Source organism: Novosphingobium sp. DS6-6, assembly GCF_057784975.1.
This window is the reverse complement of record NZ_JBYNTS010000004.1, coordinates 115,344-172,692: the sequence shown is the minus strand read 5'-3', so window position 1 is coordinate 172,692 and position 57,349 is coordinate 115,344. Positions and strand designations below refer to the sequence as shown.

The 57,349-nt window shown below is 64.8% G+C and carries 51 protein-coding genes (2 of these 51 only partly in view); 24 read left to right on the top strand and 27 right to left on the bottom strand.

The window, feature by feature from the left end:
* The 7 genes from dapE to rpmH form a co-directional block, all read right to left on the bottom strand.
* Window positions 1-257, bottom strand: the 5' end (the start) of a protein-coding gene (gene dapE, locus AC3EDY_RS06710; protein ID WP_488571704.1) for a succinyl-diaminopimelate desuccinylase. 886 nt of this gene lie to the left of the window's left edge; 257 of the gene's 1,143 nt are visible here — the first part of the coding sequence; it begins with the start codon at window positions 255-257; its stop codon lies beyond the left edge, outside the window.
* Window positions 254-922 carry a glutathione S-transferase family protein gene (locus AC3EDY_RS06705; RefSeq protein ID WP_488571703.1) on the bottom strand — a complete coding sequence of 223 codons (669 nt, stop codon included), beginning with the start codon at window positions 920-922 and terminating at the stop codon, window positions 254-256. The genes dapE and AC3EDY_RS06705 overlap by 4 nt, the downstream gene beginning before the upstream one ends.
* Window positions 923-1,072: 150 nt before the next feature.
* Window positions 1,073-1,699 carry a ribosome biogenesis GTP-binding protein YihA/YsxC gene (gene yihA, locus AC3EDY_RS06700; protein WP_488571829.1) on the bottom strand — a complete coding sequence of 209 codons (627 nt, stop codon included), beginning with the start codon at window positions 1,697-1,699 and terminating at the stop codon, window positions 1,073-1,075.
* A gap of 35 nt (window positions 1,700-1,734) precedes the next feature.
* Entirely contained in the window at window positions 1,735-3,540 is a 1,806-nt protein-coding gene (gene yidC, locus AC3EDY_RS06695) for a membrane protein insertase YidC (protein WP_488571702.1), read from the bottom strand.
* A 45-nt stretch (window positions 3,541-3,585) separates the two neighbouring features.
* A complete protein-coding gene (yidD, locus tag AC3EDY_RS06690) occupies window positions 3,586-3,795 on the bottom strand; it encodes a membrane protein insertion efficiency factor YidD (RefSeq protein WP_488571701.1) in 210 nt (69 codons plus the stop codon).
* Window positions 3,796-3,797: 2 nt separating this feature from the next.
* A complete protein-coding gene (gene rnpA, locus AC3EDY_RS06685) occupies window positions 3,798-4,178 on the bottom strand; it encodes a ribonuclease P protein component (protein ID WP_488571828.1) in 381 nt (126 codons plus the stop codon).
* 125 nt (window positions 4,179-4,303) lie between these two features.
* Window positions 4,304-4,438, bottom strand: coding sequence for a 50S ribosomal protein L34 (gene rpmH / locus AC3EDY_RS06680; protein WP_109797087.1), 135 nt, complete (start codon window positions 4,436-4,438; stop codon window positions 4,304-4,306).
* Between the two features lie 234 nt (window positions 4,439-4,672).
* Here rpmH and AC3EDY_RS06675 point away from each other — a divergent pair, with 234 nt between their 5' ends.
* Complete coding sequence (locus AC3EDY_RS06675) at window positions 4,673-6,016, top strand: sensor histidine kinase (protein WP_488571700.1); 1,344 nt, start codon at window positions 4,673-4,675, stop codon at window positions 6,014-6,016.
* A 7-nt stretch (window positions 6,017-6,023) separates the two neighbouring features.
* Here the strand turns inward: AC3EDY_RS06675 and AC3EDY_RS06670 are convergent, their stop codons facing one another.
* Window positions 6,024-6,488, bottom strand: coding sequence for a hypothetical protein (locus AC3EDY_RS06670; protein ID WP_488571699.1), 465 nt, complete (start codon window positions 6,486-6,488; stop codon window positions 6,024-6,026).
* Between the two features lie 138 nt (window positions 6,489-6,626).
* Here AC3EDY_RS06670 and AC3EDY_RS06665 point away from each other — a divergent pair, with 138 nt between their 5' ends.
* Window positions 6,627-7,787: a pyridoxal phosphate-dependent aminotransferase gene (locus AC3EDY_RS06665; RefSeq protein WP_488571698.1), complete on the top strand. Its 1,161-nt coding sequence runs from the start codon at window positions 6,627-6,629 to the stop codon at window positions 7,785-7,787.
* Between the two features lie 8 nt (window positions 7,788-7,795).
* Window positions 7,796-8,296 (top strand): GNAT family N-acetyltransferase, encoded by a 501-nt coding sequence (locus AC3EDY_RS06660; protein WP_488571697.1) that lies wholly within the window; start codon window positions 7,796-7,798, stop codon window positions 8,294-8,296.
* Between the two features lie 20 nt (window positions 8,297-8,316).
* On the opposite strand, the gene AC3EDY_RS06655 is transcribed toward AC3EDY_RS06660, so the two are convergent.
* Both AC3EDY_RS06655 and glmM read right to left on the bottom strand, forming a co-directional pair.
* Window positions 8,317-8,541: a DUF1272 domain-containing protein gene (locus tag AC3EDY_RS06655; RefSeq protein ID WP_488571696.1), complete on the bottom strand. Its 225-nt coding sequence runs from the start codon at window positions 8,539-8,541 to the stop codon at window positions 8,317-8,319.
* A gap of 15 nt (window positions 8,542-8,556) precedes the next feature.
* Window positions 8,557-9,897, bottom strand: a complete 1,341-nt coding sequence (glmM, locus tag AC3EDY_RS06650; protein WP_488571695.1) for a phosphoglucosamine mutase — start codon at window positions 9,895-9,897, stop codon at window positions 8,557-8,559.
* 79 nt (window positions 9,898-9,976) lie between these two features.
* Here glmM and AC3EDY_RS06645 point away from each other — a divergent pair, with 79 nt between their 5' ends.
* The 5 genes from AC3EDY_RS06645 to lptG all read left to right on the top strand — a co-directional run bounded on the left by AC3EDY_RS06645 (window position 9,977) and on the right by lptG (window position 15,191).
* Window positions 9,977-11,260 (top strand): dicarboxylate/amino acid:cation symporter, encoded by a 1,284-nt coding sequence (locus tag AC3EDY_RS06645; RefSeq protein ID WP_488571694.1) that lies wholly within the window; start codon window positions 9,977-9,979, stop codon window positions 11,258-11,260.
* Between the two features lie 151 nt (window positions 11,261-11,411).
* Window positions 11,412-12,026 (top strand): superoxide dismutase, encoded by a 615-nt coding sequence (locus tag AC3EDY_RS06640; RefSeq protein WP_488571693.1) that lies wholly within the window; start codon window positions 11,412-11,414, stop codon window positions 12,024-12,026.
* 210 nt (window positions 12,027-12,236) lie between these two features.
* Window positions 12,237-12,659, top strand: a complete 423-nt coding sequence (gene clpS, locus AC3EDY_RS06635; protein ID WP_488571692.1) for an ATP-dependent Clp protease adapter ClpS — start codon at window positions 12,237-12,239, stop codon at window positions 12,657-12,659.
* A 200-nt stretch (window positions 12,660-12,859) separates the two neighbouring features.
* Window positions 12,860-14,101, top strand: coding sequence for an LPS export ABC transporter permease LptF (lptF, locus tag AC3EDY_RS06630; RefSeq protein ID WP_488571691.1), 1,242 nt, complete (start codon window positions 12,860-12,862; stop codon window positions 14,099-14,101).
* Window positions 14,091-15,191, top strand: coding sequence for an LPS export ABC transporter permease LptG (gene lptG, locus AC3EDY_RS06625; protein WP_488571690.1), 1,101 nt, complete (start codon window positions 14,091-14,093; stop codon window positions 15,189-15,191). Before lptF ends, lptG begins: the two co-directional genes overlap by 11 nt.
* A 21-nt stretch (window positions 15,192-15,212) precedes the next feature.
* On the opposite strand, the gene AC3EDY_RS06620 is transcribed toward lptG, so the two are convergent.
* Entirely contained in the window at window positions 15,213-16,361 is a 1,149-nt protein-coding gene (locus AC3EDY_RS06620; RefSeq protein WP_488571689.1) for a fatty acid desaturase family protein, read from the bottom strand.
* 154 nt (window positions 16,362-16,515) lie between these two features.
* Between AC3EDY_RS06620 and AC3EDY_RS06615 the strand changes: the two genes are divergently transcribed.
* Complete coding sequence (locus AC3EDY_RS06615; protein ID WP_488571827.1) at window positions 16,516-17,673, top strand: N-acetyltransferase; 1,158 nt, start codon at window positions 16,516-16,518, stop codon at window positions 17,671-17,673.
* Window positions 17,674-17,809: 136 nt separating this feature from the next.
* Window positions 17,810-18,256 (top strand): response regulator, encoded by a 447-nt coding sequence (locus tag AC3EDY_RS06610; RefSeq protein WP_488571688.1) that lies wholly within the window; start codon window positions 17,810-17,812, stop codon window positions 18,254-18,256.
* Between the two features lie 256 nt (window positions 18,257-18,512).
* Here the strand turns inward: AC3EDY_RS06610 and AC3EDY_RS06605 are convergent, their stop codons facing one another.
* Window positions 18,513-19,325, bottom strand: a complete 813-nt coding sequence (locus AC3EDY_RS06605; RefSeq protein ID WP_488571687.1) for a Crp/Fnr family transcriptional regulator — start codon at window positions 19,323-19,325, stop codon at window positions 18,513-18,515.
* 168 nt (window positions 19,326-19,493) lie between these two features.
* Here AC3EDY_RS06605 and AC3EDY_RS06600 point away from each other — a divergent pair, with 168 nt between their 5' ends.
* Window positions 19,494-19,880: a response regulator gene (locus AC3EDY_RS06600; RefSeq protein ID WP_488571686.1), complete on the top strand. Its 387-nt coding sequence runs from the start codon at window positions 19,494-19,496 to the stop codon at window positions 19,878-19,880.
* A gap of 80 nt (window positions 19,881-19,960) precedes the next feature.
* Window positions 19,961-20,761 (top strand): response regulator, encoded by an 801-nt coding sequence (locus AC3EDY_RS06595; RefSeq protein WP_488571685.1) that lies wholly within the window; start codon window positions 19,961-19,963, stop codon window positions 20,759-20,761.
* Between the two features lie 80 nt (window positions 20,762-20,841).
* Here the strand turns inward: AC3EDY_RS06595 and AC3EDY_RS06590 are convergent, their stop codons facing one another.
* Window positions 20,842-22,545, bottom strand: a complete 1,704-nt coding sequence (locus AC3EDY_RS06590; protein ID WP_488571684.1) for a CHASE domain-containing protein — start codon at window positions 22,543-22,545, stop codon at window positions 20,842-20,844.
* Between the two features lie 444 nt (window positions 22,546-22,989).
* Between AC3EDY_RS06590 and AC3EDY_RS06585 the strand changes: the two genes are divergently transcribed.
* The 3 genes from AC3EDY_RS06585 (at window position 22,990) to AC3EDY_RS06575 (ending at window position 25,142) form a co-directional block, all read left to right on the top strand.
* Complete coding sequence (locus AC3EDY_RS06585; RefSeq protein WP_488571683.1) at window positions 22,990-23,148, top strand: NepR family anti-sigma factor; 159 nt, start codon at window positions 22,990-22,992, stop codon at window positions 23,146-23,148.
* On the top strand, window positions 23,141-23,779 hold the full coding sequence (locus tag AC3EDY_RS06580) for a sigma-70 family RNA polymerase sigma factor (RefSeq protein ID WP_488571682.1): 639 nt from the start codon (window positions 23,141-23,143) through the stop codon (window positions 23,777-23,779). The genes AC3EDY_RS06585 and AC3EDY_RS06580 overlap by 8 nt, the downstream gene beginning before the upstream one ends.
* A gap of 103 nt (window positions 23,780-23,882) precedes the next feature.
* Window positions 23,883-25,142 (top strand): AI-2E family transporter, encoded by a 1,260-nt coding sequence (locus AC3EDY_RS06575; protein WP_488571681.1) that lies wholly within the window; start codon window positions 23,883-23,885, stop codon window positions 25,140-25,142.
* A 119-nt stretch (window positions 25,143-25,261) separates the two neighbouring features.
* Here the strand turns inward: AC3EDY_RS06575 and AC3EDY_RS06570 are convergent, their stop codons facing one another.
* Window positions 25,262-25,696, bottom strand: coding sequence for a phasin family protein (locus AC3EDY_RS06570; protein ID WP_488571680.1), 435 nt, complete (start codon window positions 25,694-25,696; stop codon window positions 25,262-25,264).
* A 904-nt stretch (window positions 25,697-26,600) separates the two neighbouring features.
* On the bottom strand, window positions 26,601-28,481 hold the full coding sequence (locus tag AC3EDY_RS06565; protein WP_488571679.1) for a PHA/PHB synthase family protein: 1,881 nt from the start codon (window positions 28,479-28,481) through the stop codon (window positions 26,601-26,603).
* 242 nt (window positions 28,482-28,723) lie between these two features.
* Here AC3EDY_RS06565 and AC3EDY_RS06560 point away from each other — a divergent pair, with 242 nt between their 5' ends.
* On the top strand, window positions 28,724-29,923 hold the full coding sequence (locus tag AC3EDY_RS06560; protein ID WP_488571826.1) for an LL-diaminopimelate aminotransferase: 1,200 nt from the start codon (window positions 28,724-28,726) through the stop codon (window positions 29,921-29,923).
* A gap of 45 nt (window positions 29,924-29,968) precedes the next feature.
* On the opposite strand, the gene AC3EDY_RS06555 is transcribed toward AC3EDY_RS06560, so the two are convergent.
* From AC3EDY_RS06555 to AC3EDY_RS06525, 7 genes are all read right to left on the bottom strand, one after another.
* A complete protein-coding gene (locus tag AC3EDY_RS06555) occupies window positions 29,969-30,883 on the bottom strand; it encodes an RDD family protein (protein ID WP_488571678.1) in 915 nt (304 codons plus the stop codon).
* On the bottom strand, window positions 30,883-31,932 hold the full coding sequence (locus AC3EDY_RS06550; protein WP_488571677.1) for a stage II sporulation protein M: 1,050 nt from the start codon (window positions 31,930-31,932) through the stop codon (window positions 30,883-30,885). The genes AC3EDY_RS06555 and AC3EDY_RS06550 overlap by 1 nt, the downstream gene beginning before the upstream one ends.
* On the bottom strand, window positions 31,929-33,257 hold the full coding sequence (locus AC3EDY_RS06545; RefSeq protein ID WP_488571676.1) for a DUF58 domain-containing protein: 1,329 nt from the start codon (window positions 33,255-33,257) through the stop codon (window positions 31,929-31,931). The genes AC3EDY_RS06550 and AC3EDY_RS06545 overlap by 4 nt, the downstream gene beginning before the upstream one ends.
* 48 nt (window positions 33,258-33,305) lie before the next feature.
* Entirely contained in the window at window positions 33,306-34,292 is a 987-nt protein-coding gene (locus AC3EDY_RS06540; protein WP_488571675.1) for an AAA family ATPase, read from the bottom strand.
* Window positions 34,289-35,644: a DUF4350 domain-containing protein gene (locus tag AC3EDY_RS06535; protein WP_488571674.1), complete on the bottom strand. Its 1,356-nt coding sequence runs from the start codon at window positions 35,642-35,644 to the stop codon at window positions 34,289-34,291. The genes AC3EDY_RS06540 and AC3EDY_RS06535 overlap by 4 nt, the downstream gene beginning before the upstream one ends.
* Entirely contained in the window at window positions 35,641-36,345 is a 705-nt protein-coding gene (locus AC3EDY_RS06530; protein ID WP_488571673.1) for a hypothetical protein, read from the bottom strand. The genes AC3EDY_RS06535 and AC3EDY_RS06530 overlap by 4 nt, the downstream gene beginning before the upstream one ends.
* A 68-nt stretch (window positions 36,346-36,413) precedes the next feature.
* Window positions 36,414-37,307, bottom strand: a complete 894-nt coding sequence (locus AC3EDY_RS06525; RefSeq protein WP_488571672.1) for a prephenate dehydratase — start codon at window positions 37,305-37,307, stop codon at window positions 36,414-36,416.
* A 203-nt stretch (window positions 37,308-37,510) separates the two neighbouring features.
* Here AC3EDY_RS06525 and AC3EDY_RS06520 point away from each other — a divergent pair, with 203 nt between their 5' ends.
* Window positions 37,511-38,464 (top strand): c-type cytochrome, encoded by a 954-nt coding sequence (locus AC3EDY_RS06520; protein ID WP_488571671.1) that lies wholly within the window; start codon window positions 37,511-37,513, stop codon window positions 38,462-38,464.
* 52 nt (window positions 38,465-38,516) lie between these two features.
* Here AC3EDY_RS06520 and AC3EDY_RS06515 read toward each other — a convergent pair whose 3' ends face one another.
* On the bottom strand, window positions 38,517-39,461 hold the full coding sequence (locus AC3EDY_RS06515; RefSeq protein WP_488571670.1) for an isoaspartyl peptidase/L-asparaginase family protein: 945 nt from the start codon (window positions 39,459-39,461) through the stop codon (window positions 38,517-38,519).
* 93 nt (window positions 39,462-39,554) lie between these two features.
* Between AC3EDY_RS06515 and AC3EDY_RS06510 the strand changes: the two genes are divergently transcribed.
* The 4 genes from AC3EDY_RS06510 (at window position 39,555) to AC3EDY_RS06495 (ending at window position 44,899) form a co-directional block, all read left to right on the top strand.
* Complete coding sequence (locus AC3EDY_RS06510) at window positions 39,555-40,010, top strand: GNAT family N-acetyltransferase (RefSeq protein ID WP_488571669.1); 456 nt, start codon at window positions 39,555-39,557, stop codon at window positions 40,008-40,010.
* 215 nt (window positions 40,011-40,225) lie between these two features.
* Complete coding sequence (locus tag AC3EDY_RS06505) at window positions 40,226-41,377, top strand: acyl-CoA dehydrogenase family protein (RefSeq protein ID WP_488571668.1); 1,152 nt, start codon at window positions 40,226-40,228, stop codon at window positions 41,375-41,377.
* 138 nt (window positions 41,378-41,515) lie between these two features.
* Window positions 41,516-42,724, top strand: coding sequence for an acetyl-CoA C-acetyltransferase (locus AC3EDY_RS06500; protein ID WP_488571667.1), 1,209 nt, complete (start codon window positions 41,516-41,518; stop codon window positions 42,722-42,724).
* A 24-nt stretch (window positions 42,725-42,748) separates the two neighbouring features.
* Entirely contained in the window at window positions 42,749-44,899 is a 2,151-nt protein-coding gene (locus tag AC3EDY_RS06495) for a 3-hydroxyacyl-CoA dehydrogenase NAD-binding domain-containing protein (protein WP_488571666.1), read from the top strand.
* Between the two features lie 66 nt (window positions 44,900-44,965).
* Here the strand turns inward: AC3EDY_RS06495 and AC3EDY_RS06490 are convergent, their stop codons facing one another.
* The 4 genes from AC3EDY_RS06490 to AC3EDY_RS06475 form a co-directional block, all read right to left on the bottom strand.
* On the bottom strand, window positions 44,966-46,405 hold the full coding sequence (locus AC3EDY_RS06490) for an APC family permease (protein WP_488571665.1): 1,440 nt from the start codon (window positions 46,403-46,405) through the stop codon (window positions 44,966-44,968).
* Between the two features lie 208 nt (window positions 46,406-46,613).
* On the bottom strand, window positions 46,614-48,881 hold the full coding sequence (locus AC3EDY_RS06485) for a TonB-dependent receptor (RefSeq protein WP_488571664.1): 2,268 nt from the start codon (window positions 48,879-48,881) through the stop codon (window positions 46,614-46,616).
* Between the two features lie 307 nt (window positions 48,882-49,188).
* Entirely contained in the window at window positions 49,189-51,399 is a 2,211-nt protein-coding gene (locus tag AC3EDY_RS06480) for a TonB-dependent receptor (protein WP_488571663.1), read from the bottom strand.
* Window positions 51,400-51,836: 437 nt separating this feature from the next.
* Window positions 51,837-54,059, bottom strand: a complete 2,223-nt coding sequence (locus AC3EDY_RS06475) for a beta-glucosidase family protein (protein WP_488571662.1) — start codon at window positions 54,057-54,059, stop codon at window positions 51,837-51,839.
* Between the two features lie 191 nt (window positions 54,060-54,250).
* On the opposite strand from AC3EDY_RS06475, the gene AC3EDY_RS06470 reads away from it, so the two are divergent.
* The 3 genes from AC3EDY_RS06470 to AC3EDY_RS06460 form a co-directional block, all read left to right on the top strand.
* The gene (locus tag AC3EDY_RS06470) at window positions 54,251-55,294 is read left to right on the top strand and encodes an alpha/beta hydrolase (RefSeq protein ID WP_488571661.1); all 1,044 of its coding nucleotides are present in this window, start codon (window positions 54,251-54,253) and stop codon (window positions 55,292-55,294) included.
* A 50-nt stretch (window positions 55,295-55,344) separates the two neighbouring features.
* Window positions 55,345-55,611: a hypothetical protein gene (locus AC3EDY_RS06465; protein ID WP_488571660.1), complete on the top strand. Its 267-nt coding sequence runs from the start codon at window positions 55,345-55,347 to the stop codon at window positions 55,609-55,611.
* 85 nt (window positions 55,612-55,696) lie between these two features.
* Window positions 55,697-57,349: the 5' portion of a thiamine pyrophosphate-binding protein gene (locus AC3EDY_RS06460; protein WP_488571659.1), read on the top strand. The gene runs 27 nt beyond the window's last position; 1,653 of the gene's 1,680 nt are visible here — the first part of the coding sequence; its start codon is at window positions 55,697-55,699; its stop codon lies off the right edge, out of view.

Here is a 57,349-nt window from a genome sequence, read left to right as displayed (position 1 = left end):
CCGGGCGGCACCACGTCGAGATGGCCGGCAAAGGCGAAGTGGCGGCCGCCCACCGGCCCCTGGCGCACCGCCAGCAGGTTTTCCACCGGGCCATCGGGCGCCTCCCCCTCGATGAAACGATGGACGGCAAAGCCCAGCGGCGCGACCATGCCTTCCAGCATATCGAACACGCTGCCCGTTGCCGGCGTGACGCTGGGGCAATCGATCAGGCGCTCGGCGAGAGCGACGGGATCCAGAGCAACGGGATCGGCATTCATACCTGGCTGGGTTCCTCGAACTGTTCGATCGTCCATTCTTCCTCTTCGGCCGCCGCGATCCACGCCTGCATCCATGGATGCTCCCACAGCGCCTGCATATAGGCCACGGCAAAGCCCGGCACGCCGACGCCATAGCTCATGAAGCGCGCCACGACCGGGGCATAGATGATGTCGGCCGCGCTGAACGTGCCGAACAGGAACGGGCCGCCATGGCCGAAGCGCGCGCGTGCCTCGGCCCAGAGCTGCAGTATCCGCACGATATCGGCGCGCACATCGTCGCGCACCTGGGGCACCGTTTGGCGCCGGCGGATGTTCATCGGCATGTGGCCGCGCAGCGCGAAATAGCCCGAGTGCATTTCCGCGACCATCGAACGCGCCATCGCGCGCGCCGCCTCGTCACGCGGCCAGAACCGGTCGCGGCCCACCTTGTCGGCCAGGTATTCGATGATCGCCACGCTGTCCCAGACGACGGCCTCGCCATCCCACAGGATCGGTACCTTGCCCGAAGAAGGGGCGAGGTTGGCATTGCGCCGTTTGGCCTCGTCCCAATCGTCGCCATAGAGCGGAACGGTGATTTCCTCGAAGGCCAGGCCCGATTGCTTGCATGCCAGCCAGCCGCGCAGGGACCAGCTCGAATAATTCTTGTTGCCGATCACCAGCTTCATGCGCGGGCCTTTCGCAAGGGGGCGGATCTTCCGCCTAGAGCGTGAGACGCGGGCTGTCGAGGGTGCCTGGGGGGCAGCTTCGTCAGGAAAAGCTTCGTCAGGAAGAAGCTTCGTCAGTAAGAAGCATGGGCGTCGCGCCCTGGATCCCCGTCAGACTGCGGCGTCTTCGAGCACCGCGCCGCGCAGGGCGGCGATGCCCAGGCCTTTTTCCGACGAGGTCACGCTCACTTCGGGGTGGGCGGCAATGTGCTTGCGCGCGGCCGCCTGCGTCTGCGCCACCACCTGTTCCAGGTCGCTCGCCTTGATCTTGTCGGCCTTGGTCAGCACCACGCGATAGCTGACCGCCGCCTCGTCCAGCATCTGCATCATTTCGGCATCGACCGGCTTGACGCCGTGGCGGCTGTCGATCAGCAGCAGCGTGCGCTTGAGCACCACGCGTCCGCGCAGATAGTCGCGCACCAGGTGGCGCCATTGCTCGACCACTTTCGGCGGGGCCTTGGCAAAGCCGTAGCCGGGCATGTCGACCAGGCGGAACAGCGTGGGCTGGCCGACGTCGAAATAGTTGAGCTCCTGCGTGCGTCCCGGGGTCACCGAGGTGCGCGCAAGGGCCTTGCGCCCGGTCAAGGCGTTGAGCAGCGAGGATTTGCCGACGTTGGAGCGGCCGCAGAACGCGATTTCGGGATAATCGGGATCGGGCAGGAACTTGAGCTGCGGCGCCGATTTCAGGAACTCCACCCGCCCGGAAAAGAGCACGCGGGCGCGCTCTTCCACGGCCATCAGGCGCAGGCCTTCCGCGTCGGGCCCGGTGACGCTCACTTCTTCCCGGGCTTTGGTGGGACCGTGGCAGTGCGTGCGGCGGCACGATCGAGGTTCTGCTGGTCCTTGGCCGCTTGCGCAACGAGTTGCGGATGGCGGCTATAGAGATAGCGCTGCTGGGCAATGGTCAGCAGGTTCGACGTGATCCAGTAAAGCAGCAGGCCCGATGCGAACGGCGCCATCACGAACATCATCACCCACGGCATCAGCCCCATCACCTGCTGCTGCGCCGGATCCATCGCGGCCGGCTGCAGCTTGAACTGCGCCCACATCGTCACCCCCAGGATGATCGCCAGAACGCCGATGGCGAGGAAGCCGGGCGGGGTGAACGGCAAGAGGCCGAACAGGTTGAGCACGTGAAGCGGATCTGGCGCGGACAGATCCTTGATCCACAGCACGAAAGGCTGGTGACGCATTTCGATGGTCAGCACCAGCACCTTGTATAGCGCGAAAAACACCGGAATCTGCAGGAAGATCGGCAGGCAGCCGGCCATGGGGTTCACGCGCTCTTCGCGATAGAGCTTCATGATCTCCTGCTGGGCCTGGGTCTTGTCGTCCTTGTGGCGTTCCTGGATCGCTTTCATCTTCGGCTGCAGCGCGCGCATCGCCGCCATCGAGGCGAACTGGCGCTGGGCCACCGGGAACATGATGCCGCGCACCAGCAGAGTGAGCAGGATGATAGCCAGGCCGAAGTTCTTGACCGCATGGAACAACGCATCGAGCAGCCAGAAGATCGGCTTTTCGAACCAGCGGAACCAGCCCCAGTCGATCGACAGCGAAAGGTTGGTAACGCCCTGTTTCTCGTAAGCTTCCAGAACGTTGTTTTCCTTGGCGCCGGCAAAGAGGCGCAGCGTCTGGCTCTGCGTCTGGCCGGGTGCGATGCTGGTCGCCGGCCAGATCAGGTCGGCCGCGAACAGGTTGTTGCCCAGAGCGCGGAAATCGGCACTGGGCCTGGCCGCGCCGCCATCGGCCGGGATCAGCGCGGAAAGCCAGTAGATGTCGGTAAAGCCGATCCAGTTGGCCACCCCGGCAGGGCTGACCGCGCCAGCCTTGGCAACATCGGTATAGTTGTTGGAGAAATTGACCGAGCCATCGAACGCGCCGATCGGGCCGGAATGGACCTGCCAGGTATCCTGGCTCATGGTCTTGTCGGTGCGGTTGATGCGGGCAAAGGGCGCCACCGATGCGGCCGCGGGTGCAGTGTTGGTCACGCTTTGCGACACGGTCAGCATGTAGTTCTGGTCGATCGCATAGCGCAGGGCAAAGGTCTGCCCGGTGGGATTGGTCCAGGTCAGGGTAACGGGAGTCGTCGGTGTCAGCTTCGCGCCTTGCGCGGTGAACACCGTCTGGCCGTTGGGCGCGGCAATGCCGTTCTGGCCCAGCCACCCCACTTGCGCGAAATGCTGCGCCGGGGTGCCGGCGGGCGAGAACAGGCGCACCGGGGGGCTGTTCCTGTCGATCGTTTCACGGTGACGCACGAGCGTGAGATCGTCCACCACGCCGCCGACCAGATTGATCGAGCCCTTAAGGCCCGGCGCATCGATCGGCACGCGATTGCCGGCGTTGAGCGCCTGGCTCAGATCCTTCTGCTCCAGCGCCAGATCGGCCGGCGCCTGCAGCCCGCCCTCGCGGCTGGGCTTGGCAGGCGGACCGCTGCTGGCCGGCGCGGCGACGGGGGCGGAAGCGGCTGCCGCCGGCCTGGTCTTAGGCTGCGGATAGAAGTAGCGGATGCCGTAATCCCAGCCGATCAGCAAAACGCCCATCAGGACCATCGCCAGGATCAGGTTGCGCTGTTTCTCCACTGTGCCTCGCGTCTGTTGAATCAAGCCGGTTGAAGGAAGGGGCGCTCAGGGCACCGGATCATAGCCGCTGCCGCCCCAGGGATGGCAGCGCAATAGCCGCAAGGCCGCAAGCCAGCTACCCTTAATCGCACCATGTTTTGTCCAGGCTTCGATCGCATATTGCGAGCACGAAGGGGCATAGCGGCAGGTCGGCGGCATCAGGCGCGATGGGCCGAGCTGCCAGCCCCGGGCGACGAGAATGAGCAGCCGTTTCATGGTCAGCGGCCAAAGGCGGGCTTGGGACCCCGCCTGTTTCCCGGCTTGCGCGGCGGGTCGCCCTTGCCGGCGGCCGCACGGGCAAGTGCCTGGGCCAGTTCGCTGCGCAGCAGAGCGTAGTCGCGCTCCACCCCGTTTTCGCGGCCGATCAGCACGTGATCGGCCCCGGCGATGCCCTGGGCGGGCAGCAGATCGCGCAGCAGCGCCCGAAAGCGCCGCTTCATGCGGTTGCGAACCACCGCATTGCCGATTTTCTTGGTAACCGTCACGCCGAAGCGCAGCGAGCCATCAGCGCGCGCCAGCGGGTTGACCAGAAGCACGAAACCGGGCCGCGCGACTCTTATCCCGCGATTGGCGGCCAGGAAGTCTGCCCGCCTGGCGATCGTGGCGAGCCGGGCAGGGCGTCGGCGGGATTGGAAGCCGGCGGGCCCGGAGCCAGAAGAGCAGGCCGTTTCGGCCCCGGGCCCGCTGGGCCGCGCTCCGTCCATGGCGCCGGGAAAAGACGCGATCAGGCCGACAGGTTCTTGCGGCCACGGGCACGGCGGGCGCGCAGCACCTTGCGGCCACCGACGGTGGCCATGCGGGCGCGAAAGCCGTGACGGCGGGCACGCACGAGGCGGCTGGGCTGGAAAGTGCGCTTCATGGTCGAACTCTTCTTCTTGTCTGGCGAATCGGAAAAAGGCGCGCTGCCGCAACCGGCGCCGCGCCGAAATCAGGGCTGGGCCGATAGGCGAGGCGGCCGCGTTCGTCAAGCGTTTGCGGCCCCTTCGCAATGTGTAGCGGCGCCGCAACGATGCGGCGAGCGAAACCAGCGGGAAGGCCCGCGCGCGCCCTTGGCACGCTTGCCTGATCGCCGGCACTTGTCTAGGCAGCACGCATGGTTGCCATCAACACCGGGCAGACCCACGTGCCAGGCCGTACGTGGCGCCGCAAGCCGGCATGGCTCACCCTGGCCCTGCTCGCCGTGCTGGCACTGGCGCTTCTAGGCACTTTCGTTCTGATTTTCAGCACTGTCGATGCCGAGCGCGTGCAGCGCGAGCAGGCCTCGCGGACAAGCGCGGTGCTGGCCGCGCTCGATGGCATCGTGGCGGCCACGCTCAATGGCGAAACCGGGCAGCGCGGCTATTACATGACGTACGACCGCCGCTACCTTGCCCCCTACGAGCAGGGGCATGCGGCCTATCGCGCGGAAATGCGCGCGCTGCGCCAGCGGCTGGGGAAGGACGTCGATCCGCAACAGGCCGCCCTGGTGGACGAGATCGAGCGGCTGGGCGATGTCAAATGGGCGGAAATGGCCGGCATCGTGGAACTGGTGCGCCGGGGCGAACTGGTCGAGGCCCGTGTGCGCACCTTGTCGGACGAAGGGCAGCTCGCCATGGAAGGCCTGCGCCAGGCGGTGGGGCGGCTGGAACGGACCGAGCGCACCCGGCTGGACGAGGCGACCGACAGCGCCGCCGCGGCCGAAGCGCGGGTGATGCCCTCGCTCGGCCTGCTGGCGGCGATCATCGTGATCGCGCTGATCCTGGGGCTGTGGCAGGTGATCCGCACGGCCCAGGCCCAGGCCGCCGCCGCCAATGCGGCGCTGATTGCCGAAGCGCGCGACCGGGCCGATCTGCTGGCGCGCGAGTTGAACCACCGCGTGAAGAACCTGTTCGCGGTGATCCTGGCCATCGTCAAGATGTCGGCGCGCGGCGATACGGCCGCAGCCCCCGCGGTCGATCGCATCGCCAAGCGCATCCACGCCCTGGTCACCGCGCACGACGTGACGCAGGGAAGGCTGGACGGCGAAGGGGAAGTGGACCTGGCCGATCTGGTGGAGAAGGCGATCGCGCCCTATCGATCGGACAGCGAGCGGTGCAACCTGTCAGGCGGATCGCTGGTGATTTCGGGGCATCACGCCGTGCCGCTCGGCCTCGTGCTGCACGAACTGGTGACCAATGCGGTCAAGTATGGCGCATGGTCCGCGCCGGGCGGCCTGCTCGACGTGCGCTGGGCCTGCGAGGCGGACCGGACGGTGCGGATCGTCTGGCAGGAACATGTCACCACGCCGCTCCCCCTTTACGAAGACGGCGTACCGGCGCGCGAAGGGTTCGGCTCGGCCTTGATCCGCAGTTCCGAACGCCAGCTGGGCGGGCGGATCGAGCGGCGTTTCCGGCCCGAGGGCATCCTGGTGGAAATCACCTTTCCCAACCGCGACGATCGGCTTTCGCCCGGCGCGTGACGGCGGCCTATGCCGCCGCGATGGCCAGCGCCAGCACGCCGATTGCCCCGGCCATCAGCATCAGCCCGATCTGCCGCCGCCGGCGCAGCGCCCGGGCCTGAGCGCGGCTCTGAGCGCGGCTCTGCATGCCATGGCCGCCGGACGGGCGCGGCCAATGCCAGTTTCCGCTTTCGGTCCATGCATGGATTTCCTTTCCGGCCAGCATGACCAGCCCGGCCGCGAGCAACGCGCAGGCAAGGGCCACGCCCGCAAGCGCGGCGGCGGGAACGGCCGCAGCCTCTTTCCCGCAGCGCGGCTGGCCGACGCGGGCCTCCATCGTGGCGCAGGCGCCGGCGGCGACGGGTGCCACCAAGAGCGGGTTGCCGGCAAGATCCGTCGTCAGTGCCGCGTTGACGGGTGTTGGCTGCCCCGCCGGCAGCCCTTGGCCGACCCCGGCATCGGCGACCGGTGGATGGCTTGATCGGTGCGGCATGGCGGCTGGCCCGTTTTCACCAAGTCCTGCGCGGCCATGATGCGCCGGGTCCGCCGGCAGAACGATGGCGGCCGCATTACGGCTCCGTCATCGGCGGGCAATTTGCCGCAGGGGCAATTCATGATAGGCGCCGATCCCATGACAGCACAGATCGAACCCTTTCATGCCATTGCCGTTTCCAACCTGGCGCACCGCCTGGCAGCCGATGCCGCCGCGGCGGGGCGGCCGATCATCCACATGGAATTCGGCCAGCCATCCACCAGCGCTCCGGCAGCCGCTATCGCCCGCGCCCGCCACGTCCTAGATACCGAAGCGCAGGGCTATTGGGAAAGCCAGGCGCTCAAAGTGCGGATTGCCGGGCATTATCGCGAGTCCGCCGGCGTGGCCGTGGACCCGGGGCAGATCGTGCTCACCTGCGGCGCCTCGCCGGCGCTGGTCATGGCCTTGACGCTGCGCTTTGCCCCGGGCGCCCGCGTGGCGATCGCCCGCCCGGGCTATGTCGCCTATCGCAACACGCTGCGCGCGCTGCACATGGTGCCGGTGGAACTGGACTGCGGGCCGGAGCAGCGCTTCAACGTGACGGCCGCGGCCCTGGCGGCGCTGGACCCGGCGCCCGAAGGGCTGATCCTGGCCAGCCCGGCCAATCCCACCGGCACGGTGATCCCGCCCGCGGAACTGGACGCCATTGCCCGCGTCTGTCGCGAACGCGGCATCGCCGTGATCAGCGACGAGATCTATCACGGCCTTACCTATGACGGGGTACGCGCGCAGACCATGCTGGCGGTCGATCCCGAAGCCGTGGTCGTCAACAGCTTTTCCAAGTACTTTTCGATGCCCGGCTGGCGGCTGGGCTGGCTGGTCGTGCCGCCCGCGCTGGTCGACCAGGCCCGCGCGCGGATGGGCAACCTGTTCCTGACGCCGCCGGTGTTGAGCCAGAATGCCGGGCTGGTGGCATTCGAATGCCGCGAGGAGCTGGAAGGGCATCTTGCCACCTATGCCCGCAACCGCCAGCGCGTGCTCGATGCGCTGCCGGCGCTGGGCCTCAAGCGCATCGCCCCGCCCGACGGCGCTTTTTACATCTGGGCCGACATCGGCCACCTTACGGACGATTCCATGGCCTTCTGCCTCAAGCTGCTGAATGATACGGCCGTGGCGACGGCGCCGGGGATCGATTTCGATCCGGTCGAGGGACACCGGTTCTTCCGCATCAGCTTTGCCGTTTCGACAGCCGAGGTGGAAGAGGCCCTTGCGCGGATGAAGCCGTGGTTTGCCGCGCGGCTGGCGGAAGCGGCGGTTTGAGCAGCCCCATGAACGGGTTGGCGATCCGCCCGGCCCGTGCCAGCGATGCCGAGGCGATCTGGGCCGTTCTCGAGCCGGTGATCCGCGCGGGCGAAACCTATGCCCTGCCGCAGGACATGCCGTGCGAAGCGGCCCTGGACTATTGGCTGGGCACGGACAAGCGGGCTTTCGTGGCACTGGACGTGGCCGGCACGGGTAACGTGCTGGGCACCTATTACTTGCGTGCCAACCAACTGGGGCGCGGCGGCCATGTCGCCAATTGCGGCTATATGACCGCGCCGGCGGCCGCGGGCCGGGGCGTGGCGCGGGCGATGTGCGCCCATTCGCTCGACGCGGCCCGCGCTGCCGGCTTTTCCGCCATGCAGTTCAACTGCGTGGTGAGCACCAATACCCGGGCGGTGCGTCTGTGGGAGGCGATGGGCTTTGCCATCGTCGGGCGGCTGCCCGGTGCGTTCGATCATCCGTCGCAGGGCCTGGTCGATGCGCTGGTGATGTTCCGCACGCTGTAACCGGCGCGGGCAGGGCAGCGTCAGATATTGTGGCGCCGCGCCGTACTCGGCGGATGCTTGGCATGCAGCGCCTTGGCGCGGGCGGGGCGGTCCATCAGCTCGCCCTGGCAATTGGGGCAGCGATCGTCGAGATCTTCGGCGCAGGGCGCGCAGAAAGTGCATTCGAACGAGCAGATGAACGCGCCCGGCGATTCGGCCGGAAGCAGAGTGCCGCAGCGTTCGCAATCGGGGCGCATTTCGAGCATGGCCGTCTCCTTCGTTCAGGCCGCGGCCTTGCGCACGGCGGCGCAGATCGCGTCGACCACTTGCGTCACGTCGCCGGCATCGTCGGCCTCGGCCATCACGCGGATCACCGGCTCGGTGCCCGAAGGGCGGATGACCAGGCGGCCGTTGCCCGCCAGGCGCTCTTCCGCCTTGGCGATCGCGGCCTTGACGCTCTCGGCCTCCAGCGGCTTGCCGCCGGCAAATCGGACGTTCTTGAGCAGCTGGGGCACGGGATCAAACAGGTGCAGCGTCTGGCTGGCGGGCTTGCCGCTGGAAACCAGCGCGGCCAGGACCTGCAGCGCCGCGATCGTGCCATCGCCCGTGGTGGCGTGATCGGTCAGGATCATGTGGCCCGATTGCTCGCCCCCCACGTTGAACCCGCCCTCGCGCATCTTTTCCAGCACATGACGATCGCCCACCGCGGTGCGTACGAGATCGAGGCCCTGGGTCTTGAGAAAGCGTTCGAGCCCCAGGTTCGACATGACGGTGGCCACAACGCCGCCGCCGGTCAGCGCGCCGCGCGCAGCCATCTGGCTGCCGATCAGCGCCATGATCTGGTCGCCGTCCACCGTCTGGCCCTTTTCGTCGACCACGATCAGCCGGTCCGCGTCGCCATCGAGCGCGATGCCGATATCGGCGCGCACTTCGCGCACTTTGGCCTTGATCGCGTCGAGATGGGTGGATCCGACATTGAGATTGATGTTCTTGCCGTTTGGTTCCACCCCGATGGCGATCACTTCGGCGCCCAGTTCCCACAGCGCCGACGGCGCCACGGTATAGGCCGCGCCATTGGCGCAATCGACCACGATGCGCAGCCCGTCGAGGCGCAGGTTGTGCGGCAGCGAGGCCTTGACCGCATGGATATAGCGGCCGCGCGCATCCTCGATGCGGCGGGCACGGCCCACCTCGCCGGCCTCGGCCAAAGGCAGTTCATCCTCCAGCATGGCCTCGATCGCCAGTTCGTCTTCGTCGGAAAGCTTGAAGCCATCCGGGCCGAACAGCTTGATGCCGTTATCCTCGAACGGATTGTGGCTGGCCGAGATCATCACGCCGACATCGGCGCGCATTTCGCGGGTCAGCATGGCAACCGCGGGCGTCGGCATGGGGCCGAGCAGCACCACGTCCATCCCCACGCTGGTAAAGCCGGCGGTCATCGCGTTTTCCAGCATGTAGCCGGAAAGGCGCGTGTCCTTGCCGATCACCACGCGATGGCGATGATCGCCGCGCTGGAAATAGGTGCCGGCCGCCTGGCCCACTTTCATGGCGGTCGCCGCGGTCATCACCCCGGCATTGGTCCGGCCCCGGATGCCATCGGTGCCGAAGAATTTACGTCCCATCGCGAAGATATTTTCCTTTTACCGGCGGCCGTCGGGACGCCATTGCGCTGGTGCCCTACACCATTATTGTCACCATGGCATGAACCAAGCGATTACCGATCCGTCATCAAGCCCGCAAGACGGCCTTCCGCCGATCACCCGCGTTCCGGCGCTGTGGATTTTCCTCGGCCTGGTCGGCGGGCTGGCGCTGGGCCTGGCATTGGCCTTTTCCGCGCCCGGCGTGCTGCCGCCGGTTCTGGCGGTGGCGGAGCCGGTGGGGGACCTGTGGCTGCGCAGCCTGCGGGCCACGATCATGCCGCTGGTGGTGGCGCTGCTGTTTACCGGGATCGTGCAGACCGTCGCCGCCGCGCGGGCCGGGGCCATGGCACGGCGGGCGCTGGGCTGGTTCATGTTGGTGCTGGTAGGCGGTTCGGCCATGGCCGGGCTGCTGACCCCGGCCCTGCTGTCGCTGTTGCCGATCCCCCAGAGCGCGGGGGCCGCGCTGCGCGCCAACGTGGGGGCGACGGCGCAAGCGCCGGCAATGCCCGGCCTTGCCGATTTCGTCACCTCGATGGTGCCGGCCAACGTCTTCACTTCGGCGGCGGCGGATGCGGTTTTGCCGGTGATTCTCTTCACCACGGCCTTTGCCATGGCGGCAACGCGGCTGGCCACCGCACAGCGGCAGAGCCTTGCGGTCTTTTTCGAAGCGGTAGCCGGCGCGATGCTGATAGTGATCGGCTGGGTCCTGTGGTGCGCGCCGGTGGGCGTTTTCGCGCTGAGCCTGGCCGTGGCCGCAAAGAGCGGCACCGCCGCGATCGGCGCACTGGCGCATTACGTGATGATCGTGACGATCGTGGGCAGCGTGGTGTTTCTGGCGGCCTATCCGCTGGCGGTGCTGGCCGGGCGGCAGCGCCTGGTGCCGTTCGCGCGGGCCATCCTGCCGGCCCAGGCCCTGGCCCTGTCGACGCAGTCCTCGCTTGCTTCGCTGCCTGCCATGCTCAATGCCTGCCGCACGCTTGCCCTGCGTGACCAGACCAGCGAGTTCGTGCTGCCGCTGGCCGTCGCGCTGTTCCGCGGTACCGGCCCGGCGATGAACTTTGCCGTGGCGATTTATGTGGCGCACTGGTTCGGCGTGCCGGTGGATGGCTGGCACATGCTGACCGGCTTTGCCGTGGCCAGCGTGATGAGCTTCGGTGCAGTCAGCCTGCCGGGAACGATCACTTTCATCACCTCGATCGGGCCGATCGCCCTGGCGATGGGCGTGCCGATAGAGCCGCTGGCCCTGCTGGTGGCGGTGGAAATGCTGCCCGATCTGATGCGCACGCTGGGCAACGTGACGCTGGACGTGGCAGTGACGACCGCCGTGGCCGCGCGCAGGGAATGAGGCGGGTGCCACTGATCGGCTGCGTCTTTCCCGGCCATCAGAAAAATTAACTGGCATTCGGCGGCAAATGCCATAGGCCGCGATGGCGACCGACGCTCAACCCGGGCGTTGGTTCGGCATTGCCGATTTTTCCTGACGAAACGGAGCGACCATGGCAATTTCCCTTCTTCCGCTGCCCTATGCCGATAGCGCGCTGGACCCCACGATTTCGGCCGTGACCTTGCAGACCCACCACGGCAAGCATCACAAGGCCTATGTCGACAAGACCAACGCCGCCATTGATGGCACCGACCTGGCTGACAAGAGCTTGGAAGAGATCGTCGCCGCCGCCGAAGCGAAAGGCGACAAGGGCCTGTTCAACAATTCGGCTCAGACCTGGAACCACGGTTTCTATTGGCACAGCCTGACGCCGCAGAGCGCCGAGCCCACCGGTGATCTTGCCGCCGCGATCGAAACCTCGTTCGGCACGCTCGACGCGCTCAAGACCGAACTGGCGACCCAGGGCGCGGCGCATTTCGCCTCGGGCTGGGTCTGGCTGGTGGCCAAGGACGGCAAGCTGGTGGTGGAACAGACCCACGACGCGGCCACGTTCTCGTCGCTGGGCGGCAACCCGCTGCTGGTGATCGATCTGTGGGAACACGCCTATTACGTGGATTACAAGAATCTGCGCCCCGACTATCTCAAGGGCGTGATCGAAAAGCACCTGAACTGGGGCTTTGCGGCCGAAAACCTCGGCCGTGGCTCGGTCTGGGCCTATCCGGCCTGACAGGCGCGGCCCGATCGGTGCGTTGGGAAAAAGGGCGGGCGCCTGCCCGCCCTTTTTCATGACCGCCCTTTTCCCCTGCCTGACAACGTTCCTGGTGCGACCACGTATCGCAAATGGTGCCCGATTTGCCGTTTGGTAAAAGATTCCAGCCATGGCTGTGGGCTCGCCCCCTTGCCGGGCGGCCTTTGCGATGCGATATTAAGAGTTCCGATGTCCAGTTGTGATCCTCGTTCGGCGCCTGTCGCCCTTTCGCCGCGTGCATACCACGCGGGCGATTCCGCGCGCCCGCCCGGCCTGGCACCGCGGCTGGCCGGCAACGACCGCGATGCCGATCATGACGACGTGATCGGCGTTGCCACCCGCACCCGCGCCCGGCCCAAGAAGCCCAGCATGTTCAAAGTGCTGATGCTGAACGACGATTACACGCCGATGGAATTCGTGGTCATGGTGCTCAAGCGCTTTTTCCATATGGATCTGGAACAGGCGACACGGGTGATGCTGCATGTTCACCAGCGCGGCGTGGGGGTCTGCGGCATCTTTCCCTACGAGATCGCCGAAACCAAAGTGAATCAGGTGATGGATTTTGCCCGGCAGAACCAGCACCCGCTGCAATGCACGCTGGAAAAGGCTTGAATTCCCCAACTGCCGGAAGGGTGTTCCGGCGGCTCACCCGGCTGAACGTTCCGTCTGCCGACAAGCGTCCTCGACTTGGCGAGCGAGCGCTTTTTCGCCTTTCGCATTGGCGCGAAGCGGGCTAACCGACACCCACGCCGGCGCGGCGCCTTCGGGTGGCGCGGCCTTCCCCTTGACGCCCACACGGTGATCCGCCGAACGTGACTTTCTTCAGCGCCATCGACAGGTACATCGCGCGCCTGGTGATCGTGCCGATGCTGGCCGTGTTCGTGCTCGCCGCGTCGCTGCTCTTGCTGGACAAGATGCTGCGGCTGTTCGATTTCGTCGCGACCGAGGGCGGGCCGGTGACGGTCGTGTTCAAGATGCTGATCAACCTCTTTCCGGAATATGCAAGTCTGGCGATTCCGCTGGGGCTGATGCTCGGCATCCTCTTTGCCTTCCGCAAGCTGGCGACGAGTTCCGAGCTCGACGTGATGCGCGCGGTGGGCCTTTCCTATACCCGCCTGCTGCGCGTGCCCTATCTGTTCACGCTGGGGCTGGCTGCGCTCAACCTGCTGATCGTGGGCTATATCCAGCCACTGAGCCGCTATTACTACGAAGAGCTGCAGTACGAGCTGGGTTCGGGCGCACTGGGCGCCTCGATCAAAGTGGGGGAATTCAACGCCCTGCAGGATCGCACCGCGCTGCGCGTCGAATCCAGCCGTGACGAAGGCCGCGATCTGGAAGGAATTTTTGCCCGCCTGGTGACGCCCAGCGGGGAAACGATGACCATATCGGCGCGCGAAGGGCAGTTCTTTGCCAGTCGCGAGAACCGCGACACCATCGTCCTGCGGCTGACCGATGGGCAGATCGTGCAGGATGGGCCGGATCTGCCTTCGCCGCGGGTCCTCACCTTCGCATCGCACGATCTGCCGATCGACCTTCCCAAGATTGCCCAGTTCCGCCAGCGCGGCGACAAGGATCGCGAATTCATCCTGCCCGAACTGCTCAGGATCGGCTGGAACAAGGCCTATTCCGAGGATATGCGCAACAAGAGCAAGGCCAGTCTGAATTTCCGCCTTGTCGAAGTGGTGATGATGTTCCTGCTGCCGCTTCTGGCCGTGGCCCTGGCCGTGCCGCCCAAGCGCTCGTCGTCCTCGCTCGGGGTGTTCCTGTCGATCGTGATGGTTGTCGCCTATCACAAGGTCAACGAATATGGCCAGGACGTCGCCAGCCTGGGCCGCATCGATCCCGTGCTGGCGTTGTGGGGCCCGTTCGTGCTGTTCGCCGCATTGATCGTATGGATGTACTGGCGGCTGGCCTATGTGCCCGGCGGCCAGCCGATCGGCGCACTGGAAACCGCTTTTGCCAAGCTCGCCCGTCGGCTGCGCAACCTGCTGGGCAACCGCAAGCCCCGCCAGGAACCCGACCCTGCAGTCCAGGACGAAGCCTTTGCAGCTTGAATTCTTTCCCTCGGTCACCATGACCCGCTACATCGCCAAGATGTTTGCGGTGCGCGTGGTGGCGGTGCTGCTGATGCTGGTTCTCGTGCTGCAGATGCTCGACCTTTTGAGCGAAAGCGGCGACATTCTGGCCCAGGCCGGCAACGGGCAGGCGCAGCTTCTGACTTATGTGGGGCTGCGCGCGCCGCAGCTCGTCGCGCGGTTCCTGCCCTATTCGGTGCTGCTGGCCACGATCATCACTTTGATCACGCTCAACCAGAACAGCGAAGTGGTGGCGATGAAAGCGGCTGGGCTTTCCGCGCACCAGGTGCTGGCGCCGCTATTTCTGGTGGCGGGCGTGATCGCGGTGGCGAACTTTGCGTTCAACGAACGCATCGTGACCCGGGCCAGTGCCACGCTCAAGGCCTGGCAGGCGGCCAATTACGGCCCGCTGCCCCTCGATTCCCAAGTGCGCGGCAACGTGTGGCTGCAGGATGGGCAGAACGTTCTCTATGCCCGTACGGTCACCGGCGAAGGCAATGCCATGCGCATGACCGACGTGACGTGGCACCGCCGCGATCCCACCGGGATGGTCACCGAGATCGTGCGGGCCGACAGTGCCACCTATGCCAATCCCGGCTGGCGCTTCGACCGCCCCAGCGCATTCGACGTGCAAAGCGCGCGGCGCACCCGGATGGGCGCCAGCGCGGTCTTCGCCGCCGAGGTGACGCCGGCGCAGGTGGTGATCCGCAAGGCCGATGCCGATGCCGAATCGCTGCCCCACCTGTCGCGCTCGATCGCGGCGATCCGGGCGGCGGGGCACAGCACGGGCGAGCTTGAAAGTCGTTGGTGGCACAAGCTTTCCGGGCCGCTTTCGGCCTTGCTGATGCCGCTGCTGGGCTCTGTCGCCGCGTTTGGCCTGGCGCGCTCGGGCCAGTTGTTCATGCGTGCGGTGATCGGCATGGCGCTGGGTTTTGCCTATTTCGTGGTGGACAACGCGGCCCTTGCCATGGGCAGTTTCGGCGGATACCCACCGCTGGTGGCGGCCTGGGCGCCGTTCGTGCTGTTCCTGCTGATCGGGGAAACGGTGCTGATCCGCACCGAAGAATGAACGGGCGCCTTGCCCGCGCCGTCAGCCCTGCTGGCGCGCGCCCATTGTCGCGCGCACCAGCCGCGCCAGCAGCGGCCACAGGCCGGCATGATTGCCCCGCTCGTAAGTGGATTGCACGCCCAGATGCGCCCGCAGGCGACGGTGGCATTCGCCCAGCGCGTGATAGGGCATCGAGGGCAGCAGGTGATGCAGGGCGTGATAGCGCAGCCCCACCGGCGCCCACAGCGCGCCCAGGAGGCCCGGCGGCGGCACGTTGACCGAGTCCAGGTATTGCCCGGTCACGCTCATCTGCTCGCCCTCGTTCTCCCACAGATGCGCCACCAGGGTGCGCACCTGGTTGAGCAGCGCGGCAAGCGAAACGACGCCGACGGCAATGCAAAGCGGCAGCCAGCCCTGCGTGGCCGACCATGCCAGCAAAGCCCAGGCCCACAGGCATGCGCCGAGTTCCTGCCAGAACACCATGCGGGCCAGTTCGCCCTCGGGCTTGCGCCGGCGGAATGCGGGGTTGATGGACAGCGAGGAAGCGCGCTCCCACACCAGCGTGCGTAGCGGCGGCACGATCGCGCCGAGCGGCACCAGCACGGCGGAACGCAGCAGCAGGCCAAGCGGCAGCAGCACTGCCGTTGCCGTGAAAACCGGCAGCGACCATGGCTTCATCAGCGCCAGGGGCAGATATTCCGGATCGTCGGCCGTGCCATAGCGGATGCGCGAGTGATGCAGCGGGTGGACGCCTTCGTACATGAACGAAGGCATCAGCATGGGAATGCCGACAACGAGATTCCATGCAAAGCGGAAGCCCGGCAGCGCATCGCGATGAATATGGGTCAACTCGTGAATGAACAGCAGTGCGCGATAAAGCGCCAGGGCGGAAAGAACGCCCAGGGCAACGACCGCGCCCCAATTGCCGCCGCGCTGCGCGGTGGCGATCGCCAGGCCCAGCGCACCGTACCCGACAAGCGACGCGATGAGCATGTCTGGCCAGTAGACGCCAGGGCGCGCGCGGGTTAGGTCACGCGTCAGATCGACAGCGGCGCGCAGCATGGCCTTGTCCTCGGGCGTGGCGGCAAGGTCTGCGGCGCGCAAGGCCGGGTTTCCAGCCCGCATCGGCGGGGGGGCGGCAACACCGGGCCGATCGAGGCCGGGCTGATCAAGAAGGTCGGTCACAAGCATGACAGAAACGGTTCCAAGAAACCCATGTTAATCGGGCGTATGGCATGCCCGAAGCGTGTTTGCCGGCCCGCACGGACCATGCCGGCTTGACAAGTCACCGGCTAGCGCCGCAGGCATCCGCAGCAGCGCGTGTCTAACTCGAAACAAAGGCGATATCGTGGCAGGTGAAGTAGTCATCACTCCCGTTGCAGGCAAGGCCGAACGTTCCGCCTTTGTCGATCTGGCCTATCGCCTCAACGCGGCCGACCCCAGCTGGGTGCCGCCGCTGCGCATGGAAGCGATGGAGCTGATCACGCCTGGCAAGAACCCGTTTTTCGAGCATGCCGACGTGCAGTTGTTCCTGGCCCGCCGCGATCGCCGCATCGTGGGCCGCATTTCCGCCCATATCGATCACCTGGCCGTGGCCATGGACCCCGTGCAGGGCATGGGGCCGGGCACGGGCAACTGGGGCCTGCTGGAAGCCGAGGACGAGAGCGTTGCCCACGCGCTGATCGCGCGGGCCGAGGAATGGCTGCGCGGCAAGGGAATCACCCGGGTGCTGGCGCCGCTGTCGATGTCGATCTGGGAAGAGCCGGGGCAGTTGACGCAGGGCTTCGACCATCCGCCGACGGTGATGATGGGCCACCAGCCCGAACGGTATCAGCGTTATATCGAAGCGCTGCCTTATGCGCCGGCCAAGCAACTGCTGACCTATGAACTTGATATCAAGAAGGAATTTCCGCCGCTGATCCAGCGCATCGTGCAATCGGGCGAAAAGAACGCCAAGATCCGCATTCGTGACGTGGACAAGAGCAAGTTCGACAGCGAAGCGGCGATCATTCTGGACATCCTCAACGATGCCTGGTCCGACAACTGGGGCTTCGTCCCGTTTACCGAGACCGAGATCGCCTATGCCGGCAAGAAATTCAAACCGATCGTCCGCGAGGACCTGATCATGGTGGCCGAATACGAAGGCGAGCCGGTCGCTTTCATGATGACGCTGCCCGACCTGAACGAGGCGCTCAAGCCGATGGGCGGCAAGCTGTTCCCGTTCAACTGGATCAAGCTGCTGCGCTGGCTGAACAGGCCGCGGGTGCGGACCATGCGCGTGCCGTTGATGGGCGTGCGCAAGAAGCTGCAATCCTCGCGCCTGGCGAGCCAACTGGCGTTCATGATGATCGAATATATCCGCCGCAATTCGGTGACGCGATATGGCGCCTCGCGCGGGGAGATCGGCTGGATTCTCGACGATAACCAGGGGATGATCGCGATCGCCGATGCGATCGATAGCCACGTCAACAAGCGTTACACGATCTACGAACGCATGCTGTAGGGCCGGCGTACCCGGCCAACCGGCGGGAACGGTGCAAATGATCGTGCGTTGTAGGGGCTGGAACCGGTAGCGCTTTGCCATACCGGCCCGCCCGCCCTCTGATAGCGGGCGGTCTGGCGAAAAAGGATCACTGGCGATGCAGCAGCCGGAACAACCCGGCGCCATGTCCGGTTCGCCAGGCGGGCTCGGCAATGCGCTGGTAGTCGAAGACGAGATGATCGTGGCGCTGACTATCGCCGAAACGCTGGAACAAGCCGGCGCCGATGACGTGGCGATCTGCAGTACGACAGCGGTGGCGCTGGCCGAGATGAAGCGTCTGCGCCCCACGATCCTGATACTCGATGTGCAACTGGCCGATCGGGACGATGGCTGGGCGCTCGCGGAACTCGCCGTCGCACTGAGCCCGGTGCCCCCGTTGATCGTATTTGCAACGGCCATGCCGGAACGGATTCCGCTTCACGTCGCCGAAATGGGCCATGTCCTGCCCAAGCCCTTTGCACCCGATGCGCTGGCGCGTCTGGCGCGGCGCCATGGGCGCCATCCCGGCCTGCTGGGCCGGCTGCGCAATGCCTTGACGCCGTAAACGCAAAGCCGCGCAAACGCATATAGCCACAAACAGGCGCTCGGGCCGCAGGCCTACGAAAAAGGCCTCCGCCGGGGATTGGCGGAGGCCTTCGGGATCGTATCACCAGCCGCTTGGACGGGAGGGGGGGTCTCGGCGGTGACATGCCTTCAACGGGGCACATCGGCATCGGTTCCCTACCAACCAAACTTTTTTGGATTTTTTTGTCCGGTACGGGAAACGCCCGGCCTGGGCCGGTTTGGGCCACTTATCCGCCTTAGATGTAGGGCCTTTTCGGAAGCCCGTGAGAGTCGAAGCCGAGCAGCGATCGCACTGCGGCAAGATCGGGAATGCGAATGGCGTTGCTGCCCCAATCGACATGCCCTGCCTTGCGCAGGGCTTGCATCGTCCGGTTGGTATGGACCAGCGACAGGCCGAGCATGTCGGCGACCTGGCCCTGGTTGAAAGCCACCGGGAGGACGGCAGGGCCGGCGCTTTCGTGCAGCAGGCCGGTCTGCAGACCGCGCTCGATCAGCCACAGCGCCAGATAGGCCACGCGCTCGCGCGCCGAACGCTGGCCCAGGGCAACGAGATGCTGTTCCAGCGCGTCTTCCTCGCGCGCGGCCAACCAGATCACGTCATAGGCAAAGCGCGGATGGGCCGTGACCAGATCCAGGAAACGATCCCGCGGGAACAGGCACAGGCGCGCGTCGGTAAGCGCCACGATGCCATGGTTCATTTCGCCGTCGAACGCTGCCTGGAGGCCGACCAGGTCACCCGGGAACATCACGTTCACCACCTGGCGTCGTCCGTCTTCCAGCAGGCGATAGCGCATGAGAACGCCATCGAGCAGCGTGAATAGCCGGTCACCCGGCGCGCCCTGGCGCAGGACATCCTCGCCACGCTGCACTGTTCGTTCCCCGCTGCGATGGCTTTCTATCCATTCGCGCTGCATGGCATCGGGCGCTGCCAGGCCCGGTTGGTCGCGCAGCGGACAGGTCCGGCATGGCTGGTTGTGCGCGCGTATGTCTGCGGGGTATCGGCCCCCGCCCCCCGTACTGCTGCCGCCGCCCTTGTACATGCCCGTCATGCTCCTGTTTTGTGCCCGCCAGCACATTTCATCGGTTCGTCGCGTCGGTGCGCCGGACGGCCGAAGGCCGCGCCGGCGCGGTAATGTCAAATGACACAAACGGGTTCCCGGTTCCCGGGTACGCCGCGCGGCTGTCGTGGCCGCTGTGCCATCGCCGCGATGGAGCACATGCCGATGATTGCCGATTACCTGCTGGTACTGGAAGATAACGTATTGGTCGCCATGGAAATCGAGGACGAACTTGTCGGGCGGGGGCATCGGGTGGTTGTCGCCGTCGATCTTGCCGAAGCCGAAAGCCTGCTGGCCGACGGCGTGCCGCGGGCGGCGCTGCTTGACCTGCGCCTGCCCGATGGCAGCGCCGCGCCGCTCGCGCTGCAGCTTATCGACCGGGGCTGTCCCGTGGCGCTGATTTCCGGGGCGGACTCGGGTGTCATCCCGGCCGAACTGGCCCGGGTGCCGCGCTTTCCCAAGCCGGCCGGTGTCTGGCGGCTTGCCGATTGGGCCGATGCGGTTTCCGGCCGGCGCCACGATAAAGGGAGCGCCACGCGCGCCTGAAACAAACCCGCGGCTGGCCCGGGAACCGAAATTGCGCTAAGGCATTTAGGGGTGCATTGCGTATCCAGGAAGGGGTTTAAATGTCGCTGGGCGCCAAAGTAGCTACCAATCTTCCCTATCTGCGCCGCTATGCCCGGGCACTGACCGGTAGCCAGCAGACCGGCGATGCTTTCGTGCGCGCGACGCTTGAAGCCGCGCTTGCGGACGAGACGTTGCGCAGCGCCATCGGCGAAGGCCGCGTGGCGCTTTATCGCGCGTTCAACAAGGTCTGGTCGAGCGCTTTTGTCGACACGGTCGATCATTCCGGCAGCGGCGACTTGAGCCTGCACGAAACCGCGGCGCAGGAACGCCTGTCGCAGATCACGCCCGCCAATCGTCAGGCCTTGCTGCTGGTCACGCTCGAAGATTTCTCGGTGCCGGAAGTTGCCGAGATCCTTGAGCGCTCGCCGGCCGACGTGGAGGCGCTGGTGCAGGAAGCGATCGAGGAAATCGACCGCGAATCGACCACCACCGTGCTCATCATCGAAGACGAGCCGCTGATTTCGATGCAGTTGGAAGACCTCGTGCGTTCGCTGGGCCACGATGTGTGTGGCATGGCCGCCACCCGCACCCAGGCGCGCGAGATCGCGGGGCGCGAAACGCCCGGGCTGGTCCTGGCCGACATCCAGCTGGCCGACGGTTCTTCAGGCCTCGATGCGGTGGACGACATTCTGAAGCTGGTGGACGTGCCGGTGATTTTCATCACCGCCTATCCCGAACGCCTGCTGACCGGCAACCGCCCGGAGCCGACCTATCTGATCACCAAGCCGTTCCAGGAGGCCACGGTGCGTGCCGCGATCAGCCAGGCGCTGTTCTTCGGATCGAGCCGTCCCCTGATCTGATTTTTCCGGCCCGATCGTTTCAGGCACCGTTTTTCCAAAGGCCGGGCCCTTGTGCCCGGCCTTCGTACATGCCGCGCTCGTCAGGCCGCAGCGCCTTCGCGAATGGCGAACGAGCCGCGCTGGCGCACGGGAATGATAAGCGTGCAGCGCACGCCGTCGGGCTCGAAACGCAGGTCCACCGGGTTGCGCAATTCGTGCGCCACGATCTTTTCGATAAGATCGGTGCCGAAGCCGCGTTTGCGCGCGGCGCCGGGATCGATCGGCGGGCCGCCATGTTCGCGCCAGAAAATGCGCGCCGTCGTTTCGCTCGCCAATTCCCAGCGCACGTCGACGCGCCCGCCAGGCACGCTGAGCGCGCCGTATTTGGCGGCGTTGGTGGCCAGTTCGTGAATCGCCAGGCCCAGCGACAACGCATCGTTCGGCGCCAGCAAAACGTCCGGCCCGGCGATATCGACATGACGATCCGCGCTTTGCGCATAGGGCGCCAGTTCCGCTTTCACGACCAAAGCAATGGGCGTTGCCCCCCAGTCCGACTGCGTGAGCAGATCGTGCGTTGCCGAAAGGGCGCGGATCCGGCCTTCCAGGCTTTCGACAAAGCTGTCGAGATCGCCGGCGCGGCGGCGGGTGAGCGCGATGATCGACAGCACGTTGGCCAGTGTGTTCTTGACGCGGTGGTTGAGTTCGCGCGTCAGTGAATCGCGGATCGAGGATTGCTGTTCGAACCACGCGAGCGCCATGCGGTCTTCGGCCACCTGCTGTGTCACCAGCCGGGCCAGCACCAGAAGCAGGGTCGCCACCAACAGGCCGAACAGCAAGGTCATCATCGAAAGCAGGCTGAGCATCAGCGCGGGGGGCGCGTCCACGACCAGCAGCCAGCGGCGCCCGGCCACTTCCACCCAGCGCCGTACCGTCCGGCCCGAGCGGATTTCGGGCCGGTCCTGGGCGAGCAGGCTCGCCGCGCTGTCTGTCCCGTCGTAAAGGCGCACGCCCAACGGCGCATCGGGATCGCGCGGGATCGACGCCCGCAGGAAATCGCCTGCGACAAAAGGCGTGAACACAAAACCGCGCAGGATGCGGCTGCCATCGTCGCGGCTGGCACCGAACACCGGCATATACATGACAAAGCCGACATCATGGCTGAGCCGGCCGCCCCTGATCAGGCGCAGTCTGCCCGAAACGATCGGCCGTTCCAGCAGTTCGGCGCGGTCCATCGCCGTGCGGCGCGCCGGGTCGCTCGCCATGTCGAACCCTATCGAATGGCGGTTGGACGCCGTTTCGGGCACCAGGTACATCACTGGCACGGCATAGCCGCGCTCCGCGTAATCGCGGGGCCGGACGGCAAAGGCCGGTGCCCTGAGATTGCCCGGCGTATTCTGACGTGCAAGGCCATGGCGCATAACGCGCTCGACCATGGGCACGTCCTGGCTGGCGACACGCATGCCCCAGCCGATGCCGTTGACTCCGCTGGCAGCACCTTCCATCTGCAATTGCCCGACGAACGAGCGGAACTGGGATGAATCGACCGACCGCTGCGTTGCGAACAGCGCGGCTGCCGAGCGCAGATAGGCCGCGTTGCCATTGGCCCGCCGTTCCAGCCCCGACGATATCTCCTGGGCGATCTTGTCGAGCTGGGCGACCTCGCGCTGACGATCGGCGCGTTCGATCGCATAGACGCTGATCGTGGTGATCGCCATGGTCAGGGCGAAAATGCCCACGGGCACGGCCCGGGGAAATCGTTCGTACCACCGCGGGGCAAGATTTTTCTGGGACAGCAGTTTTTCCACGTGCCCGGGCGATCCCTTTGTTGTGCCGTTCCGACGCGACGCCGCATTACGCATGCGATACCCCGGATACGATCATGCCCGATGCAACGCGCGGCGCAAGCGCCGGTGCCCAACGGGCCGTGCATTCGATGGTCCCGGTCATTGCCTTGCTGACGGCATCGGGTGGCACGGGAGGTGGCACGGGCAATGGCACGGGGCGGCGCGGCGGTGCCTGCATGCGCGCACGCGACATTCGCCCGGAAAAGGCCAAGAAAAGCGCATGGAGATGGGAACCGATCACAACCGATTTCGTTCCTTTGGCGATCACCCGAGACACCGGGCACCCTGTGATTCCGGCGGCCCTATGGGTATGCATGTTGGTTCCGTCGGCAATGGCGGCCGGTTCAAATCTTGCGACGACCCATAGGGAGGCGTGGCCGAAAGCGAATGTCGAAAGATAAGCCTATGAAAAGCCTGGGGACCCGACGCCGCGCCAGCGGCCGGGCCAAGTCGCCCGAGTGGGCCGATGGTTTGCGTCGCCTTTATGATTCCGTCGTGGAGGAGCCTTTGCCTGACAGCTTCGCGCAACTGCTCGACAAGCTGGACGGCGATGCGCATGGCTGATGCGCTTGGCCCGCCGGCGGAACCCACAGGCGAAACCGCCGCCCTGACGACAGCCACCTCATCCAATGCCGCAGCATTCAAGCGCGAATTGACAGGGGTGATCCCGCATCTGCGCGCTTTTGCCCGGGGCTTGTGCGGCCGGCCCGATCTCGCCGACGATCTGGTGCAGGAAACGCTGCTCAAGGCCTGGGCGGCGCAGGAACGGTTCGAACCGGGCACCTCGATGCGGGCGTGGACGTTCGTGATCTTGCGCAACGCTTATCTGACCGACATGCGCCGCAACCGGTTTCGCGCCGAATACGACGAAACGGTGGCGGAACGCGTGCTGGTTGCGCCGGCCGGCCAGGAAAGCCCGCTGCATCTTTCCGACATGCACCGTGCCTTGCTGACCTTGCCGCCCGAACGACGCGAAGCGCTGCTGCTGGTGGGAGCGGGGGGCTTTTCCTATGAAGAAGCCGCACAGATCTGCCAGTGCGCCGTCGGCACGATCAAGAGCCGCGTCGGCCGGGCGAGGGCGGCGCTGGCCCAGATGATCGACACCGGACAACTCCCGCGCCGCAGCACCGATGACGGCGTGGCGCACGATGCGATCATGCACGAGCTCGACAGCACGGTGCAATCGGGGCATTGAGCGCCGCGCGGCGACAGAACGATCGCTGCCTCTTGATTGCGCGGGGGGGCAGGCCCAAGACGGACAGCCGGCGAATCACCGCCATTCCTTCCAGGCCGTGCCCGTGTCACGAACCGATTCCGATCCTTTTCCTGCCCCGCACGTCGATCCCGTGGCGGAGCCATGCCTGCAAACCCAGCAGGCGCGGCTGCAATCAGCCATCCTACTCGTGCTGGGGTTGGGTCTGTTCCTGGCGTTGCCGTTCGTTCTTTCGATCGGTGCAGTGGTGTTCCTGCCGCCGGTGACGGCCATCGTGCTGACGATCGTGCTCGCGCCGGCGGCCGACCGCATGGTACGCCTGGGTCTGCCCAATACGCTGGCGTCTTTCCTGGCCGTGATCCTGCTGATTGCGGTGGTCGTCGTGGCGCTTTCGCTGATCCTGCAGCCAGCCTATGACATGGTTGATCAGGTTCCTGCCATGATGCGCAAGGTCACCTTGCGGTTCGCCGAACTGCGCAGCAATCTTTCGTGGATGAGCGATCTCAACCGTCAGATCGCCCGGTTGACCGGCCATGCCACGACCCGCGAAGTAGTGGTGGCGACGCCTTCGGTGATCGAACAGGTGGCCTTTGCCACGCCCAGCGTGCTGATCGAAGTATTGCTGACGCTGCTGCTCACGTTCTTCATGATCGAATCGCGCATCCGTACCAAGCGGCGCCTGCTGTTCGAACGGCACAGCTTTGGCGCATCGGTGCGCATCGCCCGCGTGATCCGCGCGGTGCAGGATCGCGTGGCGTCATACATCCTTACCGTGGCGCAGATCAACCTGGGGGTGGGCGCAATCGTGGCAGGCGGGGCCTGGGCCTTCGGCTTTGCGGCGCCGGTCATGTGGGGCGGCCTGGCGTTCGTTCTCAATTTCCTGCCCTATGTCGGGCCGCTGGTGATGATCGCCCTGCTGACTCTGGTGGGTGTGGGCACGGCAAGCACGGTCGCGCTGGGCATTCTGCCGGCACTGGCTTTTCTGGGCCTGCACGCGGTGGAAGCCAACTTCGTCACGCCATCGGTACTAGGCGCGCGGCTGACGCTCAACCCCGTGTCGATTCTGGTTTCGATCAGCTATTTCTCGTGGATATGGGGCGCGCTGGGCGCTTTGCTGTCAGTACCGATCCTGTTGACGTTGACCGCGCTGGTCGATCACCTGGGACGGCCCAACCTGGTTGGCTTCCTGTTTGGCGAGCCGCTGTTCCAGCCTGGCCTCGTCTTGCAGGATGACCCGAACGATCCCGATATGGCGGGGTCCGATATGGCGGGGTCCGATATGGCAGGGACCGCCGCCGATGATGCCGGCATGCTGGCGCGCCCGCGAACGGTGCAGGACGCCTGAGGCCGGCAAGCACGTGCGTCCAGATGAAAATGTCCCAATGAAAAAGGCAGCCGGGCTGTATGCACCGGCTGCCTTTTCGTGACTGTGCCCGTTCCAGAACAGGGCCTGTCAGTTGCCGATCAGGCGGCAACCTTCATCTTTTCGACAGCCAGGCTGACACGGTTGGAAATTGGCTGGAACGCTTCGTTGGCCAGCTTGAGCATGGCTTCGCTATGCTTGCTGCTGGCGGCCACCATGGCATCGAACTGCTTGCGCACCATAGCGGTCTGCTTTTCGAGATATTCGGTAGGCGACTTGGCGCTTGCCAGTTCCTTGATTTCGGCGGTCAGCACTTCGATGGCGTGCTTGCTGTCCTCGGCATAGCCCTTGGTCAGTTCCTGAATGCCGGCGGCCAGGATCTTGCTCGATTCCACGACGGCTTGGACGTTGCCCTTGGCGAATTCGCCGGCATCGCCGAACGCGGCCTGGCTTTTTTCGAAAGCAGTCTTGGCCTTGTCGGAAGCTTCGCTGAAAGCGGACTGGAACTTGTCGGAAAATTCGGTGGCGGTATTCATGAGCGAGTATTCCTTCCTGGAAGCCGCGGCGGCGGCCGCAGCATTAGTCACGCGGTTCTTAAACGGGGCCGGCACCTTCGCGTGGGGGATGCCGGTGGATAGGCCTGTTCCGGGCCTGATCGTGGCCGGGGACGGGGACTTTGCAGGCTTTGCCCCGGCGGCGATCACGCGGGCTGCGAGAGCGGCCTTGGGTTTTGCCGCCACCGTGGGCTTTGCCGGCACCGGCTTGGCAGGTGCCGTTCTGACTGGCAGCGGCTTGGCCGCGACCGGTCGTGCTGTTCCGGGCTGGCTCGCCCGGCGGGCCAACTTCTTGCCGGCCCGGGCGGGGGCGGGCGCTGGGGCTGCCGGCGCTCCTTGCACAGGCGCTGCGGTTTCGGCCCCTACGGGCTCTGCAAAAGGCGCGGGCTCTGCCACAGGTACTTCTGGCGCTGGCGCAGGAACCGGAGCAGCGGCGGTGGCAGGCTGCGCCGCTTCAGCCTCTGCCGTGGTTGCGAGCAGACGGGCGCGGCGGGTGACTTTCCTGCCCTGTCCCGTTGGCGCCTGTTCCGGCTCGGTCGCGGGACTCGCCGGCGCTACCCCCGGCACGGGGACGGCATTTCCCAACGCGCCATCCGCCTTGGGGGCGGGGCTTGGCGACGTAACGGAAAACGTCCCTTCGTCCGAAGTCTCGTCGGCCATGGCAATACGGCTCCTGCATTGCGCAAAGACAGGGACCGGAAACCGAAAAAGCCGGGCTCGATCGACTCAGGCCTGGCCGACTCAGCGCGGCCGAACCCTGTTTCTGCTGCATTGCAAAAATAGAAACAGCTGCACCGAAGTCAAGATTTTTGTGCGCTGCACAATATCCATCTTGGATGTAATTGCCAAAGGTTTCTGGGCATGCGGGGTCTATAACAAAAGATAATTACCGCATGCGCACATAACGGCCGGGAGCGTCCTCTATCGCATCGGCACCGGGGATGCGGGCACCGTCGGCTGCAACCGTTTCCGCGTCCAGACCGGCCAGCCAGGCGCGCCAGTCGGGCCACCAGCTGCCTTTGGTTTCCTGTGCCCCGGCCACGAACGCTTCGAGGCTGGTCACATCGCTGGCGTTCGTCCAGTACTGATACTTGCCAGCGGCCGGCGGATTGACGACGCCGGCGATATGGCCCGACCCGGCGAGCACGAATTTCCATGGGCCGCCAAGATGCCGGGTGAATTTCCACACGCTGTTGGCCGGCGCGATGTGATCCTCGCGGCCGGCCTGGATATAGCAGGGCGTCGTGATGCGATGCAGATCGACCGGGGTTCCGTCGGCAGACAGCGCATCGGGCACGACCAGCTTGTTGTCGCGATAGAGATCGCCGAGATAGGCGCGGTGCCAGCGCGCCGGCAGATTGGTGGTATCGCCGTTCCAGTAAAGCAGATCGAAGGCCGGATAGTCTTCGCCCAGCAGATAGTTGTTGATCACGTAGTTCCAGATCAGGTCCGGCCCGCGCAACAGGTTGAACGCCGCCGCCAGATAGCGCCCGTCGAGGTAGCCGTCGGTTTCCAGGCTTTCCAGCCAGCGCAGCTGAGCATCGTCGATGAAATGGCAGAGCTCTCCCGCTTCGCTGAAATCCACCTGGGCGGTAAAGAACGTGGCCGAAGCCACTTTGCCCTGCTCTCCGCGGCGGGCCAATACGGCAAGCGTGGCGGCAAGGGTTGTTCCGGCCACGCAATAGCCGATGGTATGGACGGCCGGCACCCCGAGCCGGGCGCGCACCACTTCGATCGCATCGATCTGGGCGCGCACGTAATCGTCCATGGTCACCTCGGCCAGGCTGGCATCGGCCGATTTCCACGACACCATGAACACGCTCAGGCCCTGGGCGATCGCCCAGCGCACGAAACTTTTCTTGGCATTGAGATCGAGGATGTAGAACCGGTTGATCCACGGTGGAAAGATCAGCAGCGGCAGCGTGGCGACTTCGGCCGTGGAAGGGGTGTAGTGAATGAGCTGGAACAGCGGCGTTTCATAAACCACCTTGCCGGGCGTGTTGGCAATGTTGCGGCCGACTTCGAAAGCCTCGCCATCGGTGTGGCTGAGCTGCCCGCGCCTGAGATCGGCAAGCAGATGTTCGACGCCCTTGACGAGGTTTTCGCCACGCGTTTCGAGCGTGCGTTCGATCACCAGCGGGTTCGTTATCGGAAAATTGGCCGGTGACAGCGATTCGGTGACAAGGCGCGTCACGAACCGCAACTGGGCGTGGCGTTCGGGCTCGAGCCCGGAAATCTCCTGCGCCATGTCTTCCAGCCGTTCGGCCAGCAGAAGATAGGTCTGGTGCAGCAGGGCAAACCAGGGCTGCTCGCGCCAACGCGGATCGGCAAAGCGGCGATCACGGCGAGGCAGCGCCTCGACCCCGATCTGCGCGGCGCCTGCCTGCGGGGTATAGAGTTCGATCACCCGGTTCCACAATTGCAGGCTCTCGTCCCACAGCCGGCCCTGCGTTTCGGCCTGGGCGACCGGCATCGTCGTGAACCATTCGTCCAGCAGCTGCTTCCAGCGCGTGCCATCGGCCAGGCGCAGCCAGGTCGGCTCGGCCACGGCGGTCTGCTCCGCCATGAAATCGAGCCACATTTTCTGCAGCTTGGCCCCGGACATGGCCCAGTGCTGAAGATCGTTGGGGTCCGGCGCCTTGGCATGGGCGGTGGGCAGGAACGGGGCGGCGACGGCTTGTATTGCTTCGGCCTGCAGGCGGAACAGGTCTTCGAACACGGCACTGTCGCGGGCGGCGGGCACTTTGGCATCATCCGTTTCGCGCATCGGCGCAAGGTCCCCTTGGAACGCGGGTGGGCAGAACGTATCTTCTTTATCGCGCGCCCGGCCGACCGGGGCAAGCCGCTTCGCGTCGGGACGACCGGTGCCGGCGCTCGGCAGGCCAGCGCCGCATGCCGTTGGCCCGCGCGATTGGCGCATACAATTGGCCCATATGATTGGCGAAGCGGATCGATTGGCGTAAGGGAGCGATCCCGGCAATCCAGCCGGCAAGCATTCGAGTCATGCCCGTGGAAGAAGAGTTCTACCGCATCAAGCGCCTGCCGCCCTATGTCATCGCCGAAGTCAACGCGATGCGGGCCGCAGCCCGCGCCAGCGGACAGGACATCATCGACCTTGGCATGGGCAATCCCGACCTGCCGCCGCCCGCGCACGTGATCGAAAAGCTGTGCGAAGTTGCGCAGAAGCCGTCGGCCCACGGCTATTCCGCATCGAAAGGCATTCCCGGCATCCGCAAGGCGCAGGCCAACTATTACGCCAACCGCTTCAACGTGGAACTGGACCCGGAGACCGAAGTGGTCATGACCATGGGGTCGAAGGAGGGGCTGGCCAGCCTGGCCACCGCGATCACCGCGCCCGGAGACGTGGTGCTGGCCCCCAATCCTTCCTATCCGATCCACACGTTCGGCTTCATCATCGCCGGGGCGACGATCCGTTCGGTGCCCACCACCCCGGACGCGCGCTATTGGGAATCGCTCGACCGGGCGATGGCCTTTACCGTGCCACGTCCGTCGATCCTGATCGTCAACTATCCGTCCAACCCCACGGCCGAGACGGTAGACCTGGCGTTCTACGAACGGCTGGTGGCCTGGGCCAGGGAAAACAACGTCTGGATTCTGTCCGACCTTGCCTATTCCGAGCTCTATTTCGACGGAAATCCGACTCGCTCGATCCTGGAAGTCCCCGGCGCCAAGGACGTGGCGGTGGAATTCACCTCGATGTCCAAGACCTATTCCATGGCCGGCTGGCGCGTGGGCTTTGCCGTGGGCAACAAGCGCCTGATCGCGGCGCTGACCCGCGTCAAATCCTATCTCGACTACGGCGCTTTCACGCCGATCCAGGCGGCGGCCTGTGCCGCGCTAAACGGGCCGCAGGACATCGTCGAGCACAACCGGCGGCTATACCAGAAGCGGCGCGACGTTATGGTCGAAGCGTTCGGCCGTGCCGGGTGGGACATTCCCAGCCCGCGCGCCTCGATGTTTGCCTGGGCACCCCTGCCGCCGGCCTTGCGGCACATGGGCAGCCTGGAATTTTCCAAGCAGTTGCTGACCCATGCCGGGGTCGCCGTGGCGCCGGGTGTGGGGTACGGCGAGGATGGCGAGGGCTTCGTGCGCATCGCCATGGTGGAAAACGAGCAGCGCCTGCGCCAGGCGGCGCGCAGCATCAAGCGTTACCTCACCAGCATGGGCGTCAACGCTTCGGCCGCCTGAACCGGGGCAAAGGGCACGGGGCCGCGTCGGGGAACCGTGCTCTTGTCACGAGAACTTGTCGGCCTTGCGCTGGCCGAAACGCATGCCCCGTTCGAGGCGGGCGCGCAGCTGGGTGTAATAGGCTTCGAGGAAAGCGCGTTCGTCGCCCCGGCCGTTGTGCCATCCGATCTTGGCGCAGATCCTCTCGGCAACTTCGACAAGTGCGTCCTGCGCATTGTCGCGCAGGACGCGTTCCAGCACCTGCAATTCGTATTCGCCATAGACCGACAGCTCGGCCTCGCCGAACTGATAGCGGGCCTGCGTCAACGCGCTATGCCCTTGCGCCGCGGCTGCGGTGGATAGCGCGGCCTTGAGCCGTTCGCGCCCGGCTTCCACTACCCAGGTGCCGGCGACCACATCGCCCGCTCGCAGCGCATCGCGGTTCAGAAACGGGAAGAACGCGAAAATCAGGAACCACGCGGTCCCGGCCCAGCCGGCCAGCACGGCATCGCCATCCTGGGCCAGCGCCGTGACGAAGAAAATCAGCGGCAGGGTCAGTTCGATATCGCGCAGCAGATTGCGCGCGACCACGGCTTCCGTCGTGAGCCGCCCGCCATCGCGCGCGGCCACGCGCAGGCCAAGGATGCGCTTGCCCGGCGTGGCGCCGCGCGGACCGAGTTCGAAGTAGAGAAACCAGACATGGCGAAACAGGAACATGCCCACGATCCACGCAACGGCCACAACCTTGCCCACGACATCGCCACGGTCGCCGGTCTGCGGGTTGATTGCGCGAGCCAGTGCGAAAACAAGGTACGATATCCCCGCCATCGTCGCCACGATCAGCACCTGATCGAGAATCAGAGCCAGGGCCCGTGCGCCGCGCGCGCCGATGACGAACGGCAGCGGCACGCCTTCTGGCGTGATCACCAGGCGCCGGCGCCGGTCGGCCGCCAGGCGATCCTGCCGGGCACGGCGGGCCATCAGCCGCCGCTCCGTTCGCGCAGCGGTCGATAGGCAAGGAAATAGGCGCTCCACCAGGCTAGCATCGCGCCGCCGATGATCAGGCGGGCGGGCGTCGAATCCACCAGTTGTCGGCCGAACCCTTCGAGCAGCGCAGCGAGGACCAGCATCAGCACCACCCCGACCATGACCTGCGCCGCCCGCCGTCCGGCGGTGGCCGCGGCATCGAGCACCCGCGCTTCGCCGGGAAAAGCCATGGCGCGGCCGATGTGAATGCCCGCCGCCCCGGCCAGAAGAATGGCGAAAAGCTCGGTCGTGCCGTGGATCGCCAGCCAGCCGATCAGGTCGAGCGTCAAACCCCGGCCATGATAGAGCCACAGCAGCGCGCCGAGGCCGGCCGTGTTGTGCACCAGCAGCAGCAGTGACGGGATGCCGAAAGCAAAGCCCAGGGCAAAGGCGAACAGCGAGACCTGGGCATTGTTGCTGAACAGATAGGCGGCAAAGACCGAAAGGTTGTTCTGGCCCTGGTGGCCGAACAGGGTTTGCAGCAGTGCTTCGCGGCTGGCACCCGGAACACGCACGTCATCGCCCATGCCGCCCATCAGGCTGTAGAACCAGTCGGCATTCTGCGCGACCAGCAGCCATCCCACCACAGTGCCCAGCACCATCACGGCAAGGGCGATGAGCAGATCGATGCCCAGTGCGCGTACCGCTGCGCTCCACCCGCCCAGAAAGAAGCGCCGCAACCACGCACCCAGCCCTTCGCGCGGGCCATAGACGGCAAACCAGGCCCGCCGCGCCAACCCTTCGAGATACGTGATGAGCGCCGCATCGAGCGAAGTCTCGCGCGCGATCGCCAGGCTCGACACCGCGGTCCGGTAGAGCGCGGGCAAGGCCAGCAGGTCTTCGTCGGAAAGCTTGCGCAGGCGCCCCGCCTCGATCCGGGCGACAATCGTCTCGAGACGCTGCCAATCGTTTTCGCGCGCCTGGCGAAAACGGTCGGATCGCAGCGCCGCCGCTTCGACAGCGGCATCCTGGACGGCGTTGCGCCCTTTCCAGCGTGCGATCATCCCAGGCTCCCTTGCCGTTTCACCGCCAGATAGGCGTCGATCAGGCGCGTGCCGATCGATTCGTGCCCCGCTTCGACCACGCGCACGCCCAGTTGCCGCAAGCGTTGCAGCACCAGCGCACGCTGACGCTGCAGGGCCGTGGCGGTTACCGCGCGGGCCATGGCATCGAGATTTGCCGGGTCTGCCGTGGCAAGACCGGAAAGCTCCACATCGGCCATGACCACGAACAGCATGCGGTGCCTCTCGAGCAGGCGCCCCATGCTTTCGATCATCAGTTCGGCACTGGTGGGATCGGTGAAATCGGAAAACACCACGATCAGCGAGCGACGCTGCAGGCGCGTGGCCAGGGTGGCCATGGCGAACGTGAAATTGGGTTCCTCGCCGTGGTAATCGAACCCGGCTGCGCTGCGTTGCAGGCGGGCGAAATCGCGCGGCGCGGCAACGAACGGCGAAAGTGCCAGCGGCCTTGCGGCAAAACCATAGACCGCGACCCGGTCCTGCGCCTTGAGCGCCACCCAGGCGGTGGTGAGCGCGGCCGTGATGGCATGGTCGAGCCGTGCCAGACCATCGAGCGGTTCCGACATCGCCTGCCCGCAATCGAACGCAAAGACGATCTGGTTGTTGCGCTCGGTCTCGTATTCCCGGGCAAAGAGCCGGGCGTGCCGGGCCGAGCTCTTCCAATCGATACGGCGGCGATCCATCCCCGGTTCGTATTCCGCCAGCGCTTCGAACTCGTTGCCTTCGCCACGAATGCGCCGCGCCACCAGGCCGAAGGCGGCGTCACGCAGGAATATCTGCAAGGCCGGGCTGCGCACGGGGCTGATATCGGGCCACACGCGCATGGACCGGTCCAGGTTGCGCCGCGCCTGGCGGTGGCCCAGCCCCAGCGGGCCGGTCCAGCGCAACCACAGCGTTTCGATCGAGGCCTGGCCGCGCCGGATCGGCACCAGGGCCACGCGGCCCTGCCAGTGTCCGGCACCGTCGTACGACAGCGCCACACTGGTCCGTCCGCCTTCGACAAGGCGTCGATCGCAGGCCAATGCCGCCGTTGGCGCGGCGCGTGCGGCAGGCAATGCTGCCGTCAGTGTCAGGACGACAGGCTGGCCCACTTCGGCATCGTCGGGGCACGAAAGGCCGATCCCGTCCATACGCCCCGCCAGCAGCGCATCGAGCAGCACCAGCACGACAAGCGCGGCGCCCGCCGCCGGCGCGGCGATCCAGGCCTGGGGCGCAAGACTGGCCAGCATCAGACCGACCGGCGCCGTCAGCGCCAGCAGCATGACCGCCCGCGTCGTCGGGTAGACCGCCAGCGTCGGCCAGGACACGAGCCGGAAGGGAAAGCGCAGGCGCGGCATCGGGTGCGCAGCGCCGGCTTAGCGCGGGGCCGGGGTTTGCTGCACCAGATCGGCCACGATCGCCTCGGCCTGGCGGCCTTCGATCTCGGCCGCCGGGCTCAGCACCAGGCGATGGCGCAGCACGGCCGTGGCCAGGGCCTTGATATCGTCTGGAATCGCATAGTCGCGCCCGGCAAGCGCGGCCCGCGCGCGCGCTGCCCCGGCCAGCAGCACGGCGGCGCGGGGCGAGGCACCGGCGATCAGATCGCCGTTGTCGCGCGTTGCCCGCACCAGCGCCACGATATAGTCGACCAGCGGCGGTGCCAGAGTCACGGCCTTGAGCGCGGCTTGCCCGCCGGCCACGTCACGGGCGCCGGCAACCGGGGTCACGCCCAGTTGTGCGGGATGCAGGCCCGTCTGTCCCTCGCCATGGCGGGCCACGATCCGCACTTCCTCCTCGGCAGAAGGATAATCGACCAGCAGCTTGAACAGAAAACGATCGAGCTGCGCTTCGGGCAGGGGGTAGACTCCCTGGCTTTCGATCGGGTTCTGCGTGGCGACCACCATGAAATGCGGCGGCAGCGGGTGTGCCGTACCGTCCAGTGTCACGCGGCGTTCCTGCATTGCTTCGAGCAAGGCGGCCTGCGTCTTGGGCGGGGTGCGGTTGATCTCGTCGGCCAGAACGATGTCGTGAAAGATCGGGCCACGGGTAAGCGTGAACTGGCTGGTCTGGAAATTGAACAGGTTCGAGCCAAGAATATCCCCCGGCATCAGATCCGGCGTGAACTGGATGCGCCCGAAATCGAGCCCTACCGCGGTGGCGAAGCTCTGTGCCAGCAAGGTCTTGGCCGTGCCCGGCGGGCCTTCGAGCAGGACATGGCCCCCGGCCAGCAGCGCCACCAGCAGATGATCGACCACGCCATCCTGCCCGATCACCGCCTTGGCCACCTGCGCGCGGATGGCATCGGCAAGCGCGCGCACGTCATCGAGGCTGAGAGCGCCGGGCTGAAACACGGGTTCGGTCACGCAAGATCCTTTTCGATGGCATGCAGGGCTTGTGCCGCCCGCACCGCTTCGGGCGGACGGCGCGCGGCGGAAAGTTGGGCGACGAGGTGCGAAAACGGCACGTCCCGCGCGGAAAGACGGGCCTGATGGGCATCGATCAGCCGGTCGATCTGTTCCGGCGAGGTGCCCCGCCGCAGCCCAAGGCGCTGTGTCAGTCTTTCGCGCAGCGCATCGGCATAGGGCCGCGTCAAAAGATGCAGGCGGCCCGCACGGCGGATCAAGGCAGCGCTGTTGGCCACCAGCGTGGTCTTGCCGGGCGGAATGGCGGGCACCGCCACGCGCGGCGGCCCGAACCGGCAGAACGCGCGCCAGCCCACCGCGAACAGCGCCAGCAGCAGGCCGATGGTGGCGGCAAGGAACGGCGGCTCGAACGCCAGGGTCAGCAGATTGGGCCTGGCGCCGAAACCGGCCAGGCTGAGATCGAACGTCACGGTACGGCTGCCCGAACCGTCTGCCGCGGCGCGCAGCATGGCGAGCGCGAGCATGGCCGTTTGCCGTTTCGCGAGACCGTAATTGTTCATGAGATCGGGCTCGAACACCAGGATCACCGGGCGCAGACGCCTGTCGGGGCCGTCGTTGTCCTCTTCGCCCTCGCCGCCCTCTTCGCCAGAGAGCGGCGGGGTTTCCACCCCAGCCAGGGCATCGAGCGATGGATAATGGCCATTGTCGTCACGGAATGCGGCCAGGATGCGGCCATCGGGCGTGGCGACCAGCGGCACCAGCGCCTGGCCGGTGCCCGAAACCACGAGGCGATCGTCGGGCAGCGGACCCTGGCGGCCATCGGCGGTGCGCCATCCACGCCCGCGATAGCCCTTGGGCCGTTCCAGGGTGATCGTCACGTCATCGGCAAAGCCGCGCCATTGCGGCAGCGCCGGGCCGCCCAGGGCCGTCCACCCGCGCGGCTTCCTGAGCTTGCGCGGCAGAGAGACGGCCTGCCATTTGGGCAGAATGACCACCGTGGGGCCGATCATCCGTCGCCGTTCCACGATGCGGTTGATGGCCTCGCCATCGGCATCGGGCAGCGGGGTCAGCACCAGCACCCCGGGCTGTTCAAGGCCCGCCTTGTCGCGCCGGCGCGCCACGATATAGCCATCGGCCTCGGCCAGGGCGGCAAGCGCGGCATAGCCGTTGAGCCCGCGCCCGCCGGCATGGCTGCCGCCGTTGTTCGCGGGAGGGCTGGCGTGCCCCAGAAACCACAACATGCCGATGAACAGCGCCGCCCCGATCACCAGCAGGGCCAGAACGGTGCCGCGCGCGAAAGGCTGGCCTGAGGTTGCGGGCCGGGACGTAGCGGTTAGGCGCACCTCGGTCATGCGCCAACCGCCAGGGGCGCAAGGGCAAAAGCGGCATAGGCGGCGCGGGCGCGCCGCCATTCGCCGATGCCGGGCGGATGCAGGGCATAGCGCGCGCGCTCCACTTCTTCGGCCATGGTGGCAAAGGCCTGCCGGGCGGCCGGCGGCAGGGCAGGCAGGGCGGCGATCTCGCGCGCCGTGCTCGACGGCGCGAACCAGTCGGAACGGACGGCGGCGATATCGGCCACGCTGCGTTGCAGCAGGAGATGCACCGCCTCGGCATAACGGGCCTGGGCAGCCAAGGCATCGGCATCTTCGAGCAGCGCGGTCACCGCCGCGTGGGGCGGTGCCCATTTTGCAATGGCGGGCTCGCGCCGGCGGCGTGCCTGCCACCAGGATGCCGCCAATGTCCAGATCAGCCAGGCAAGCGCGGCGCAACCTGCGGCCAGAACGATAATCAGCAGGACTTGCTGGCCTTTTGCGAGGGCGAGGCCGAGCGGTACGAAAAGGTGATCGTTGATCCAGATCAGCGCCTGTCCAAGCGCATCCACCAGCGCCTTCAGCCACCGGGGCGGCTCGTAAGGGGGATCGGGCGGCGGCTGCGGCACCGGGGCAAACTGGATGTCGCCCATGCCGCGTACCGCGTGCCACGCCTGTTCGGCACGGGCGGTGTCATCCGCGGTAGGGGACACGGCCCGGGCGGCCGCAGCGGCGTTGCTCACGTCACGGTTCGTCGCATGGCGCGAGGCCTTCCGCAAGCGCAGATTGCCCCGTTTCGCCGGGTCAAGGTTCAGCCTCGCGGGCGTTCCAGCGGGTAGGAACCGAGAGTGCGCAAGTCCTTGGCGAAATAGGCCAGTTCTTCCAGCGCGCGGTCGACCGCCGGATCGCCGGGCGCGCCGACGATATCGGCATAGAACATCGTGGCGGCGAAACTGGCGCCTTTCTGATAGCTTTCCAGCTTGGTCATGTTCACGCCATTGGTCGCAAATCCGCCCAGCGCCTTGTAAAGCGCGGCGGGAATGTTGCGCACTTCGAATACGAACGTCGTCAGCGCCGTGCCGGTTAGCGTGGCCGGATCGCGCGGCGTTTGCGACAGCAGGACGAAGCGCGTCGTGTTGTCGGGCGCATCCTCGATATCCTCGGCCAGCAGGGCCAGTTGATAGAGATCGGCGGCGATGCGCGGCGCAACCGCGGCAATGCCGGCGTCGCGGCTTCCCGCCACCAGTGCCGCGGCGCCGGCGGTATCGGCATAGGCCATCGGCACGATGCCCCGCTCGCGCAGATAGAAGCGCGACTGGCCAAGTGCCTGCGGATGGCTGTAGGCGGCGACGATCGGCCCCGCATCGGCGCGGGCCATCAGGCAATGGTGAATGTCGAGAAAGTGTTCGCCCACGATCGAAAGGCCGCTTTCGGGCAGCAGGAAATGAATGTCGGCCACGCGGCCGTGCTGCGAATTCTCGATCGGGATGATCGCCTGGCCGGCCCGCCCGTCCTTTACCGCTTCGAGCGCGTCTTCGAACGAAAAGCAGGGCAGGGGCAGGCCGTCGGGCATCACCTCCAGCGCCGCGCGATGCGAATTGGCGCCCGGCGCCCCTTGAAACGCCACAGCGCGCGCCGGATCGGCCGCGGCGGCGGCACTCATGCGATCGACCAACAGACGGGCGGGTTCGGGGAAACTTTGCATGCGCGCAGCCGTTAGGCGCAAATCCGGATGATGGGCAAGGCGAATTGGCGCTTTCCCGCCGATCAAATTGTTGTTGATCGCGGCGTGGCTTTCGCGCCAAGGCACTAATCGCACTTGCGCCGGGGCGGGGGGCTGATTATCCCACCGCCAAACTGGCGTACCGGCAAAGGGTCGGCGACTGCGTGCGATAAATGGGGCTGGGAATGGACGACCGTTTCAATACGATCGCGGGATGGACCTTGTTTGGCGGTATCGTGGCTCTGGGCCTTTCCACGGTTTCCGCCCATTACTTTCTTGCCGACAAGCCCGAGCGCCCTGAAAAGATGGGCTATGCCATCGAAGGCGTCGAGGCCGAAGGCGGTAGCGCCGCGGCGGCGGTGGAGCCGATCGCCAACCGTCTGGCCAAGGCCGACGTGGCCAAGGGAGAAGCGGTTTTTGCCAAGTGCAAGGCCTGCCATACGGTGGATCAGGGCGCGGCCAACGGCATCGGCCCCAACCTGTGGGCGGTGCCTGGCGATTCCATTGCCGAAGGGCGTGGCGGCTTTGCCTTTTCCGATTCGCTGAAAGGCAAGGGCGGCAAGTGGGATTTCGCCAGCCTGGACGAATGGCTGACCAATCCCAAGAAGTTTGCCGAAGGCACCAAGATGTCGTTCGCGGGCCTCGCCGATCCGATGGATCGCGCCAACGTGATCCTCTATCTCAATTCCAAGGGTTCAAACCTGCCGCTGCCCCCGCCCGAAGCGGTGCCGGCCGCCGGCGCGGCGCCGGCTGGCGGCGCCACCGCGGCCGTTGCCGTGGTGGGCGATCCAGCCAAGGGCGAAAAAGTCTTTGCCAAGTGCAAGGCCTGCCACACCGTGGACCAGGGTGGCCCCAATGGCATCGGACCCAATCTTTTCGGCATACCCGGTGACGCGATTGCCGAAGGGCGCGGTGGCTTTGCCTTCTCCGACGCGCTCAAGGGGCACAAGGGTGTCTGGGACCAGCCGACGCTGGATCAATGGCTGACCGCCCCCGCCAAGTTCGCGCCCGGGACCAAGATGACTTTTGCCGGCCTTGCCAGCGCGCAGGAGCGCGCCGATGTCATCGCCTACCTTAACACCAAGGGCGGCAAGCTCACGCTGGGCGCGCCTGCGGCAGCGGCCCCGGCTGCCAAGTAACCGCATATGATCCCTCTGCCGGCCGGGGCCGGCGGAGGGCGCGCGGCAAGCGTCAGGTTTCCTCGCGAAAGATCGCGACTTCCGCGCGGCCGGTGTGATCCGCAAAGCCGCGATAAAGGCCGCTTGTGTTGAACGCGTGGGCAAGATTGCCCTGCGCATCGACAGTGATGATGCCGCCTACGCCGCCCAGTTCGGCCACGTCGTCCAGAACGGCGCGCGTGGCATCGGCCAGGCTTTCCCCCGCCAGACGCACCCGGGCCGCGATTTCGTGAGCCGCGCCCAGGCGAATGAAGACCTCGCCGGTTCCGGTGCACGAAACCGCGCAGGCGCGATTGTCGGCAAAGGTGCCCGCGCCGATGACCGGCGAATCGCCAATCCTGTTCCAGCGCTTGCCCGTCAGGCCGCCGGTGGACGTGGCGGCGGCGAGATTGCCAGCCGCATCGCGGGCCACGGCCCCTACCGTGCCGAATTTCAGATCGGCATCGAACCAGCCTTCCTTGCGGGCCTTGAACTGGTCCAGCTGGTGGCGGCGTTCCGGGGTCGCGAACCAACTTGGGTCGATTTCTTCCAGGCCATGGTCGCGGGCGAATTCTTCGGCGCCGCTGCCGGCCAGGAAGACATGCGGCCCCTGTTCCATCACCAAGCGCGCCAGCCTGACCGGATTGCGCGTGCGGGTGACGGCGCAGACCGCACCGGCCGCCCGCGTGCGCCCGTCCATGATTGCCGCGTCGAGCTCGTTGGTGCCATGATACGTGAAGACCGCGCCCCGTCCGGCGTTGAAAAGCGGATCGTCTTCCAGCACGCAGACCGCCGCGGTCACTGCCTCGATCGCCGTGCCGCCGGCACGCAGCACGATAGTTCCGGCTTCCAGCGCCGTCGCGAGAGCGGCGCGATAGGGGCGCGCGGCAGCCGCGTCCATGGTATCGGGAGACATTGCGCCGGCACCACCATGAATGGCCAGGCTCCAGCAGGGCGATGACGGGGTGGACGCAGTCATGGCACTGGCGATAGCAGAAGGGGGCGGTTTGGCCAGATGGAACGCGCTATGCCCGAGACGACGCAACACCCTGAAATAAGGAAAAGACCCGAGGTGACGATCCGTGAGGACGACCTGTCCGGCACGGCGATCCGGGCGCTTCTGGCCCTGCATCTTGGCGGGATGCACGCCAATTCGCCGGCGGGCAAAGTGCATGCCCTGCCACTCGAGGCGTTGCGCGGGCCGGGCGTGCTGTTCTACTCCGCCTGGGTGCACGGCGAGCTTGCCGGCATGGGCGCGCTCAAGGTTCTGGCGCCCGGCCATGGCGAACTGAAATCGATGCGGGTGGCGCCGGCCTGGCTGGGCCAGGGCGTGGGCAAGGCCATCTTGCGCCACCTGCTCGCGGTGGCCAGAGCGATGGGCATGACGCAAGTGAGCCTGGAAACCGGGCGGGGGCCGGCCTTCGAACCGGCCCTTGCGCTCTATCGTGCCCATGGTTTCGTGCCCTGCGCCGCGTTTGCCGATTATGTCGAGGATGATTTCAGCCAGTGCCTGACCCTGCATTTTTAGGCAGGCAAGGGGCGAGAATTTTTGAACGATCGTGCAGAAGAACAGCGGGATTTCCCGGCTTCGCTGCAGATGGCCAGGTCGTTTTCGCAACTTTATTGCATTTGCATAATTATTGCCATTAAGTTAGAGGATCGCCCCTATGGTGGCAGGGCTGACGGCATGACGCATGCGAATCCATCCTTGCCGTATTTTGAGCCAGAGGCCTGGAGACATTGATGCTCGACATGTCGGCGCGTGCTGAACCAAGCGAAGAATTGGTCGTATTCCGGGAGCAGGTCCGCCGCTTTGTTCGCGACGAAGTGCTGCCCAATGTCGAGCGTTGGGAAGAGCAAGGGCTGGTGGAGCGGGAGTTCTGGCTGCGCTATGGCGCGGCCGGACTGCTTTGCCCGCAAGTGCCGCCGGAGTTCGGCGGGCTTGGGCTCGATTATGGCTTCAACGCCGTGATCAACGAGGAAATTTCATATTCCGGCGCAGTCATGGGCACCATGCTGCAATCCGACATCACCTCGGGCTATGTTATCCGGCTGGGTACCGAGGCGCAGAAGCAGCGCTGGTTGCCCGGTATGGTATCGGGCGAGGTGATCACGGCGATCGCGATGACCGAACCCAACAGCGGCTCGGATCTGCGCGGTATCCGCACGACGGCGCAAGCCGATGGCGATGACTATGTGATCAACGGTGCCAAGACCTATATCACCAATGGCATTCTGGCCGACCTGGTGATCGTGGTTGCCAAGACGGTCGACGCGGCCGGCAAGTCTGGCATATCGCTGTTTCTGGTGGAAGCCGACCGCGAGGGGTTCCGCCGCGGACGCAAGCTCGACAAGATCGGCCAGAAAGCGTCGGACACGGCGGAACTGTTCTTTGACGATCTGCGCGTGCCACGCGAAAACCTGCTGGGCAGCCTGGGCTTCGGATTCGACTATCTGATGTCGGAACTGCCGCAGGAACGGTTGCAGATCGCCATCCTGGCGCAGGCGGCCGCCCAGCGGGCATTCGACGAAGCGCTTGGCTTCGTGCGCGACCGCAAGGCGTTCGGCCAGAAGATCATCGATTTCCAGAATACCCAGTTCGTTCTGGCCGAGCTGGTCACGAAGCTGCAAGTGGGCTGGGCGCACATCGACTGGGCTATCCAGCGCCATATCGCCGGCAGACTGACCGCGCCCGAAGCATCGGCAGCCAAACTGTGGCATACCGAGCTGCAGTTCGAAGTCTGCGACCGGGCTTTGCAGTTGCACGGCGGCGCCGGATACATGAACGAGTATTTGATCGCGCGGCTGTGGCGGGATGCCCGTGTTCAGCAGATATACGGCGGAACCAGCGAAATCATGAAGCTGTTGATCGGCCGGAGCCTGAAATCTCAATAGTAATAAGTACAATTGCTGTTTTCGATCCGAATGATCGTAAGCACGAAATGCGTTGCCGAGAGCGGTGCATATTTGCATTATCACGAATATTATTTGTCTTCTATAAGATGTCTGGCTATTTAAGAGGCTATGTGAACCATGGACGTATATCTCTACGACGCCGTTCGAACGCCGCGGGGGCGCGGGAAGCCTGATGGATCGCTGCACGAGATAACGCCGATCCAGCTGGCCACGCAGGTTCTCGAGGCGGTGCGCGACCGCAACCAGATCGACACGGCCGACGTCGACGATATCATCATGGGCTGTGTCACGCCGGTGGGCGAGCAGGGGCAGAACGTCGCCCGCGTCGCCGCGCTCAATGCCGATTATGCGCAAAGCGTGCCGGGCGTCCAGATCAACCGTTTCTGCGGCTCCGGCCTGGAAGCGGTGAACATGGCGGCGGCAAAGGTCTTTTCGGGCGAAGCGATGTTCGCCATCGGCGGCGGTGTCGAATCGATGAGCCGCGTGCCCATGGCGTCGGACGGCGGCGCCTGGTCGATGGATCCGTCGGTCGCTTACAAGACCTATTTCGCACCCCAGGGCATCGGGGCCGATGTCATCGCCACCAAGTACGGCATCAGCCGCTATGATGCCGATGCCTATGCCGTCGAAAGCCAGCGCCGCGCCAAGCAGGCGTGGGATGAGGGGCGTTTCGCGAAATCGATCGTGCCGGTGAAGGACGTGATCGGGCAGGTCGTGCTCGACCATGACGAGCACATGCGGCCCGATGCCACCGTCCAGTCGCTGGGCGCGCTCAAGCCGAGCTTTGCCGCCTTGGGCGAGGAGATGCCGGGCTTCGATACGGTAGCCCTGCTGCGCTATCCCGAACTGGAAAAGGTGACGCACATCCACCATGCCGGCAATAGCAGCGGCATTGTCGATGGCGCCGCGGCGGTGCTGGTCGGCAACGCGCAGATGGGGGAAAAGTACGGCCTTAAGCCGCGTGCCCGGATCAGGGCCATGGCCTCGGTCGGGTCCGAGCCGCTGATCATGCTGACCGGCCCCGAATTCGTCGCGCAGAAGCTGCTGCAGCGCGCCGGCATGGCCCCTGGCGATATTGATGTGTGGGAACTGAACGAGGCGTTCGCTTCCGTCGTGCTGCGCTACATGCAGGCGATGGACCTCGATCATGACAGGATCAACGTCAATGGCGGTGCGATCGCCATGGGCCACCCGCTCGGCGCGACGGGCGCAATGGTGCTTGGCACCGCGCTCGACGAACTGGAGCGCTCGGGCAAGGGAACGGCGCTCGTCAACCTCTGTGTTGCCGTGGGCATGGGCACCGGCATCATCATCGAGCGCGTGTAAGCTGCGGATAGAGGAGAGAATTACATGGAAACCATCCGCATCGACGTCGATGCTGAAGGCGTCGCGGTACTGACCATCGATGTCCCCGGGCAGACGATGAATGTCATCGGCGCCGCTTTCTTTGCCGATCTGGAACGGCTGATCGACCGCATCAAGAGCGACGAGGGCATCAAGGGCGCGGTCATCGCATCGGGCAAGACCACCGGCTTCATGGCCGGGATGGACCTGCGCTATCTGCCCGCGATGCTCATGGACGGGGAACGGCGGCTGACCGATCCGCGCGACATCTTCGACCGGGTCTACGTTCTCAATGCGCTGCTGCGGCGGATCGAGACGGTGGGCAAACCGGTTGCCTGCGCGATCGAGGGAACCTGCGTGGGCGGCGGCTTCGAACTGGCGCTGGCCTGTCACCGTCGCTTCGTGGGCGACAGCGCCGCCACGCGGCTGGGGCTGCCGGAAATCCTTGTCGGCCTGTTCCCCGGTGGCGGCGGCTCGCAACGCCTGCCCCGCATGATCGGCGTGAAGCGCGCGCTGGACTATATGCTGGCCGGAAAGCTGTTCGGCCCCGCGGAAGGCGAAAAGCTGGGCGTGATCGACGTGGTTCCGCAAGGGACTGCAGTATCGGCAGCGCGGGACTGGGTTCTTGCCAATCCCGAAAGCTTCATGCAGCCATGGGATGTCAAGGGCTTCAAGGTTCCCGGTGGTGCCGGTGGCTTCAGCCCCGAATTCGCGCAGATCATGACGGCGGCGCTGCCGCTGACGCTCAGGCAGACGCAGCGCAACATGAATGCGCCGATCGCGCTGCTTTCGGCGCTTTACGAAGGCATCACGCTGCCGATGGACAAGGCCCTGCGGCTGGAAAGCAAATATTTCGCCAAGGTCGTTGCCGATCCGCAGGCAAGCAACATGATCCGCACGCTGTTCGTCAACAAGCAGGCGGCCGAGCGTGGCGCGCGCCGCCCCAAGGACGAGCCGAAGGCGCCGACGAAGAAGCTGGCCATGCTGGGCGCGGGCATGATGGGCGCCGGGATCACCAGCGTGGCAGCGCAGGCCGGCATCGAAGTGGTGCTGTTCGATCGTGACCTCGCTTATGCCGAAAGGGGCAAGGCGCACGTCGAAGGCGTGCTCAGGAAGCGTCTGGGCAAGGGCGTCACCCCTGAGAAAATGGCCGAAACGCTCGACCGGATCACGCCGACCACCGACTATGCCGCGCTGGCCGGCGCCGACTTCGTGATCGAAGCGGTGTTCGAAGACATGGGCATCAAGGCCGAAGTGACCAAGCAGGTCGAAGCGGTGCTGGGCGCGGATACGATCTTCGGGTCGAACACCTCCACCTTGCCGATCACCAAGCTGGCACAGGCCTGGAGCAAGCCCGAGAATTTCATCGGCGTTCACTTCTTCTCTCCGGTGGAGAAGATGCCGCTGGTGGAAATCATCCTGGGCGAAAAGACCGGGCCGGCGGCAATCGCCAAAGCGCTCGATTTCGTGGCGCAGATCAGGAAGACGCCGATCGTCGTCCATGACAGCCGCGGCTTCTACACGTCGCGCTGCTTCGCATCCTATGTCAACGAAGGGGCGGAACTGGTTGGCGAAGGCATCAATCCCGCGCTGATCGAAAACGCCGGCAAGCAGCTCGGCATGCCGGTCGGCCCGCTGGCGGTAAGCGACGAGGTATCGATCGAGCTGGGCTATATGGTGATGGCCGCGGCCCGCAAGGAACTGGGCGATGCCTATGTCGCCGAAGCGTCGGATGCGGTGACCACCAGGATGTACGAGCTCGGCCGCTATGGCCGCAAGAACCGCAAGGGCTGGTACGATTATCCCGAAAGCGGCCCCAAGTTGCTGTGGGACGGGATCAAGGACGTGTTCCCGCCCGCCGCGTCGCAGCCCGATGTCGATGCGGTGAAGGAACGGCTGCTGTTCCGTCAACTGGTGGAATGCGCACGCTGCCTGGAAGAGGGCGTGCTGCAGAATCCGGAAGATGGCGATATCGGTGCGATTTTCGGCTGGGGCTTCGCGTCATGGACCGGTGGGCCGTTCAGCCATATGGACACGCTCGGCATTCAGAACGTGGTCGATACGTTGAACCGGCTGGCCGCCGCGCATGGAGCGCGGTTTGCGCCGACCAGGCAATTGGTCGAAATGGCGACGGCGAACAAGACGTTCATCGGCTGATCGACTGCCCGGCCGGCCGTCCCGCAGAAAGGCGGGGCGGCCGGCCGGGGTTGCAGCGGCGATGCCTTAGCCGGGGGTGCCGATCAGCATTTCCCGGCGGGCACTTTCGCTCATAGGCTGCTGCGAGCGCCGGCTTGCGGTCCACAGCAGGAAGCTTACCGCGCTCCAGACGAAAATGGTCATCCATTCGGGCGGGATGCGACCGGGTGCGCTGAACCAGGGCTGCACAAGCGCAAGCAGGCAGATGATCGCCGAACACACGATCGCCGCATAGACTACAGGCACGCCGCCCGGCGCGACAAAGCCCGGGACCGCCTCCCTGTCCGACCGCCGCAAGCGCAGTAGGGCAAGGCAAGTGACGAAGTAGGTCAGCCCGAATGCCGACGAGGCAATGTTGACCAGCGGCTGGATGAACCCGCGCCCCAGCAGCAAGCCCAGGATAGTGGCCAGCGTGATGACGGTAAGCGCCCAGATCGGCGCTCCCTTGCTGCTCAAGCCCGATAGCCACGTCGGCGCGAGTTGCGCCCGCCCGAGTGCAAAAAGGACCCGTGACCCGGCCATCAGCAGCGCGTTCCAGGCGGTGAGATTGCCGAGCAGCGCTGTCAGAAGAACCAGCTTGGTGACGACAGGGCTGCCCATGGCAATGGCGAAGGCATCGGCGGCCGGCATCGGCAGACCGACCATGACCGCACGGGGGACAAGCGCGCTGATCGCCAGGACCAGCCCGATGTAGAACACGCCGGCGGCAACGATCGCGGCGATCAGGGCATAGCCGACCTGCTTCATCGAATGGGCCGCTTCTTCGCTGGCCGTGGCCACCACGTTGAAGCCTCCGTACCAGAACGGGGCCATCGCCGCGACGCCGAGAATGGCGGAAAGTTTCGCCCCCGATGTTTCACCGGGCACCAGTGGCAGCAGGTTTGCCGGCTGGGCATAGACCAGGGCAACGGCAAAGAAACCGACGATCAGCGAAAGCCTGATCACTGTCACCCAGTTCTGGGCAGCAGCAGTCGTGCGGGTGCCGATGGCATTGAGAGCCCAGAGAAACAGGCAGATCCCGCCGCCTGCCAGAAGCGACCCGGCATGCACGTCGCTATCGAGCACGCGATAGAGCACCGGGCCGGTCGAGGCGGGAAACAGCAGGCTGATCAGTTGCCCGATGGAAATCGCCTCGAACGCGCAGGTGGAGGTATAGATCAGGGCAAGCGTCGCCCCGGTGGCAAAGGTGGTGGGCGAACCGCCGAGTTCGAACGCATAGACCAGTTCGCCGCCGGCCGTCGGCCGCCGGGCGGCCATTTCGGCATAGCAGAAAGCGATGATCAGGACCGCCGCGCCGCCTACCGCCAGAGCGATGGCGGTCCCCCCCGGCCCGGCGATCCTGACCGCTTCGCCGAAGATGACGATCCATGCCACCCCGACGACGCAACCGAAAGCCATGGAAAAATACTGGATGGCCGACATCGATCGGCCAAGTTTGGGGCGCACGGACAGGGCTGCATCGGTCACTGTTCAGGCCTTCCGGTTAAGATGAGCATCGCTGTGATTGTAGCACCCCCTTTTTGGCACGCGGCGATGGTTTCCGCAAAGCGCCGGTCGGCCTGATCTGTTGGAAGAGGGGTAATTTCGTGATCGTGTCAGACATTGCCTTTGCGGGAGTCGCAAAGAACCCGAACGTTGCCGTCGCGCCCGCCACAGGCGAGCGCGAAGGACATCCTCAAAACGACTTGCTTACCGAAATACCATAGGTACGTGGTTGTGCGATAACACCCCATGCGTTGGTTCGTCCCGAAATGGTCGAATTGGTCGTCGCGGACAGGATGGCCCGCTCATCGGTCACGTTGTTGACCCGAAATGCGAGTTCGAATTTGTCGGCCAAGCTGAACGCTGCTCGCAGATCGACAATCGCATATGACGGCATGACTGCTTGAACGTTCACCGGGTCAGGATCGTTAGCGAAGTAATTGGCGCGCGAAGAGATGTAGCGGGCCACGGCGCCCAACTGCAGTTTATTCGAACTGCCCAGATCGATCATGTAATCGATGCTGCCGTTGAGCGCCCACCGTGGCGTATATGTCAAGCGATCGCCTTTTTCGCCCCCGAGACCGGGAGCATCCCTGTCCAGGCGAGCATTTGTAAAGCCACCGCCGAACCCGAGCGAGAGCGCGGGGACCGGTCGGTAGTGGATGTCGAAGTCGAACCCTCGGCTGCTAGCTTTGGCGGCGTTGGTGATGATCGAACGCCTGAGCGTTTGCCCATTAACGACAACGGCAACAGTTGTAGTAAGCTGGACATCGGTCCAGTTAATATAGAAAGCGCTGGCGTCGAATGAGAGTGCGCCATTCAATGCGGTGGCCTTCAAGCCGGCTTCGTAGTTCCTTGTCGTATCCGGCTTGAAAGAGCTCGGCAGACCATTGAGGGCATTCGATACCTGCGGACCACCGGGGCGATACCCACTGGCTGTCTTCAGGTAAACAAGCGTGTTAGGATCAACCTTGTACTGTATCGAGGCAAGATAGGTTGTCGCATGTTCGCTTGACGGCCTGCTCGTGGTCCCTCCACTGACAAGCAATCCCGATCGAATGTAGGTGAAGTTTTGGCGATTTTCAGCATAGCGGATTCCGCCAGTCACACTCAGTTGATCGGTCAAGTGGTAGGTCGCGTTGGCGAACCCTGCCGCTTCTTTGTACTTCGTCACGCCGCGAAAGGTGTATAGATTGTCGAACGGTGGGCTTGCCGGCGCCCGTGTTGCGCGGTCAATGCCACTGATATCAAAGTTCCATGTGTTTTCTTGGTGTGTATAAAAGAACCCAGCCATCCACTCGAATTTCTGCCCGGTAGGTGACGCGAGCCGAAGTTCCTGCGTTATGTTATCGAGCGAAAGCTGTGTTGAGTAAGGATATAGATTGTCGGGATATTCAGGCGGCGGTGCACCGATATTGCTAGTAGCGTCCAAAACCTGATCAGTGCTGTAATGTCCATAGCTTGTAATGCTAGTAAGCGTAGCCGGTCCGAAGTCATAGGTCAATTTGGCGCTATAAACCTGATACTTCAGAAGGTCTCTTGGTTGAAACGCCGCTTCGGCTGTAGCGCGATCCCCCACTATGGGCTTGAGTGTGGTGCTATTAAGATCCACAATATTGGCGCCATTGGACTTCGTGCGCTGATACAGAGCTAGAAGTTCAGCAGTGAATTGTTCGGTGGGTTTGTACAAGACCGACATGCGGCCGCCGTAAGCGTCAGCAGTATTCATATTGCGACGAAAATTACCCGGCGATCGGTTGTCGATAAATCCAGGGTCCCGCCGCGCCGAGCCTACGACACGGACTGCAAGTGTGTCGCTGACAGGGATGTTGACCATGCCATTGGCCATCCAGCCGGCGCCGCCTTTGTCCACGACACTGCTGTCGAGCATGAATGCCGCTTCGGCTTTGGCAAAGTTCGGGCTTGCGTAAACGGTCTTGATCAGACCGCCCAACGTGCTTGCGCCATACAGGGTACCTTGAGGTCCTTTGAGCACTTCGACGCGGGCAATATCAAAGGTGTTGGGATCAGCCACAAATACACCGCCGCTCGCCAAGCCACCCGCAGAGCCGAACGGCACATCGTTGATATAAGTCCCGACCGACGCGTTCGTTTGCGAAGCACCGGTGCCAATACCGCGAATGGTCACGATAGCCCGGCCCGCCTGTCCGCTAGGGACAGCCGATAGACCCGGAATCTTGTCGAAATACTGACTGAACTGCGCCGCGCCAGACTGCAGCAAGGCCTCACCGGTAATCACCGAGATTGCTGCGGGAACATCGAACAGGCGCTCTTCGCGCTTGTTGGCGGTGACCACGATCTCGTTGAGCGGGCTGGCGTTGTCGTTGTTGTCGGCAGCCGTGCTGTTTGCGGTGGCGGTGCCTTGGCCCTGAGCACAGGCCGGAAAAGCGATCGCCAGCGAAAGAGCTGCGGCGCCGATGCCCCAATACGCGCTTCTCATGATTTGTAACCTCCCCTAAGTTCGAACGCACACGAACATACACATGTGTATCGAGTCAATGGAGGAGAAACCCGGCAAACCGCTTTTTTTGACGTGCAGTGGCGAATTGGGCACAGGTACGCCGATACGCCGCTGCATTCCGCAAAATGCGCAGCGACCGGTGCTGCTTGGTCGTGCTGACGATGGACGCCGTGCAACCTGGCCACGCCGCGCAGTAATCGTGATATGATGGAACCGGCACCTCAAACAGAGCGTGGATACGAATATCCAGACCCTGTTCGAGGTGCCAGTCGAGGCACGCTTGCGATTAGAACTTCACGCCGGCGCTGAATGTCACAGTCCGGGGACGGATTACCGTCGCCTGCGCTGTCGTTGCGCTGAACACGTTCGAGTTCGTATATCCCAGTGTGTTGAAGACGTTTTCGGCCCGAACCTGCAAAGTGAATTTGCCGTATTCTATGCCGGTCCGTAGATCGACGGTTTGGAAGCTCGGCAGCTTCACACCCGAATTCAAAGCATAGTCGCTGATCATGTCCGACTGGAAGCGGAGTGTTGCCCCAGCCGTGAAATCGACCGAGCCGGAAATCGGCGTCTTGTAGTCCGTGAGTGCGGCTACTGTCCAACTCGGGGTAAGAGGCAGTCGATCGCCGGTTCGTGCGCCGATGGTTGCCGTAATATTGGAGGGCACACTTAACAATTTCGTATCCGTATGTCCGACCGAGGTAACGACGGTCAGCTCGCGGGAAGGCCGCATCGTGATCGCGGCTTCAAAGCCATTCACGCGCGCCTTGCCTGCATTGCCCTGCAGGATCAGTCTGCCGAAGAGCGTCGGCAACTGAATATCTTCCCAGTCGATCCTGTAGACCGATGCGTCGATCGACAAAGTCCCGTCGAGAAACGTGCCCTTGATCCCCGCTTCATAGTTCCACAGCGTATCCGGGCGAACTTCCTTCTGGGCATCCTCGGGCGGGTTGGGGTTGGTTTGCGGGCCGCCGGGGCGATAGCCGCTTGCCGCGCGCAGGAACGTGCTGATATTCGAGGTCGGCCGCCAGCGCAGCGTGGCGAGATAGGTTGTAGCCGTGTCCGACGATCTAAAGGGAATCTCTCGACGCGAGGCGCCGAATACCACGGCCGGTTGCCCATCGACCGGGGCGCCGGTGGTCGAAACATCCCGCCCATTGGCAACGCGGATGCCGCCGGTGATGTCCAACTGGTCGCTGAGATAGAACGTCAGGTTGCCGAAGCCGGCCAGTTCCCTGAAATCGGACAGGGTGGCCGTGCGGATCAGATCGCCAAGGGTGGCCTTGGTCGCAGGATCGGAAAGCCGGATCGTGGTGGGATACGTCGATTTCTCTTGCGTGAAGAACACGCCCGCGATGAATTCGAACGCCCCCAGCCGTTCAGACGTCAGGCGGCTTTCCACCGTGAACTTGTCGTTGTTGGGGCTAGTGTTGGCTGTTGCCAAAGGTCCGGTCGTATAGTCGTCGGTGACATAGGCTGCCGTCGCATCCTGGTTGATCGACGTCTTGATCGTCGAATAGCTGACGGTCGTCAGCCAGTTCAGCCGGCCCAGTTCATAGTTGATCGTACCGCTCACCAGACGGTAATCGATCTTGGAGGCAAGATCGGCCGCGATGTTGGTCTTGTAACGTCCGTAAAGCGGCGTGTTCGTGCCAACCGCATTGTCCTGCGTGGCGAAACCGGTGGTCCTGATCGCCTGAAGGAAGCCAACGAGATCGATCGTCAACTTTTCGGTAGGCGTTGCGCGCAGAGCCAAGCGGCCGCCATAGACCTCGCCATCGTTGACGTTGTCACGGCCCGTGTAGATATTGTCGATGAACCCGCCGGATTTACGGTAACCACCGCTGGCGCGAATTGCGAGTTTGTCGGTGATAAGCGGCACGTTCACCGATCCGCGCAGCAAGTAGCTGGGGTCGCCGCCAGAGGTCGTCGACACTTCGCCGCGAACCGCACCGTCTATTCTGGTCGAGTCGGGCGATTTCGACACGACCTTGACGAGGCCGCCGAGGCTCGTCGCACCGTAAAGCGTGCCTTGCGGTCCTTTGAGCACTTCGATCCGCTCGACATCGCCAAGATCGGGGCTGGGCGTCAGGGCGCCGGACACGGCAAGGAAGCCGCTCGACGAAAACGGCGCTTCATCGAGATAGAATGCCGTCGTGTTGGTGGTTTGCTGCGAACTGGTGTTGAGACCGCGAAGAATGATCGTTCCCTGCCCGATGCTGCCGCCGTCGCGCTGGCTCAGCCCGGGTACGAGACTGGCGTAATCGCGGAAATCCTGCACGCCGATCCGCGCGATCGTGTCGCTGGAAATGGCGGTGATCGCTGCGGGAACGTCCTTCAGCCGCTCCGCACGCTTGCTTGCCGTCACCACGATTTCTTCCGGCGGTGCGGAAGCGCCCGCGTCTGCTTGTGCCTGGGCGAAAGCGGTATTGGCGCAGAATGCGACAGCCGCGCCGCTGACCGCCGCCATCAATCTTGTTCGAATAACGAAGCTCATTGTTTTGCCTCCCTTTACCCCATGGACGCGTGAGCGGTTCGCTTTATCGGGCCATGTCTATCTGTATCGACAAAAGATGAGCATACAGGGGTGTATCTGTCAAGGCTCGCCAACCGATCCGGCAAAAGACAGCGGCGAGATGTGAAAATGGTTATCCCGGTGCTCGCAATCGCCATTGCCAAACGGGATTGCCAGGCTGGCAGTACCCGGATGACAGTCATTGAACGTAGGTGGCGGTCGGTCTTGCGCATTTCATATGTCCGGTTCTGCGCGTGATGGCAGCAATCCATACATGCATGTATCGGACGAGATCAAAGCGCCGATGTCGGCAATGGAACGGGACGGGCGCGCCCGGCTGGGCGACCTGGGCAAGAGGCAGGCTGGCGTCTGCTCACAAACACCAGCCTGCCATCCCGGTTTGCCATGTCGGCAGCCCTTCAGGGCGCCATCGCCGCTTCCGGCAGATCGACCGTGACGCGCTTGTCGGCCTGGCCCGATGAGGCGCCGACCGAAAATTCGTACGTTCCCCTGGCGACGCGCCACGTCTTTGCGGCCGCGTCGTATTTCGCCAGGATGCGGGGATCGACGTCGAACGTGACGGTCCTGGCCTCTCCGGCCTGCAGAGGTACCGAAGCGAAGCCTGCCAGCTTCAACGTCCGTTGCCCGGCCGCGCTGGTCAGGTAGACCTGCGGCACCGCCCGGCCCGGTGTCTGGCCGGTATTGCGGACCACGGCCGAAAGCTTCAGCGGCTTGGTCGATACCACCGCTGGCGCGGCGAAATCGAACGTGGTGTAGGACAGGCCATGGCCGAACGGATAGAGCGGCGAAGCGCCCGTGCGCGCGAGCCAGCGATAACCGACGTCCGCGCCTTCCTTGTAGGTCACGCTGACCGGCTTGAAGAACGCCGTTCCCAGATTCGGCAGTTCGGGGAAGGGAAGCTGGTCCTGGCTGCGATAGAGGGAGAAGGGCAGATGGCCCGACGGGTTGGTTCCGCCGGTCAGGATTTCGGCGATTGCCTTGCCGCCTTCCTGCCCGGGGAAGCCGGCCCAGACGATGCCTTTGACTTTGTCGGCCCATGGCATGAGCACCGGATTGCCCGATTGCACGACCACGACGACGTTGGGATTGGCGGCAGCCACGGCTTCGACCAGTTCGTCCTGGCCCAGGGGCAGGCGCATGTCGGTCGAATCCCGGGTTTCGGTTTCGTGCCGCCAGACGAAAACGATAGCCACATCGGCATTGCGGGCCGCCAGCGCGGCGTCCTTGGCCTGGGTGCCGGGATCATAGGTGATCATCGCCAGCGGCAGCTTTTCGCGCAGGCCGGCGACCGGCGACGACGGCAGGAACGTCGGGTTGCGAACGGCTTCATAACCCTGCTCGTCGAACGCCGGCATGACGAACAGCTTGCCGTTGGTGGGCGTCACTTCCGACGATCCCGAACCGCGCAGCACGCCCCGATCGGCAAATCCGCCGAACGCGGCAAACGTACCGTCCGTTTTCACGAGGGGAAGAATCCCGCCCTCGTTCTTGAGCAGGACGATGCCGCGGCGGGCGGTGTCGAGTGCGGCCTGGGCCCCTGGCGCGGGATCGAACGTTTCCACCCGGGTGGCGGGAAAGCGGTCGAGTCCGATGCGGAACTGGGTCCGCACGATCCGCAAGGCCATGTCGCGCAACCGTGCCTTGCTCGTCTGCCCCTTGGCCACGCGCTGGCGCAATGCATCGCCGAACCACGGCTCTGAATCTATTTCCGCGCCCGATTCCTGATCGAGGCCGGCATCGGCGAATGCCGCGCTTTTCGTGGCGCCCCAATCGGACATGACCCATCCATCAAACGCCCACTGCTTTTTGAGCACGGTACCGAGCAGCCACGGGTTGTTGCAGGTCGGCGCGCCGTTGAGCGCGTTGTAGCTGCACATGACCGCGCCTGGCTGTCCCTGCTCGATCGCGATCTGGAAGCCCAGCAGCTCGGACTCGCGCAAGGCGCCTTCGTCGATCCGGGCATCGAGCGTGTTCTGGTTCACCTGTGTGGAATTCAAGGCGAAATGCTTGGCGACGGCAACGACGTGCTGGCTTTGGATGCCGCGAATCATGGCGCCGCCCATCAACCCGGTCAGCAGCGGATCTTCGCTGAAGTACTCGAAATTCCGGCCGTTGCGCGGCTCGCGCAACTGGTTGAGGCCAGGGCCGAGAACCACGTTGTACCCCTTGCGATGCGCTTCGCTGCCCAGGGCCGCACCGGCCTTTTCGGCAAGCGCGGGATCGAAGCTTGCAGCAAGCAGCAGCGTCGATGGAAAGGCGGTAGCGGTATCGCCCGGGCGCATCTTGTCCCGCAGATTGCCGATGCCCAGCATGGCGTCGGTTTCCCACAAGGGCGAAACGCCAAGGCGCTCGACACCGGCGACGAAGCCGGCGGAACTTCTCGCTCCGGCCGGCGGCGGGACGCCTGGAAGACCGCCGAGAATGCTAAGATCGATGCCGACATGACCGAGCGTCAGCGTCAGCATCTCGTCAGTCGTCATCCGGGCGACGACGCCGTTCGCGCGGCTTTCGACAGAGGCTTCCGCGTTGGGTTTTTCCCGCGATGCCGCGTCGTCCGCCCAGGCGATCTGGGCGGTACAGGCTGTGGCAAGCATGAGCGTGATTGAAGGCCAGCGGCGCATGTTCATACTCCTCTCGGTTCTTTGTAATTGCCTCCAGCTTAGCGCGGCAGGTTCAAAAATGAAATGGTATTGCATCAGCACTTGTATTGCACTAAGCCGAGCGCCTGAAGGCATAAGGCTGAGCGGGGATGATGGTTGAAATGGAACGCAGAGGATTTCTGATGGGAACGGCAGCTGTAGGAGCCACGGCGATGACGCAAGCCACATCTCTTGTTCCGACGGCCGCCGCTGCTGCGGAAGGCCCCACGCTCACCGCGGCCCAGCGCCTCGCTTTTGTTCACCCAGAACTGCGTGAACAGACGGCGAATTTCCTGCCTCTGCTCGAATCAATTCCGCCGCTCAGCGACGAAGTGCTGCCGATGATGCGCGAAATGGCCAACCCGCTGGCCAAACCGCTCGAGGCAACGCCGGCCGTTGCCGATACGACCATACCCGGCCTGGAAAAAGATCCCGCGATCAAGGTCTTTACGATCAATGCGGCAAAGGGCGCCAAGCGCCCCGCGGTGCTTTATCTGCATGGCGGTGGTTATGTCGCCGGAAAGGCGGAGGGCGATCTGTCCGACGTCCAGGTTCTGGCGCGGGAGCTCGATTGCTGCATCGTCGTTCCCGATTACCGGCTGGCGCCGGAAACGCGTTTCCCGGGCGCGGTGCGCGATGCCTATGCAGCGCTGCAATGGATGCGCGGCAATGCCGCGGAAATCGGGATCGATCCCGCCCGCATTGCCGTGATGGGGCGTAGCGCCGGCGGCGGACTTGCTGCAATGCTGACTGACATGGTGCGCCGGTCCGGGCGACCTGACATCCTGTTCCAGGTGCTGCTCTATCCGATGCTGGACGACCGCACCGGCAGCACCAGGGCGGCCCCCGTGCATATGGACGGCATCATGTGGAGCAGCGCGCAGAACCGGTTCGGGTGGCGTTCGCTGCTGGGCGTGGAGCCGGGCTCCGCCACGGTCCCCCAGGGCGCGGTGCCGGCGCGTTTCGAAAGCCTCAAGGGGCTGCCGCCCGCATGGATCGGCGTGGGTGCGATCGACCTGTTCTTCGACGAGGACATGGATTACGCCCAGCGTCTGGCCGATACCGGCGTCTGGACGGAAATCAACGTCGTTCCAGGTTCGTGGCATGCCTTCGACATGGCATTGCCCGACCTGCGCATCAGCAAGGCGTTCCGCCACAGCTATACCGAAGCCTTGCGGTTCGCGTTTTCGGGGCAGCTGTCGCAATCCAAAAGTTAAATGTCGCAATCCAAAAATTAAACTGTTCCCTGGTGGAGATGGAGAAGATTATGCGTAACATCGTTGCTGCGGCGCTGGCTGCCGTTTCGCTGAGCATGGCGGGTGTCGCTCAAGCGCAGGACATGTCGGTCATGATGGACATGCAGAAGAACTGCATGCCCGATGCCAAGAAGTTCTGCTCTCAGCAGATGTCGAAGCCCGAACTGATGATGCAGTGCCTGGTGGACAACCAGCCCAACCTCGCTCCGACCTGCCAGGCATCGACCGCTCGCATGGCCAAGGCGGTAGGTCTGAAGCCGAAGGCGCCCCAGCGCTGATTTGACCGACTATTCCGGCGGCCGCGTCCTTGCTCGCGCGGCCGCCACTGCATTCCATCGGGGGTGAGTGATAATGTCCGAAAAAATGTCCGGCAATGAATACATCGCCCGGTGGATCAAGGCCAACGGCGGTACTCATTTCTTCTACGTGCCGGTTCTTTTCCCCGATGCCATGATGCATATGACGGCGCTTGGCCTGACGCCGTGCAACGTGCATAGCGAAAAATCCGCCGCCTACATGGCCGATGGCTATGCGCGGATCGCCAAGAAGCCCGGCTATTGCGGCGCCCAGGCCATCGGCGGCAGCAATCTTGCTGCCGGCCTGCGCGAACCGCTGATGGCGTTCAGCCCGGTGATCGCTTTCACAGGCGGCACTTCGCCCGAATTGCGCTATAAATCGCGTTACCAGGACATCGATGACATTCCGACCTTCGCGTCCTTGACCAAATGGACCGGCGTCGTCGAGCGTGTCGATCGCCTGCCCGACCTGCTCGACCAGGCCTATCGCCGCGCGATGACGGGGCGGCCCGGACCGGTTCACCTGCAAATTCCGGTGTTCTGGGGCGGGATGGCGGTCGGCGAATTCGAAACCACGAGCCCTGACGATTCCTCGTCGCGCCGGGTCGAACTGTCGCGCAGCATGCCCTCGCCCGAAGCGCTGAACGTTGCCGTCGAGCGGATCCGCGCGGCAAAGCGGCCGATCATCGTCGTCGGCACCGGGGCCGTGCAATCGGGTGCGCGCCACGTCGTGCAGGGCTTCGTGCTGACCACCAATATTCCTTTCGTCGCCGGAACGGGCGCCAAGGCCGTGGCGGTGGACGACAGCCCGCTCTATGCCGGTGTCGTTGGCGATTACTCCCAGGAATGCGCCAACATCGCGGTGTCGGAAGCCGACCTCGTCATTTTCGTCGGCAGCAATACGGGCAGCATGGTCACCCGCAACTGGACCGTTCCCGCCCCGTCCGCGCGCGTCATCCAGATCGATGTCGATCCCACGCATGTCGGCCGCAACTATCCCGACACGGTGCCGTTGATCGGCGATGCCGGCCTGTCGCTGCGCGTTCTGCGCGATGCCCTGGGCGAGTATTCAACCGACGAAAGCTGGCAAGCCCGGATCAAGGCCCTGCGGGCGGACTACGAGGCGCGGCAGGCACCGATCGAGGCGGACGATGCCGTGCCCATGCGGCCCGAGCGCCTGTGCAAGGAAGTTTCCGATGCCTTGCCGGAAGATGGCATTCTGGTGGTCGATACCGGCCATGCCGGCGGCTGGCTGGCCCGGCACTTGCGCTTCAAGCACGAGGAACAGGAAGTGATCCGCGCGGCGGGCTCGCTTGGCTGGTCGTTCCCGGCAAGCCTTGGGGCCAAGGCGGCTGCGCCCGATCGCCCGGTCGTATGCTTTACCGGCGATGGCGGCATTCTCTATCACCTGACCGAGCTGGAAACGGCGATGCGCTATGGCTTGAACACCGTTACGGTGATCAACAACAACAGCTCCCTCAACCAGGAAAAGTTCATCTGGGGCGATGCCCCGGAGCATGCGCACCACTGGAAGTTCGCCAACATCGATTATGCCGACGTCGCCAAGGGTTTTGGCGCATGGAGCGCGCGGATCGACAATCCGGCCGATCTTCCCGATGCCCTGCGTGCCGCGCTCGCCAGCGGCCGCCCGGCGGTGATCGACGCGCGGACCGACGAGCGGATCGTCGTGCCCAAGTCATGGGGTCCGGGCGAGGGCGGT

Excerpts from the sequence above, each read along its gene's own strand:
- AC3EDY_RS06705 (WP_488571703.1), bottom strand. The coding sequence starts at position 922 with ATGAAGCTGGTGATCGGCAACAAGAATTATTCGAGCTGGTCCCTGCGC.
- yihA (WP_488571829.1), bottom strand. The coding sequence starts at position 1,699 with ATGGCCGTGGAAGAGCGCGCCCGCGTGCTCTTTTCCGGGCGGGTGGAG.
- yidD (WP_488571701.1), bottom strand. The coding sequence starts at position 3,795 with ATGAAACGGCTGCTCATTCTCGTCGCCCGGGGCTGGCAGCTCGGCCCA.
- rpmH (WP_109797087.1), bottom strand. The coding sequence starts at position 4,438 with ATGAAGCGCACTTTCCAGCCCAGCCGCCTCGTGCGTGCCCGCCGTCAC.
- AC3EDY_RS06675 (WP_488571700.1), top strand. The coding sequence starts at position 4,673 with ATGGTTGCCATCAACACCGGGCAGACCCACGTGCCAGGCCGTACGTGG.
- AC3EDY_RS06670 (WP_488571699.1), bottom strand. The coding sequence starts at position 6,488 with ATGCCGCACCGATCAAGCCATCCACCGGTCGCCGATGCCGGGGTCGGC.
- AC3EDY_RS06665 (WP_488571698.1), top strand. The coding sequence starts at position 6,627 with ATGACAGCACAGATCGAACCCTTTCATGCCATTGCCGTTTCCAACCTG.
- AC3EDY_RS06660 (WP_488571697.1), top strand. The coding sequence starts at position 7,796 with ATGAACGGGTTGGCGATCCGCCCGGCCCGTGCCAGCGATGCCGAGGCG.
- AC3EDY_RS06655 (WP_488571696.1), bottom strand. The coding sequence starts at position 8,541 with ATGCTCGAAATGCGCCCCGATTGCGAACGCTGCGGCACTCTGCTTCCG.
- glmM (WP_488571695.1), bottom strand. The coding sequence starts at position 9,897 with ATGGGACGTAAATTCTTCGGCACCGATGGCATCCGGGGCCGGACCAAT.
- AC3EDY_RS06645 (WP_488571694.1), top strand. The coding sequence starts at position 9,977 with ATGAACCAAGCGATTACCGATCCGTCATCAAGCCCGCAAGACGGCCTT.
- AC3EDY_RS06640 (WP_488571693.1), top strand. The coding sequence starts at position 11,412 with ATGGCAATTTCCCTTCTTCCGCTGCCCTATGCCGATAGCGCGCTGGAC.
- clpS (WP_488571692.1), top strand. The coding sequence starts at position 12,237 with ATGTCCAGTTGTGATCCTCGTTCGGCGCCTGTCGCCCTTTCGCCGCGT.
- AC3EDY_RS06620 (WP_488571689.1), bottom strand. The coding sequence starts at position 16,361 with ATGCTTGTGACCGACCTTCTTGATCAGCCCGGCCTCGATCGGCCCGGT.
- AC3EDY_RS06610 (WP_488571688.1), top strand. The coding sequence starts at position 17,810 with ATGCAGCAGCCGGAACAACCCGGCGCCATGTCCGGTTCGCCAGGCGGG.
- AC3EDY_RS06605 (WP_488571687.1), bottom strand. The coding sequence starts at position 19,325 with ATGACGGGCATGTACAAGGGCGGCGGCAGCAGTACGGGGGGCGGGGGC.
- AC3EDY_RS06600 (WP_488571686.1), top strand. The coding sequence starts at position 19,494 with ATGCCGATGATTGCCGATTACCTGCTGGTACTGGAAGATAACGTATTG.
- AC3EDY_RS06595 (WP_488571685.1), top strand. The coding sequence starts at position 19,961 with ATGTCGCTGGGCGCCAAAGTAGCTACCAATCTTCCCTATCTGCGCCGC.
- AC3EDY_RS06585 (WP_488571683.1), top strand. The coding sequence starts at position 22,990 with ATGAAAAGCCTGGGGACCCGACGCCGCGCCAGCGGCCGGGCCAAGTCG.
- AC3EDY_RS06580 (WP_488571682.1), top strand. The coding sequence starts at position 23,141 with ATGGCTGATGCGCTTGGCCCGCCGGCGGAACCCACAGGCGAAACCGCC.
- AC3EDY_RS06570 (WP_488571680.1), bottom strand. The coding sequence starts at position 25,696 with ATGAATACCGCCACCGAATTTTCCGACAAGTTCCAGTCCGCTTTCAGC.
- AC3EDY_RS06565 (WP_488571679.1), bottom strand. The coding sequence starts at position 28,481 with ATGCGCGAAACGGATGATGCCAAAGTGCCCGCCGCCCGCGACAGTGCC.
- AC3EDY_RS06555 (WP_488571678.1), bottom strand. The coding sequence starts at position 30,883 with ATGGCCCGCCGTGCCCGGCAGGATCGCCTGGCGGCCGACCGGCGCCGG.
- AC3EDY_RS06550 (WP_488571677.1), bottom strand. The coding sequence starts at position 31,932 with ATGATCGCACGCTGGAAAGGGCGCAACGCCGTCCAGGATGCCGCTGTC.
- AC3EDY_RS06535 (WP_488571674.1), bottom strand. The coding sequence starts at position 35,644 with ATGACCGAGGTGCGCCTAACCGCTACGTCCCGGCCCGCAACCTCAGGC.
- AC3EDY_RS06525 (WP_488571672.1), bottom strand. The coding sequence starts at position 37,307 with ATGCAAAGTTTCCCCGAACCCGCCCGTCTGTTGGTCGATCGCATGAGT.
- AC3EDY_RS06520 (WP_488571671.1), top strand. The coding sequence starts at position 37,511 with ATGGACGACCGTTTCAATACGATCGCGGGATGGACCTTGTTTGGCGGT.
- AC3EDY_RS06515 (WP_488571670.1), bottom strand. The coding sequence starts at position 39,461 with ATGACTGCGTCCACCCCGTCATCGCCCTGCTGGAGCCTGGCCATTCAT.
- AC3EDY_RS06505 (WP_488571668.1), top strand. The coding sequence starts at position 40,226 with ATGCTCGACATGTCGGCGCGTGCTGAACCAAGCGAAGAATTGGTCGTA.
- AC3EDY_RS06500 (WP_488571667.1), top strand. The coding sequence starts at position 41,516 with ATGGACGTATATCTCTACGACGCCGTTCGAACGCCGCGGGGGCGCGGG.
- AC3EDY_RS06495 (WP_488571666.1), top strand. The coding sequence starts at position 42,749 with ATGGAAACCATCCGCATCGACGTCGATGCTGAAGGCGTCGCGGTACTG.
- AC3EDY_RS06485 (WP_488571664.1), bottom strand. The coding sequence starts at position 48,881 with ATGAGAAGCGCGTATTGGGGCATCGGCGCCGCAGCTCTTTCGCTGGCG.
- AC3EDY_RS06480 (WP_488571663.1), bottom strand. The coding sequence starts at position 51,399 with ATGAGCTTCGTTATTCGAACAAGATTGATGGCGGCGGTCAGCGGCGCG.
- AC3EDY_RS06475 (WP_488571662.1), bottom strand. The coding sequence starts at position 54,059 with ATGCGCCGCTGGCCTTCAATCACGCTCATGCTTGCCACAGCCTGTACC.
- AC3EDY_RS06470 (WP_488571661.1), top strand. The coding sequence starts at position 54,251 with ATGACGCAAGCCACATCTCTTGTTCCGACGGCCGCCGCTGCTGCGGAA.
- AC3EDY_RS06465 (WP_488571660.1), top strand. The coding sequence starts at position 55,345 with ATGCGTAACATCGTTGCTGCGGCGCTGGCTGCCGTTTCGCTGAGCATG.